This window comes from Epilithonimonas arachidiradicis, from assembly GCF_003610695.1.
GTDB classification, from domain to species: domain Bacteria; phylum Bacteroidota; class Bacteroidia; order Flavobacteriales; family Weeksellaceae; genus Epilithonimonas; species Epilithonimonas arachidiradicis.
On record NZ_RAQH01000011.1, the window covers coordinates 57672 to 115342 of the forward strand.

Sequence of the window (57671 nt, forward strand, 5' to 3'; positions counted from 1 at the left end):
ATAAACTTCTGATGCAGAACGGAATGATACATCAATCGAAGGTCTGGAAAAATGCAGCTTTTCCGATCTGTCAAGCGATACATTAGTTTTATCATCAAACAGCAGATGGTAATCCGCCGGAGCTATGTAAATTTTGTTTGCCTGGATCTCCGTTTTATCTTCAATTTCCATAACTTCAAGAAGTGAAAATTGCTGTAATAGTATAGGCAAAATACTTGTCGATTGGGCTTTGCGATGAACGACTAAAACAATGGCAAAACCAAGATCTGCATCTAGACCTCTCACAAGTTCCAGAATAACTTGCAGGCTCCCTGCAGATCCACCGATGATTACCAATTCTGTTTTCCCGTTCATCATTTATTTTAATTATGATCAATTTTCTTCCATATTTTCTGGTCTTCAACCTGGTGATAATATTTACCCAAATTTGAAAATCTCAATGTTTCCTTCGAACCCAAAGCCAGATAACCCAAACTTTCCAGACTGTCATCAAATAAGCGAAATACCCTTTCCTGTAATATTTTATCAAAGTAAATCAAAACATTACGACAAATAATCAATTGAAAACTATTAAAGGAACTGTCAGACACCAGATTATGTGTGGACAGGATCATCTTCTCCTTTAGACTTTTATCGAATCGCACACTATCATAATTCGCTGTATAATAATCCGAGAAATCCTTTTTCCCTCCGGATAAGATATAATTCTCGGAATAGACTTTCATCTGCTGGATTGGAAATACACCCGATCTTGCTGTTTCCAGGACTGACGGATTAAGGTCCGTCGCATAGATCAGGCACTTTTGATAAAGTCCGGCTTCCTTCAACAAAATAGCGATGGAATAAGCTTCTTCGCCTGTGGAACAACCCGCAACCCAAACTCTTATCAATGGATAAGTACCCAGCTGTGGTAATATCTTTTCTCTCAATGTTTTGAAAAAGTAGGGATCACGAAACATCTCTGTAACGTTCACCGTGATTTCTTCTATAAAATGCTTCAGATAGTCCGGATCGTTAACCAAAGTGTATCTTAGTTCCGCAAAACTTGTGAACTTATCAATAAGGCAAATCCTGTTGACTCTGCGTTTAAAAGATGCTCTGCTATACAGGGAAAAATCGTACCCGTACAGTTCATATACGTCTTTTATTAAGAATTCTATCTCTTCGTCTTTTACAATTCCTGGTTCCAGCATTAGAATTTTTCTATAGCAATTAATAACTGATCTAGGTCAATCGGTTTTGTAATATAATCGTCAGCGCCAGCTTCCAGACATTTTTCCCGATCTTCCGGCATCGCCTGGGCTGTTACAGCAATTACAGTCGTTTCTTTTATTGATGAAGTCTCACGGATTATTTTCATCGTCTCATAACCATCCATATCAGGCATCATCATATCTATCAGGAGAACCTTGATCTCTTCATCATTTTTCAAAAGATCTATCGCCTCCTGTCCCATCGTGGCAGTTATAATCTGATAACCTCTGGCCTTCAGTGTCAGTTTAAGAGCAAAAATATTGCGTGGATCATCGTCCACAATTAGAATTTTCTTCTTCATTAGATTTAACTTTCGTATAACCAAACACGTAATAATGATAATAGCTGATCGATATCTACCGGTTTCGAAATATAGTCCGAAGCACCTGCAGCAATACACTTGTCACGATCTCCTAACATCGATTTTGCAGTCACAGCAATAATCGGTAATCGGGCAAACTTCGGCATCTGTCTTATTTCTCGGATTGTTTGATAGCCATCCATCTCCGGCATCATCATATCCATCAGAACAACATCTATGTCAGGATGGTCATTGATCTGACTCAAAGCCTGTTTTCCGTCCATTGCCAAAACGACTTCCACTTTATATTTTTCGAGGGCTTTGGTTAATGAGAAGATATTTCGGGCATCATCGTCGGTAATCAGGATTTTCTTTCCACTTAAGACTTCTGTTAATGAACCAAGCGTTTTGCTTCTGGTTTCTTCGGAATTGTTCTTTTCCTCAACCAAATGTAAAAACAAACCTACTTCATCCAGAATGCGTTTGTAAGAATGAGCGGTCTTCACCACAATAGAATCCGCATACTTTTTGATTTTCAACTCTTCCGAAGTGGACAGGCTGCGTTCTGTAAAAATGATGATTGGCAGATTCTCGAGACCTTCATAACTTTTGATCGATTCAACAATTTCGAATTCATTCCCTTTGGAAGCGCCGATATCCAAAATCACACAATCTACACGATTAGAAACCAAAGCATTAACACTGTCTTCTACATTATTTTCTACAGATAACGAAATGTTATAATTGCTCAAAAAGTAGGACAAAGCACTGGCGTGTCTGGCATTTTCTTCCACAATCAGGACTTTTTGAGGGGATTTTCTGATCGCTTCTTCGATTTTTTTGAAAACCGATGTCATCTGTTCTAATGCCATTGGCTTGTTGATAAAATCAATCGCACCTTTCATCAGACTCTCCTGTTTTGCACGCATTACCGACATCATATGAACCGGGATGTGTCTTGTGCCCGAATTGGATTTCAACTCATCCATTACTTGCCAGCCATCTTTTACCGGCAACTGAATATCCAGCAAAATAGCAAGCGGATGATATTGGATCGCAGCCGACAGCGCCTGATCGCCTCTTACAACCACAACACCTTTGTAGTTCTGCATTCTTGCATACTTGAGCAAAGCTTTGGCAAAATTGGTATCGTCTTCTACAATCAGAATCACTCTATCATCCTCTGTTATAGTATCTCTGTCGTCATCTACATCTTCCGGGATTTCCAAAACAGGATGACTATCGTCCAAAATATGCTTAATCTCTTCCACATCTTCTTTGATAATGTCAACAAGATTCTGGTCGGTTTCTAACTGAACGATTTCAATATTTTTGCTGGATGGAATTGTGAGACTGAATTCACTTCCTTCGTTCACTTTACTGGTTAATGTTAATTCTCCGCCTAATAATCGAGCGATTTCCCGGCTGATTGATAATCCCAAACCTGTTCCACCGAATTTTCTTCTTGTGGAACCGTCAGCCTGTTGGAAAGCTTCGAAAATGATATTCTGTTTGTCTTCCGCAATTCCTATTCCTGTATCTTTTACGGAGAAAATAATGAAACCTTTATTCTTAGGATCATTTTTGATGTTCAGGCTGATACTTCCTTCTGAAGTGAATTTGATAGCATTAGATAAAAGATTTCTCAACACCTGATCCAGTCTCAGTCTGTCCGTCTCAAAATTGGTTCTAACATCTTTATCAATTTCGATATTGAACTGAAGTGCTTTCTGATGAATCACCGGATTGAAAAGGTTACGCAGATCTTTTACCACATCTTCCAACGAAATATCCTGGTAATCCAAAGTCATTTTTCCCGATTCGATTTTTGCAAGATCCAGGATCTCATCAATCAGAGTTAACAGACTGGTTCCCGAGCTCTGGATCACTTTTGCAGATTCTATCTGGTCTTCATTCAGGTTTTCATCAGGATTTTCAGCCATCAAGCGGGACAACAAAAGAATCGAATTCAAAGGTGTACGCAGCTCGTGTGACATATTCGCCAGGAACTCGGATTTGTATTTGGTACTTAACGCTAACTCTTCCACTTTTCTCTGGATCTCAGCATTACGCTCACCAATCAGAAGATTTTTTTCCTCCAAAAGCTTGGAACGCTCTTCCAGCTCGGCATTGGATTGCATCAGTTCTTCCTGCTGCACTTTTAGCTCCTCTTCAGAAGCCTGCAATTTCTGAGTTTGAGCTTCGAGCTCTGTATTGAGATTCTCCAGTTCAGAATGCTGTACCTGCAATTCTTCTGATTGCGTTTGGGTTTCTTCCAACAATCGCTGTTCCTGCTCCCTGCTTTTTGCTGTATTAAGGGCAATCGCAATATTGCGGCTGCTTTCTATAAAATATTCAACTTGATTATCATCAAAATTCGTAGTTGAATTCAGTTCCAAAACACCAAAGCTGTGTTCCCCATAATAAATCGGAACCAATAAAATACTATTGACTCTAACCTTATTGGCTGCAAATGTTACTGTAAAATCGTTTTCATTAATATCATTGTAAACCTTCGGCATTCTCTGAACGAAAACCTGTCCTACCATTCCTTCGCCGTGTTCGAAGATTTTTTTCATATGATCTTCTAATCCATAAGCTGAGCTCAGTTTTAGTTTTCCTTCCTCATTCAGATAGATCGCGCCGTTGATACATTTAGCATAATCGATCAAACTATTGAGAGACTGGCTTGTGACTTCTTTTACAGACTTATTGCCCACCAGGGATTCATTCAGTAGAACCAAGCCTTTTTGTCGCCATTCGCTTTGATTAATCTGGTCAAACGATTTCTTGAGAGAATCTGTCATATGGTTCAAGGATTCTACCAGATCACCCAAATCGTCCTGTACATTATCAACCGCTTTCTGGCTGTAATCCCCATTGGAAACACGATTTGCAATTTGTTTGATTGCATTGACACGTCTGGTAATTTCAAGATCCTTTTCCTTTAGCTCTCTTTCCAGCTTATCTCTCCTGATAAGATCTGCCTTTAGTTTTGCATAGAAAGAAGCCGTTACTATGACCGCTGCAATTGCAGAAAAAATGATAAATAAAACAGTGGTATTGGAGGATTTTGTCAGATCCTTGTTTTTAATTTCTAATATCTGTTCTTCATACTTTACAAAATCATTTACGATGCTTCGGCATTTGTCCATATAAGCCTTGCTCATCGTGATCTGCTCCTGGGTCATCTGGATACCATTGCGTCTGTCCTCTACAAAATGTTGCAAATTATTCATAGTGGTTTTAACATTTTGCTCCAGATTATTAAAACGTTGCAATTGGAACTGATCATCGATATCCAAAGCTTTTGCACGTTCTATGGCTTTTGGAAGCTCTACCAAACTGCGTTTGTAAGGATCCAGATAATTTTCTTTACCGGTCAGCTGGTAACCTCTGTTTCCTGTTTCAGCATCAAGCAATAAAATCAGAACATCTTTGACCGCAGTAATAGATTTTCTGCTTGTAGAGAGCTTTTCTCTATTTTGCATTTGATTTTGGATACTCCAATAAGAAGCAATCGAACTGGCAATAAGAATCAAAAGTGACAAACCGACTCCTATCTGCAGATTTCTTATAATTTTCTTTGGCATAAAGAATTTAATTTAATGGTAAAGTGAAATAAAATGTAGAACCTTCTCCCAACTCACTGGAAACACCAATTGTTCCGTGGTGCTGTTTAATGATTTCGGAACAGATGTACAAACCGATTCCCATTCCCTGGAACTGTAGAGACGACTCTTCTACACGATAAAATTTCTGAAAAACATACTCTTGTTTGAAATCCGGAATCCCAATTCCAAAGTCTGTAACACTGATTCTGACTTCTTTTTCATCTGTAAAAGTGGTAACGATGATTTGGTGATTCTCGGGAGAATATTTGATAGCATTGCTAAGGAAATTGATTAAGACCTGCTCGATTCTAATCTTATCAAAAGGTATCAGAAAATCCGGTTTCACGCCGTGACGTTCTATTTTCACATCCGCTCCATTGGTATGCAAGATGGTTTCGATAGCGTTTTGAAGGACATTTTCCAGGTTCTCAGGTTTTTTATTGATTTTCAGTTTTCCGTTTTCAATTTTAGAGACATCCAGCAGATCTGTGATGAGACTGTTCAGTTTTTCGATTTGGTCTAATGTTTTTTCGACATAGATCAATTCCGAATTTTCCTGATTAAGTTTCAGTTTGCGTTCCAGCAATTGGGTGTAGGCTTTGATACTTGTGAGAGGTGTTTTCAGCTCATGACTCGCAATGCTCAGAAATTCATCTTTTTCTTTCTCGATTCTTTTCTGATCATCGATATCCGTGAAAGTTCCCACCCAGGTTTTGATCAATTCACCTTCAAAAACTGGCGACATTCTCAGCAGATGGTATCTGTAATGATTGGTTTTGATATTCTTGATACGGACTTCCAATTCCAGCGCTTTCCCTCTCTTTCTACACTCTTCGAATTCTTGTTTGATGTTATGATCATCCGGATGCGTTTCAGGAAAAACCTGCTCAGAGTCCGAATATTGGTACCATTTACAATTTACAAAATCCACTTCCCCATCTTGATTGAGTGTAAAAGCAATTTGTGGCAAAGCTTGCAACATCAAATGAAAATGATCGATCTGGGATTTCATGGTCGCCTGAGATTCACGTCTGCCTTTAACTTCCAGCTCCAGATTTTGCTGTGTTCTTTTCATCGCAAGACTGTTCTCCTGCAGATTATAAAAAGTTTTGACTTTAAGAAGAAGGATTTCCGGATCTATAGGTTTTGTAACATAATCGATACCGCCGGATTTGTAACCTTTGGTAATGAATCTTTTCTCGGTATTAACCGCGGATAAAAAAACAATGGGGATTTCTTTGGTTTTGCTGTATCCGGACAAAGTTTCCGCTACTTCAAAACCATCCATATCCGGCATCTGGACATCCAAGACAATCAAAGAATAACTATTCTTCAGCGCCTTTCCCAGTGCTTCTTCACCGGAAATAGCCGTATCAACTTCAAAATCATTGGACTCTAGTAATTTTTTTAATGAATAAATATTGTTTTGATTATCATCGACTATTAAGACCATAAAATTTTAAAATGTGCTAATTGTTATTTTACACTTTGCTTGGACATCAAAAATACTTACAATATTTTAATATTACATTATTTTTAGCAATTTGTAAATGAAAACAAGCTTAGCAAAAATTCAGCCAAGTTATATGCAATTATAATTATTAATTTTAACACATATAAATATCATCTTTTGTTGGATAGAATCATTTGATTGGTAATAAAAATTTATAAACCTTAACTTTGCAGAAAATAATCTTTTGAAAGACCTTTTACTCATCACACCGCCTTTCACGCAGCTCAATACGCCTTACCCGGCGACAGCTTATATCAAAGGTTTTCTAAATACCAAAAACATCTCTAGTTATCAGATGGATTTGGGAATCGAAGTGATATTGGAGCTGTTTTCCAAAGAGGGCATCCAAAAGGTTTTCAATACGGATATCGATCTTCATCATACTTCCGAAAACTCTCAAAGAATCTTTGCTTTACGCGAGGAATACATCAAAACCATAGATCAGGTCATTCTTTTTTTACAGAATCAGAATCCAACCTTGGCAAGGCAGATTTGCTCTATGAATTTTCTTCCGGAAGCTTCCCGGTTCAATCAGTTGGATGATATGGAATTTGCTTTCGGGAATATGGGATTGCAGGACAAAGCCAAACATTTGGCAACATTATATTTAGAAGATCTTTCCGATTATATTGTAGAAAATATCGATTCCGATTTTGGGTTCAGCAGATATGCGGAGCGATTGGGAAAAAGTGCTAATTCTTTTGATGAGCTATATTCTAAAATTAACGCAGATCCAACTTTCATCGATGATTTCACATTAAAGATTTTGAAAGAAAATCTGGAACTGGTTCAGCCAAAGCTGGTTTGTTTTTCGGTACCGTTTCCTGGGAATTTGTATTCTGCTTTCCGATGTGCAAAATTCATTAAAGAAAACTATCCGAACATCAAAACTGCAATGGGCGGAGGTTTCCCCAACACAGAACTCAGAGAAGTTAAAGATGTGCGCGTATTCGAATTCTTTGATTTTATCACTTTAGATGATGGCGAACTACCTTTGGAATTGGTTTATGAAAACATCTGTCACGCTGCAACTCTCGAAACTAATTACAAAAGAACATTGCTTTTGGAAAATGGCGAGGTCGTTTATAAAAACAATTCAATCAGACACGATTACAAGCAATCCGAAATCGGAACACCTGATTATTCGGACCTACAACTGAACCGTTATATTTCTGTCATCGAGGTCGCAAATCCAATGCACAGCTTGTGGAGCGACGGACGCTGGAACAAGCTGACAATGGCGCACGGCTGCTATTGGGGTAAGTGTACCTTCTGTGATATTTCATTAGACTATATAAAGATTTATGAACCTATTTCTGCCAAAATTCTGGTAGACAGAATGGAAGAACTCATCGAGCAGACTGGCGAAACAGGTTTCCATTTTGTGGATGAAGCAGCTCCTCCAGCATTGATGCGGGAAGTCGCTTTAGAAATTCTTCGCAGAAATCTGGTAGTGACTTGGTGGACGAATATCAGATTCGAAAAAAGCTTTACTCAGGATTTATGTTTTCTCTTGAAAATATCCGGCTGCATTGCTGTTTCCGGAGGATTGGAAGTTGCCAGTGACCGACTCTTAAAATTGATTGACAAAGGCGTTTCCGTAGATCAAGTGGCAAGAGTTACAAGGGATTTTACCGAAGCGGGCATTATGGTTCACGCCTATCTGATGTACGGCTACCCGACACAGACAGTTCAGGAAACCGTCGATTCTTTGGAAATGGTTCGTCAGTTGTTCGAAATGGGAATTCTGCAAAGTGGCTTCTGGCATCAGTTTGCAATGACAGCACATTCTCCTGTCGGCATTAATCCTGAAGAATTTGGGGTGACACCAATTAAGCAGGAAATTAAATTTGCTAATAACGATGTTGATTTTACGGATAAAACAGGAATCGATCACAGCCGATTTAGTTTTGGACTGAAAAAGTCACTCTTCAATTATATGCACGGCATCAATTTCGAAATCCCTTTGCAGGATTGGTTTGAGTTTAAAATCCCTAAGACGACTATTCATCCCGATTACATCCACGATTGCCTGCTTGAGGAGGAAAATTTCATATTCAAAGGCAATTCTAAACTGATTTTTCTGGATAAAAATATCATCGCAAAGGATCTTATCAAAACCAAAAAAGGCAATTCCTGGGAATTAAAACAGATTACCTTCCATCTGAAGACCAATATCGTAAAAATAGAACTGGATAAAGATAAAGCCGAATGGCTGATTAAGATCCTGGAAGAAAACTCAATAGAAAATGCGAAGAAAATCACTTTACAACAACTGAAAAATCAGTATGAAGAACAGTTTGAGGATTTCGAATTGTTCTGGTTTTCAAGACCTATCCAGCAACTCAAAGAAAACGGAATCATCCTAAGTCTATAACATAAAAAAATCCCGAAATTAGTTTTCCGGGATTTATATTTACTTGATACCTAAAAGTTCCACCTCAAAGATCAAAGTGCTGTTAGGTCCTATCTCTTTGCTGATCTGCTGATCACCATACGCCAGATTCGGTGGTAAAGTCAGTCTCCATTTACTGCCAACGGGCATCAGTTGCAAACCTTCTGTCCAACCGGAGATCACTCGGTTCAATGGAAAAGATGCAGGCTTTCCACGTTTTACTGAGCTGTCAAAAACCGCTCCTGTAATTGTCGTGCCGTGGTAATGGACTGTTACCGTATCCTTCGCTTTTGGTTTAGCGCCCTCACCTTCTGTGATGATCTCGTATTGCAATCCGCTTGGCAGGGTTACCACGCCTTCCTTAGCAGCGTTCGCTTCCATATAAGCATTGCCATCATTAAGATTTTTTTCAGCTAAAGCTTTTTTCTTTTTTAGTAATAAATCTGCAACTCCCATAATATCTGTTTAAGGACACAAAAATAAGGTTTTAAAAATAAAAGTGCTCACACAAGAGCCACTTAGTGATTACTGAGGAGGATTGTTATCTTGAGAATTATTCGGGAGATCCGAATTCTTCGCCGCTTTTACCAACTCATTGACATCGGCGTAGAAAAGTTTCCAATCGTTGACATCTTTCATTGCGGTGATGAGGTTGAGGAAAGATTTCAAAGACTTTTCCAGATCTTTGCGGATTCCTGATGCTGTTTTCTGATTCCGAAGATCGGCATTGGCGGAGGCTTGCTCTGCAAAGAGTGTTTCAAAAGCTTTCTGTTTATTTTTCATATCTGTGAAAGCATCTTCCAGAGACAATGCTTTTAACTTTTGGCTGTTCTCCGGTTTTTCGAGTTCCTCGATCAGTTTTTTCATTTGAGCGGTTTGGGAGGAATAGCTCAACTTGTACAACTCCAGACCAAACAATTTGAAAATCTGATACAGGTCTTCTGCATATTGATAGTTAGCAACCGAGGATAATTTTCTGTACCCATTTAAGAAACCTTTCAGATCAGAGAATGCGTTATCTCTTTCTTTATCCGCTTGAGCAACCGAATCACCTTTCCCACTGTAGATTTGTTTAGCATAAACGGCGTCGTAATCTGCATATTTCAGTTTGAGATCTGCCAATAATGGATGAGCGGTGATGACAGCATAATTTCCAGACTCTGAAACATTGATGGTTCTTTGGGCAAGTGTAGCCAAATCTTTGGTACTTAACTTTGATAGTGTAATTTTCATACATTTAGTGTTTTTGTTGTTAATTATTTAGTTTTTTACACATTTTAAATGTATAAAAATATTCTTTAGTCACAAAACTATAGTTGGGAAACAAAAGTAAAAGTCATTTTGTTACAAAACGAAGGTTCTCTAACTTCCGTCAAAGTTGTTTGGTTACAAAACCCTCGTTTGGAAACCAAAGTAAAAGTTGTTTTGTTAGAAAACGAGGGTTTTGTGGCTTCTGCCAAAGTTTGGTGGGTTGGAGAACGAGGGTTTTGGAAAATTTCAATTGAAACAATAAACTACTAATAATAAAATCGATTGATGTTCGTACATTTGATGAGCTCTAAAAAATTTTATATGATTGAACAATCGCCAACTTTCATTATAGCAAAAGACCTTTCTTTTACAGGTATCTTACACGATATTAAGAAATCTCCAACAAGCTTATCTCCAGTTTTTGAAGCTTTTACAAATGCATTAGAATCAATTAAAATTAAAAAGAATAACAACGAAAAATTTGGAAATGGCAAAATTGTAATTTCAATATATGCCAATGAACTAACTGATAAAACTTCTGAATTTAGAGCAATTGAAATTTTTGATAATGGAGTTGGTTTCAATGAGGAAGAGTTCAAAAGATTTAACACATTCAAGGATAATTCGAAAGGTTTTAAAAATTTAGGCTCAGGTAGAATACAATACGTTCATTTTTTCGACAGAACTACAATTAATAGTATATTTAATGAAAATAACAAATATTTTGAAAGAGAGTTTATCTTATCCAAGAGTAAATCTTTTTTAAATCATAATGCTATTGTAAAACAAAACTATTGTAAGGAGATTTCTGAACAAAATACATATTCAAAAGTCAGTTTCACAGGTCTTTTAGAACCAAGTAACATATATAATTCATTAACTGATGACTCGTTAAAAAAGGAACTACTGAAAAGATACTTACATTATTTTTGTTTTAACTCAAATGAAATTCCAGAAATTATAATTGATTTCTATATTTATGATTCTTTAAAATCAACATCAACAATTTCGAAATTTGACATTCCTAAATATGATAAAAAAGAAGATATTATAATTCATTATAGTACACCAGCAAGAGATGGGAATTCAATTGAGAAATCAGAAAATAAAGAAGTTTTTTCAGTAGCAACGTTCAAAGTTGATAAAAAGCTGTTAGAAAACAATGATATTAAACTTATTTCAAAAGGAGAAGTTGTTGAAGAGACAAAAATTAGTTTAAATGGAATATCTAGAAATGATAATATTAATGGCAACAAGTACCTTGTATTAGTTTCCGGAAATTACATTGATGAAAAAGACACTAATATCCGAGGTGAACTTGATATTCCAACAAAAAATTCCACCAAACTTTTTAATGCTTTTAATCAGGAGGTACTTTTTTTAGAAGACATTGAAAGCAATGTCAATGATAAATTAAAGAGTCTTTATCCCGAAATTGAGAAAATTATAGAAAAACACCAGAATGAATTAGAACATTTAAAAGATATGTTTTTGATTGGAGAAGATGATGATGTTGAAATTTCTATCAATGATGATGATAAAAAGATTTTAGAAAAATTCTATGAAGCTCAAGCAAAAAAAGAAGCTAAGGTTGATGCTTCAATTAAAGAATCTATTGATAGGTTAGATTATTTAGATACAACTTCTAAGGATTACGAAGACGAATTAGAAAAAGAAATAAAAAAATTAGTTAGAATTTTACCCGAGCAAAACAAAAGGACGTTAAGTCATTATGTTGCAAGAAGAAAATTAGTTATTGAATTATTTTCCAAAATTTTAGATAAAAAACTTAAAGTTCAAAATTCTGGATTTAGAGAAAAAGATGAAGCTCTTATTCATAATCTTCTATTCACACAAAAATCAACAAATACTTATGGAAGCGATTTATGGATACTAAATGAGGAATTTATTTATTTTAAAGGTAATTCAGAACTCCAATTGAAAGATTTAGAGATTGATAATAAAAAAGTTTTTAAATCCGAATTTGAAGAGGAAGAACAAAGATATTTAACATCACTTGGTCAAAGCAGATTAGATACAAGACCAGATGTTTTATTATTTCCGGAAGAAGGTAAATGTATAATTATAGAATTTAAAGCTCCGAATGTTAATGCCTCTAATCATCTTACACAGATTAATAAATATGCGTCATTTATAAGAAATTACACCAACAAAGAATTTAAAATAAAGACTTTTTATGGCTATCTAATTGGTGAAGGTATTGAACCAAAGGATGTTCAGGGAAGCGTATCTACTTTTGAACACTCTCATAATTTTGATTATTTATTTAGTCCTGCTCAAAGAGTAATTGATTTTAATGGAGATGAACACGGTTCAATTTATACCGAAGTTTTAAAATATACATCTCTTCTAAAAAGAGCTGAATTAAGAAATCAAATATTTATAGAAAAACTTGGACTTAAATAACATCAAAAAAACCTGCTCAATAGCAGGTTTTCATATTTATTATAAAGCAAAAATCTTAATGTCCAGACTTAGCATCGACATCCTGTTTCACGTGGCTAAGATATTTGGTACAATAAGCACCAAAAATCAAGATCACAAGATAACAGAACACTGGAATAATAAAAGAATGTTGTACTCCAAAAGTATCTGCCAGATAACCCTGGAAAATTGGAACAATCGCGCCTCCTAAGATGGCCATTACGACCAAAGAAGAACCTTGGCTCGTATATTTTCCTAAACCGGAAATCGCCAAAGTATAAATATTAGAGAACATAATCGAGTTGAAAATCCCGATTCCTAAGATGCTGTACATTGCCATTTCACCGTGATTCAGCATCGCTGAGATCAGTAACAAAACGTTGATTCCTGCAAAGATAGACAGCGTTCTCGCCGGAGCAGATTTTCCTACGAAGAATGCTACGAAATTCAAAGCAATAAATACCAAGAAGAAACTAATCTGTGCAAACGTTAAATCAACAATACTGAAAATCACCAGGAAAACTGCCGCAGCTGCACCAAACATATACAAAGCCTTTTTACCTTGGCTAATCGAATGATTCAATGAAATTGCACCTAAAAATCGCCCGATCATTGCACCACCCCAATACAGGGAAAGATAATTTTTACTTACCACTTCAGAAAGATTCATCACTTGTGGCTGTTCCAGAAAGCTGATAATAAAGCTTCCTACTGCCACTTCTCCGCCAACATAGCAGAACATCGCTAAAACTCCGAACCTCAAATGATTATGCTGCAAAGCACCAAAACCTTTTACTAATTCTTCGCCTTTTACCTGGAAATCTGGAAGCTTCACTCTTGAGATTAACAAAGCAACCAATAAAAGAATCGCTGCAAAGATCAGATAAGGAATTTTAGTTGCTGCCGCAGAGAAAGATCCGTCCGGAGCAGAAAACAACTCGAAGATCAGATGTCCGCCCAAAACCGGCGCAATCGTTGTTCCGAAAGCGTTGAAAGCCTGCGTCATATTCAGTCGGCTGGATGCGGAATCTTCCGGTCCTAAAAGAGAAACGTAAGCATTTGCGGTAATTTGCAATACTGTAAATCCTAATCCTAGAATAAATAATGCCCCTAAAAATAGTGGATAAGAAGCGAAACTTGCAGCCGGATAAAACAACACACAGCCTAAAGCCGCCAGGAAAATCCCGAAAAGAATTCCTTTTTTGTAGCCCACTTTATCAATCGGGTCGCCATTGGTTGTTGAGATCAAAAAATAGATCAGCGAGCCGATAAAATAAGCTCCGAAGAAACAGAACTGCACTAGCATCGATTGAAAGAATGTCAGATTGAAAAGCTGTTTCAGGTAAGGAATGAGGATATCATTCATACAAGTGATGAATCCCCACATAAAAAACAAAAGGGTAATGGTAATCAGAGGTATTGTGTAATTCCTCTTCGATTGTACTTCATTCGTCATAATCATTCATTTAAAATAGGTTTAAATATAGTCTGTTTTATTGATAAAAAACTCACTTTGGGATATTAAATTTCATATTACTTATCATATTTTTTAGCAAACAAAACTATTTGAATAAGCAAAATCTGTATAAGGTTTTCCAAAACCAAATTCATAAGAAATAACTTACATAAACATTTACTGATAAGTCAGACCCGGATTGTTCGCAGAAATTCTCATTAATCCAGTAAGAATCAATCATAAATATTAAAAAATTCCCAAAAATACTTTCGATTTTTTAAATTTTATTTTTCTTCAATATTTTTATTAATATTTTTGTAACATTGCCCCCATAAACAGACAGATGGATTCTAAAGAACTAATACTAAAACGATCAGAAGAAAATAAACAGTTATACATCCCTAATTTATCAGCCGATCCTGTCATCTTTGGCTTCGATCAAAATGAATTGAAGGTTTTACTCGTGAAGATGAACTATAGAAAGATGTGGATTTTGCCTGGTGGATATATTAAAAAAGATGAAGATCTGAATGATGCTGTTGTAAGAATCCTGAAAGAAAGAGCCGGTGTGAATGCAGTTTCTTATCTTGAAGAGTTTGCTGTATTTGGGAAAAAGAACAGAAGTGAAGGCTATTTCGAAGATTTTGATGAGACTTTATTCCAAAAGCAGAGGTTCATTACAATAGGTTATTATGCTTTATTTAATCCTTCTAAAATTGATCTGGCTACAGATGAGTTCAGTGAGAGTTGCGAATGGATTTATCTAAGCCAATTGCCTGAAATAGAAATGGCGATGGATCATAAAGAAATTGTAGAAAAAGCGCTTTTAGCTTTACGAGAAAAAATATCAATCAAACCAATAGGATTTAATTTATTACCTGAAAAATTTACGCTTTCTGAGCTTCAGAAACTTTATGAGGCTATTCTTGGAAAAGAATTAAACAGAGGAAATTTCTACAGAAAAATCAAAAACCTTGGAATTCTAAGGAAATTGGACGAACAAAGACGTGGCGGAGCTCATAAAGCGCCGGATCTTTATTCTTTTGACGAAGAGAATTATAACAAAGCACTTGAAAACGGTTTGACAAGCTGGTAATCATAATCAGCTTTAAAATAAAAAAAGAATCATTAAATAATTAATGATTCTTTTTTGTTTATGTGATATTTAAGGATTTTTATTCGCAAAGAATAATTCCTTTATCATTATTAAATTCTAAAACTCCGCTTTTAATTTCGTAAGAAAATGCTGATTTAGCTTCAGTTTCTTTAGTCAAAAACTTCTGATAAGCAGAATCTACTTTCTCTGTGTAGATTTTCACTTTACCGTGTACTAAAGCTGATACAATCGCTGCGTGATTTTTAAATATTTGGAACTCCCCGCTTTTTCCGGGAAGAAGAACTGAGTCTACTTGGCCATCAAAAACAACGTATTCCGGAGTTAAAATTTTTATATTCATTTTTTATGAAATTATAGATTGTAGATTTTAAATTATAAATTATTGAAATTCAATCTAAAATCTAAAATTTGACATTTAAAATTAATTAAGCGTTTTCAGCTAACATTTTTTGTCCAGCTGCGATCGCTTCTTCGATAGTTCCTTTCAAGTTGAAAGCAGCTTCCGGATATTGATCCAACTCACCGTCGATGATCATATTGAATCCTTTGATGGTATCTTTGATATCAACCAAAGATCCTGGGATACCTGTAAACTGTTCAGCAACGTGGAAAGGTTGAGACAAGAATCTCTGAACTTTTCTAGCTCTGTAAACTACCAATTTATCTTCTTCAGACAATTCTTCCATACCAAGGATTGCAATAATATCCTGCAATGCTTTGTATCTCTGAAGAATTTCTTTTACTCTTTGAGCACAGTTATAATGTTCTTCACCAATGATTTCTGGAGCCAGGATTCTTGACGTAGAAGCCAATGGATCTACCGCTGGGTAAATACCTAATGAAGCAATTTTTCTATCTAATACTGTAGTTGCATCCAAGTGAGCAAACGTTGTTGCCGGAGCCGGGTCAGTTAAGTCATCCGCAGGTACATAAACTGCCTGCACAGACGTAATAGATCCGTTTTTAGTTGAAGTAATTCTTTCCTGCATCGCACCCATTTCAGATGCAAGCGTTGGTTGGTAACCTACCGCTGATGGCATACGACCCAAAAGTGCAGATACCTCAGAACCCGCTTGTGTAAAACGGAAGATGTTATCAACGAAGAAAAGTACGTCTCTACCTTGTCCTGTTTCTCCACCGTCTCTATAATATTCAGCTAATGTCAAACCAGACAATGCTACTCTAGCTCTTGCTCCTGGCGGCTCGTTCATCTGTCCGAAAACGAAAGCTGCTTTAGAATCTTTCATCGCTTCAAGATCTACTTTAGAAAGATCCCAACCTCCATTTTCCATAGAGTGCATGAACTCGTCACCATATTTGATAATCCCGGATTCCAACATCTCTCTCAAAAGGTCATTTCCTTCTCTAGTTCTTTCTCCCACTCCTGCGAATACAGAAAGACCACCATGTCCTTTCGCGATGTTGTTGATCAATTCCTGGATCAATACTGTTTTTCCTACACCTGCTCCACCGAACAATCCGATTTTACCTCCTTTTGCATAAGGCTCAACAAGGTCAATTACTTTGATACCTGTGAAAAGAACTTCTGCAGAAGTTGATAATTGGTCAAATTTTGGTGCTTCTCTGTGGATTGGCAAACCTCCTTCTTTTGACAAATTCTGGATTCCGTCAATCGCATCTCCAACAACGTTGAAAAGACGACCGTTAACTTCATCACCAACCGGCATTGTAATTTGTTTTCCTGTACCAGTTACTTCCTGACCTCTTTGAAGACCGTCGGTAGCATCCATTGCGATACATCTTACCATATCCTCACCAATGTGCTGCTCAACCTCTAAAACAACTTTTTCTCCGTTGCTTTTAGTGATTTCTAAAGCGTCATATATTTTTGGTAATTCTTCAACTTCATTAAAAACCACGTCGATAACCGGTCCAATAATTTGTGAAATTTTTCCTTTAATTTGGTTTGCCATTACTAAATTTTTACTTGTGCGCAAAGATAATAAAAGTTTGTTAATGAGCATTGTCAGAAAAAAAGATTTTTATCATATTTGTATGACATTATTAAACACCATTTTTCGGTGTATTTTTACACAGGCAGACTTATAACGTTTTGCTATAAAATTCAGGATTTGAAAATCATCAGAGATCTTACAGATTACCACTCTACAACACCTTTAGCATTATCATTAGGAATGTTTGACGGTGTTCATTTGGGACATTTATCTATCATCAATACTTTAAATGAAATTGCAGAAAAAGAACATCTTGAATCTGCAATTCTAAGTTTTTGGCCACATCCGAGAAAGTTTTTGAATCCAAATGATGATGTGAAAATGCTCAACACGCTTGAAGAGAAATTAGAATTACTTGAAAAAAGCGGAATCAAAAATATATTTCTGAAAACTTTTGATGAGGAATTTAGAAATTTGACAGGAACAGAGTTTTGTGAACAGGTTTTGGTGGATAAGCTCAATGTCAAACATATTATAATAGGATACGATCATACATTCGGGAAAAATAAAAGCGGAAATTTTGAATTGTTGAAATCCCTCTCTGATGAATTAGGATTTAAAGTCAATCAATTGGAAGCTGTTCAGACTAATGATCTTAATATTAGTTCTACAAAAATCAGAATCGCATTGTCAGAAGGCAGAATCAGTGATGCTAATAAAATGCTGGGTTACCATTATCCTTTGACCGGAAAAGTCATTCACGGAAAAAAACTAGGCAGAACCATTGGTTATCCAACTGCGAATATTGAAGTTCCAGTCAATAAACTTCTTCCAAAAAAAGGCGCTTATATTGTTGAAGTTTATATCAACAATCAATTCTATAAAGGAATGCTGAGCATCGGAACCAATCCAACCATCGACGACAAAAATCAATCTTTACATACCGAAGTTTATATTCTGGATTTTGACCAGGATATTTATGATAAAGAAATCACAATTAAATTTCGAGACTTTCTCCACGATGAAATTAAGTTTGAAGGTTTGGAAAAACTGATTGAAAGATTGGATGAAGATAAAAAGCTGACGAAAGAATTTCAGTTTTAAGAAATAAAAAAGGATAGCAATTGCTATCCTTTAATTTTATATTTCCGATGAAAATTATTTCAAAGTAAATTTGATTTTTGTTCTAATATCAGAAGACGAACTTCCAATCAAAGCTTCGAAATCGCCTGGTTCAGCAACCCAATCGTGTTTTGCAGGATCAAAGAAGCTCAATGCAGATTTATCAATTGTGATAGAAACATCTTTAGATTCTCCAGCTTTCAAATAGACTTTATCAAATCCTTTCAGTTCTTTCAAAGGTCTTGGCAAAGATGATTTCAAATCACTGATGTATAATTGCACCACTTCTGCTCCATCAACTTTACCATTATTTTTAACATTTACCGTGAAAGTGATTTTATCATTAGCTGTTAATTCAGATTTGTCTGCTTTTACTTTTCCATACTCGAAAGTGGTGTAACTCAAACCGTGTCCAAAACTGAATAATGGTTTGATATTCTTCGTATCGTGCCAACGGTAACCCACAAAAATCCCTTCATTATAAGTAATATTGATAGGATCTTTCAAATCTTTTCCTTTTCCAGCAGCTAATTCAGCCTTGTTTCCAGGGTACTCTCCCAAAGCGTGTGCCGAATTATCTTCCAATTTCACAGGAAAACTGAAAGGTAATTTCCCAGATGGGTTTACATCACCAGCCAAAACTGCCGCAATTGCGTGACCAGATTCTGAACCCAAATACCAAGACTGCAAAACTGAAGGCACTTCTTTGATCCAAGGCATTGCAACTGCATTTCCAGAAACTAAAACTACTGCCAAATTTTTATTCGCTTTTGCTAAGGCTGAAATTACAGCATCCTGATTATATGGCAAACCGTAACTTTCTCTGTCCATCCCTTCTGCATCCTGATGATCACTCTTGTTAAGACCACCAACAAACACTACAAAATCGGACTCTTTTGCCAATTTTACAGCTTCAGCAATTAATTCTGCAGAAGAACGCGTTTCTTTCAGATCTTGTCCAGATTTCACACCATTGTAATCTCCTCCAATATCTCCAACGTAACCTCTTGCATACACCACTTCAGTTTGTTTCCCGAAACGTTCTTTGATTCCGTCAAGTGGTAAAGTTTCATATTTTACTTTCAAAGAAGAACTTCCGCCGCCAACAGTCATCATTTTGATGGCGTTCTCTCCTATTACTGCGATTTTCTTAGTCTTAGATAAGTTGATTGGTAATGTTGCTTTTTGATTCTGAAGAAGAACAATTCCTTCTGATGCAATTTGTTTTGCTGCAGCAATGTGATCTTCTGAAGCGATAGAACCGAAAGGCTTATTCTTATTCATTGATGTTTTGTAAGCCAAACCAAGAACTCTTCTTACCTTGTCATCCAATTCTTTAGTTCCAACTTTTCCGGATTTAATCAAATCCAAATAAGGTTTTGCTAAATAATAATTCTCATAAGCATTGCTTGTTCCTTTCGATAACCCATTGGTCCAAGTTCCAAATTCTAAATCCAAACCATTATGAATTGCTTGGTCTGTATCTAAAACGGCACCCCAATCGGAAACCACAACGCCTTTGTAACCCCATTCGCCTTTCAAAATATCATTCAGCAAATATTGATTATGACTGGCGTGCTGACCTTTATATAAATCGTAAGCTCCCATAATCGTCCAGGAATCACCTTCCTGAACTGCCGCTTTGAATGGCGGTAAATAAATCTCATACAACGCTCTGTCATCCACAATCACGTTGCTCGAGTGTCTGAAAGTTTCCTGATTATTCAATGCGAAATGTTTCACACTCGTCGCAACACCATTTGCTTGCACACCTTTGATATAAGGCACAACCATTTGAGAAGTCAAAAACGGGTCTTCTCCCATATACTCGAAGTTACGGCCATTAAGAGGTGTTCTGTAGATATTAACACCCGGTCCAAGAATTACATCTTTTCCTCTGTATCTCGCTTCTTCTCCAAGAGATTTCCCGTAGATAGAAGACATATTTCTGTTCCAAGTTGCGGATAATGCTGTCAAAGCCGGATAAGCAATAATAGAATCATTGGTCCAGCCCGCTTGGTCCCACTCATCCCAAAGCACCTCTGAACGCACACCGTGAGGTCCGTCAGCAGTCCAAAGTTCTGGAATTCCGAGTCTTGGAACGCCGTGCGAACTGAATTTGGATTGCGCGTGAATGATGTTGATTTTTTCCTCCAAAGTCATCCTTGACAGCGCATCTTCGATACGCTGCTCCACCGGTTTGGAATCATCTAAGTAAATTGGTGTTTTTTTCTGAGCGAAACTAAACTGCGACATACAGCTTAATGCAGAAAGTAATATTAATTTTTTTATCATAAATTTTACTCTTTTCTAATCGAATTTTTAGAGTGCCTAATATACAAATTATTTTATTATCTCATAATGAGAAAATAAAAACTCATAAGAATTAAGGGAACTGGAAAGTTAATTAAAATTAGAAATCTGTTAAATGAACGCTTTATAACAAAAAAAGAAATTAACTGTTGATAATTTCCTCTTTTAATTTTTTAGTCAAAGAATTAAATACCAAATCGTAGGAATGATCAATGAGCTTTATAATCAAATCTTTTTTGAGACCTTCACATAGAATAGAATTCCAATGCGTTTTGTTCATATGATAAGCTCCGGAAATCTGAGGATGATTTTCACGAAGTTCTTCGCTCCACTCCGGATCAGCTTTTGCAGAGAATGTTGCAGGTTGTTTTTCTAAAGAAATCAAAAGAAACATCTTACCGCCAACCTTGAAAACCAAAGTCTCATTATCAAAAGGGAAACCTTCTGTTACAGCTTTTTTGGATAAACAATATTCGCGGATTTCTTCTGTTTGCATAATTAAATTTTCAAATTCCCCATTACTCCTTCATTAGTCATTTCATCAATAAATCCAAGTTCAAGTCCAGACCTTGGATCAATATTCTTATGCTCTATAATATTATCACTCAAAGATAATTTTTCTCTTAGTTTGGGAATATTTAAAATTGTATCAAAATAAATCCAAACAGAATCAACATTTGACCAAGCTTTTCCAATAAAATTGATTGTAATCCTTTTCTTAATCAGATAACTGATTACTTTCTTTAGCTCTTGAGATTCGATAATATTTAATGGATTTCTAAAATATTGTTCAAAAGTTAATATCTCATTGCCAATATTTGTTTCAACTTGTAAACTATCTACTACAGTTCTACTCAATGTACCATTAAGCGTGAGTATAGAATCTTGTTCATTTAAAGTATTTTTTAATGAAGTCAAAATTCTATTTTCCGGAATTTCATAAATTAAGTCTTCCAGTTTTTTTAATAATTTGTTTCTTTCAATTAGAAAATTCATCTAATATATTAGAATTTAAAAGTATTCTTAGGAAGTTCTTTGTTGATTTCGATTTTATTGATCATCATTACATAATCACTGTCTTTTTTAGGCGAAGACGATTCGATTCTGTAAGGCATCAATAAGTTTCCTACTTTTCTGTAATCGGAATAAGTCAGGGTTTCGTCTTTCTTGATTTCACGGAATAACATATAGTTTTTAACATCAAAAAAGTAAATGGTTTTATTCACATTTTTCGTCAATTCTACTTTGAAATAAACTTGTTCTCCGATTTTTTCTTTACCTAACAGTTCCGCTTCAAAACCTTTGTTTTCCCAGTCTATAAAGTCATTATCAAAGCTCTCAGGAATGTAATCGTTATATTTTTGCAGCTTATTCTGAGCGTAGTTCATTGCGTAGCCATTTGTCCCGTCATAACCTTCAACTGGTGTTTCTTTTCCACCCATTACAATAGCCGTCTTGGTAAGATTCGGGCGTTGCTGATAGATTTTCATTAAGTAAGAATCATTAACTCCCAAAGTTACCCGGCCTTGTATCTGAACCGTATTCAGAAGTTTCCAATTGGTAAGTCCGCCAGAATTTTCGATATTTTTATCAATGATATCTTTTGCAGATTGAGCAGAAATAGTAATACAAAATATGACAGAAAATATGAGAATTAATTGTTTCATTCAGAATTTTTAAGGTTGCTAAGATAAAATTTTCAATTGGCTTCTTGTCTTAAAGAACGTTAATTTTAAAATTAATAACGACTAAATCAAATCAGTTTTTTGGCTTTCTCCAAATCTTCTGGCGTATCGATTCCAATCCCAACAAAATCCGTTTCTACCATTTTAATTTTCATTCCATTTTCCAAGTAGCGCAATTGCTCTAATTTTTCCGAAATTTCCATAGGCGTCATTTCCAAAGAAGAAAATTTAATCAAAGCTTCCTTTCGGAAAGCGTAAACGCCGATATGCTTGTAATACTTAACATTATAAGACAATTCTCGATGAAAAGGAATTACAGAACGACTGAAATACAATGCAAATCCATTATTATCCGTAATCACTTTGACATTATTTGGATTTTGAATTTCCTCAGTTTCTTTTAATTCGATTTTCAATGAAGCTAAAGAAATTTCCTTCTTATCATCTTTAGAAAAAACGTCAATCAATTGCTTCAAAGGCTCCTTTTTGAGGAAAGGCTCATCGCCTTGAACATTAATCACAATATCACATTCTATATTTTGAATAGCTTCTGCAATTCTGTCGCTTCCTGTTTCGTGTTCACCAGTCATTACAGCTTTTCCGCCGTTTTTAGAAATTTCATCAAAAATCAATTCAGAATCTGTTGCTACAAAAACATCATCAAACAAACCAGTTTCCACAACATTTTGGTAAGTAGTAGTAATAACGGTTCTATCTCCTAAAATCTCCATCATTTTACCCGGAAATCTTGTTGAATTATAACGAGCAGGAATAACTGCGATAACTTTCATATTAATGAATATATTTTATTAAAAAAATGACTCCATAAATCCAAGATATGTATAATGTGGAGTAAAAAAATCCAAATCCTAAACTTTTAGCCAGATTATCTTTACACTTTTTTGAGTTTTTGAATATAAGCCTCAAAGCTCTGAAATAAATCCAGTAAACAATTGCTAATAAGAGTAATAAAACAGACCAGAAGAAAATACCTACAAAATATAGAGCAAACAAAATTACTACTGTAAATGCAATCCAAGCCAATATAGATACAATAATACCTCCTATTCCATCTGCATCAATGCTTGGAACATCAACGTCTGGAGTAAAATCGGAGGTAGATTTTATTCGTTTATTAAAATTATCTTTTGTGAAAATCTTGCCAAAATTATCTCTCAATTCAACTCCTCTATACAAGCTAATACTTACGAAAAGAAAAAATGCAATCGCAAGAATAGAAGTTGAAAGAATCGAATTTTGAAATAATGTATGATGAGAATTATTTCCTGAAATCCAAACACTTAAAATCACTAATAGAATAATTACTATTGATAAATAGAAAGTAAATTTGGTTTCAAGAAAAATTTTATTCTTCATTTATAAAATGACAATTTCTACTGGTTATTTTTAATAATAGATTCCAATCTATCATCAGGTTCAAAATCGAGAACATCAATTAGCTTTACTTTTTTAAAATCTTTATGAAATGTATTAATGACCACATTCCAATTCTCCGGAACCAGAGCCGACGGAACTTTCAAACAAAGCTTTTCATTGTTGTCAAACCAAGTATTTCCAATATTTTGACAATCGGAATAATTCCTAAAATCTCTCCAGCTTTTAGATAATTCTGAGGTTTCGACAATTTGAAATTCCGAATTATTAGGAATTTTAACGACCATAATCCTAAAATCCTTATTGAATCCCAATCCTTTACGATGCGCCAACGTTTCCAAATAGGCCAAAGATATACTTTCCGAAGTGTAAAGTACTTTTTTACCTTGTGAGTTCCATCTTCCTTCCAGTCCACTTGCAAAAAGTGAATTAGCGTATTTCTTGTGAACAATTCTATAAACGAGCATTACACAGGATATCCTTGAGCAAGTTTTTCTATCTCTTCATAAATTAAATCTACACCGCCAGAAGTGGAAATAAAATCGATTGGTCTGTCCCCAGAGTTCCAAAAAGGACGGTTCATCCAGAGCGTAAACTCGTCCAGATTTCCAAAAATCTCTTTTCCAAAACTATATAGATTAATTAGTTTTAAAAGATGTTCACTGTAAATTGGGTCCAATTCTTTTTCTTGGTCTCTGTAGTTGCTAATAGTTCTTGGTGAAAGATTGATAACCGATGCCAAAGTTTTCTCCGGCATTTTTATAGCATCTGCAAGGGAATAGAACACATCTGTCTTTAAACCTTCTCTTGCTTTTTTCAGCAGTTTGTAATCGTCCTGTACAGAAAACCGATTGAAGAAGGAAGAACCAACACCGTAAGTGGCCATTGGCTCTTCCACTATTGATTTTTTCGAATTTTCGTTTTGTTTATAATTTGCCATCTCTGTTTTTCTTTACACAAAGATAGAATTTTTTCCAAAACAAAAACGAATTTTTTCCATTTATTTTAAATTTTCTAAAGCTTGTTCCAACTTCGGAAGACAGTCCTTGATATCTTCCAATGAACAACCTCCAACAGACGCTCTGAACCAAGGCACTGACTTATCATTTCCAAATGCTGAGAACGGAACCAAAGCCATTCCTGCATTATTAATCAGATAGAAAACCAAATCTGTAGAATTCTCGATCGCTTTCCCGTCTGGAGTGGTTTTGCCCAAATAATCCAATTTAATGGTCAAATAAAGCGCTCCCATTGGCGAGATACTTTCCACCGCCAATCCTTTCGATTTTAAATCTTGGATTCCTGCGTGAAGTTCTTTCAAACTTGTATTCAGTTTTTGTTTGTAATCATCAAGAAATTTATCCACTGCAGAATCATCAGCTAAAAATTCAGCAACCGCTTCCTGTTCTGGTTTTGGCGCCCAAGCTCCAACATGTGTCAAAAGAGCTTTCATCTTATCAATTACCAAACTAGGTCCGAAGCCCCAACCTACTCTAACACCTGTTGCAGCAAAACATTTAGACGTTCCGTCAACATAAATCGTGTAATCTTTCATTTCCGGGAAAAGACTTACCGGATTGTAATGGTCTTCGCCAAAAGTCAACATTGCGTAGATCTGGTCATACATCAAGTAAAGCGGTTTCTCGTCTGCGCCTCTTTTTTTGTTTTCTTCCAAAACCAATTCACAAATCTCAGACAATTGCTCTTTTGTGAACATCGTTCCTGTTGGATTCAGTGGGGAACAAAGACAGAGCAAAACAGCGCCATCAACATAAGGACGAAGGTCGTCCGCTGTCGGTAAGAAATTATTTGATTCCTGTGTCTGAACTTCAACTGCATCAGCACTTGTCAAATAAGCGTAATGGTTGTTATTCCAGGAAGGAATCGGGTAAATCACTTTATCACCTTCATCAACAATTGTTTTGAAAATCGCATAAATTAAAGGTCTTGAACCAGCCGTAATCAAAATATCATTAGCTGAATAATACAGATTCCAACGTTTTTTAAGGTCATTGCTTACAGAAGATCTTAGAGATTGTAAACCGTTTGCTGGTGGATAATTGGTCAGATTATTTTTATAAGCTTTCTCAATTCCCTGTTTCAATTCGGATGGAATTGGATAGATGTTAGAATTAAGGTCGCCAATTGTAAGATTTGAGATTTGTGCACCTTTGGCTTTCAAATCATTCACTTCATTTCCGATTTTGATGATTTCTGAACCAATCAGGTTAGATGCGAGTTTTGATACTTTCACTGAGATATTTTTTGATGTTGTCCCGGAGTTCATCCGGATTTTTACTTTTTATGATTTGCAAATTTGTTAAATGTAACAGATTAATTCAAGTTACACAACAAAAAAAGTTCTCAAAACTAAATTGCTTCAGTAATTGAGAACTTTAGGTTAAAAATATTTTAGATTATATTTCTATTCTGATAAAATTTCAATTACAGATTAAGGTCCTGTTTCACCTTCGCAATTTTCGCTTCCAACACAGGAAGTTTTGCAACAAAATCTTCTTTGGAGGTGATGCTGTCTTTTACAGAAACATAAAATTTGATTTTAGGCTCGGTTCCGGAAGGACGAACGCAAACTTTGGTTCCATCTTGAGTATAGAAAATCAATACATTAGACTTTGGAATATCGTCCATTACTTTTTTCTCGTTCTTAGAAACTACGAAACAAGTCTGCTCTTTGAAATCCTTCACTTCTTCTACAAAAGAACCAGCAATTTCTTTCGGAGGATTACTTCTAAAATCGCTCATCATTTGCGTAATTTCTTCCGCTCCTGTTCTACCCTTTCTTACGACATTAATCAAGCCTTCGTAATACAATCCGACTTCTTTATAAATGTCAATCATATATTCGTAAACCGTTGTTCCGTTAGCTTTACACCAAGCTGCGATTTCACAAGCTGTCAAAATAGAACCACAAGAATCCTTATCACGAACGAAATCTCCAGTCATAAAACCGAAACTTTCTTCACCTCCGCAAATGAATTTTTCTTGACCTTCAAAATCACGAATCATTTTTCCAATCCATTTGAAACCGGTCAATCCGACTTTGCAGTCAACTCCGAATTTCTCTGCAACATCAAAGAAAACATCAGAAGTCACAATCGTAGAACCGATGAACTCTTTTCCGGTAATTTTTCCTGCTTTTTTCCATTGGTCAAGGATATAATAAGTTAAGATTGTATTAGTTTGATTTCCATTAAGAAGTTGCATTTCTCCTTCAAGATTTCTTACAGCAATTCCCAATCTATCACCGTCTGGGTCTGTTCCGATAACGATATCAGCATTGGTAATTCTTGCCAAATCCATTGCCATAGAAAGTGCAGAAGGCTCTTCCGGATTCGGGGAAGCTACCGTTGGGAAATTTCCACTTGGAATCATTTGCTCTTTAACCAAATCCAATTTGGTAAATCCAGCTTTTTTCAATGCTTTTGGAACGGTTGTATAAGTTGTCCCGTGGATGGATGTGAAAACAATGTTCAGATTATCTCTTCCAACATTTTGGTAAAGAGAATTTTCCATACAAGCATCAATGTAAACATCATCCTGGTCTTCGCCAACCCACTCGATTAAGTCATCATTTCCATTGAATTTGATATCTTCAAACTTGGTTGAATAAACTTCTCTGATGATATTTTCATCATCTGGCGGAACGATTTGTGCACCGTCATTCCAATATACTTTATAACCGTTATATTCCGGTGGATTGTGAGAAGCCGTCAAAACGATTCCTGCATTACATTTTTTATCTCTTACTGTGAAAGATAATTCTGGAGTTGGACGATGTTCTTTGAACAAAAGAACTTTGATTCCGTTTGCTGTCAAAACATCAGCAACAATTTTTCCGAATTCCTTTGAGTTATTACGAACGTCATAAGCAATTGCTACTTTAATGTCACCAGAAAACTGCTGATGAAGATAATTTGCCAAACCTTGAGTCGCTTGACCTAAAGTATATTTATTTAAACGATTGGTTCCAACGCCCATTACACCACGCATTCCTCCTGTCCCGAATTCTAATTCTCTGTAAAAAGAATCCTCTAAATCTGGCGAATTAGAATCAATTAAAGTTTGTACTGCATTTCTTGTTTCTTCATCAAATGCTTCTGCAAGCCAAAGTTTTGCTTTATCTAATGTTGATAATTCTGACATTATTTATAGTTTTTGTTTTAAAATGATATTTTAAACTTTGTCAAAGATTTTGAACTTTGACAAAGTTCCGTTCTTAATTAATTTTCTTGTTCTCCAAAGTCGCTTTATCAGTGACTTTCAGTTTTTTCGAAGGATTTCCATAATAAATCAATTTTGATGTATTACCTATTTTACCTTTGATTTCTTCATCTACATTCAGTTCTGCATAATTTCCGTTCTGAGAATCGATTTCCAAATCTTTGATATACCAATACGGCGAAATAATACTCGCTGTATCTTTGATATTAAGCTTGGCTAAAGTTGTTTTCCCCAACAAATTAGCTCGGCTTTTGTTCGCCATTTCTATCTCGGACTTTTCTGAAATCACTGAACCGATAAATTTAGCATTATCTTTCAAATTAAGTGCGAAATTTTCAACTTTCATTTGACTTGAAATGTTAAGTTCTACAGAATCAGCTATTTTAATCACATCAAAAGGATTTTTCCCATAAATCGTGATATTGTAAAAATCAACTTTATCCGTTTCGTTTTTCTCCGTGATTGACAGATTTTTGTCTTTAACTTCAATATTAAGATTATCAAAGAAATTAGGATAAGTTTCTACATTCACAAAGTTGTGTGGACTTTGAACATAAAAAACTCGGAATTTTCCTTTCAAATTAAGTTTGGAAAACTCAGCTAATTCTACATCTTTGGATTGAATTTCGCCTTTTGGAGATACTTTTCCGCAAGAAACGATTGCTAGAATTAGAAGTAAATATAATAGTTTTTTCATTCTCTGAATTTATAATTTGACGAAATATAAAACCTAATATTTGTCATTCCGTAGGAATATATATTTTATAATCAATATATTAATAAACATTGTTGAGATTCCTACGCAATGACAAAAACAAAGTTTAAAATGGAAACAATTATATCATTTCCTCAATATGATAATTCTTATGTTCACGATTAGTTCTAATAATCAACTCTCCTAAAAATCCAGCAACGAAAAGTAAACTTCCCAAAATCATCATCGTCAATGCAATAAAAAACCAAGGATTATTAGCAATCAGATTACCATAGATTTTGAAAATATAAACATCAATCAGTTTTGAAACGCCTAACCACACTGCCGATAAAAATCCAATGATGAACATCAAGGTTCCAGCAGCACCAAAGAAATGCATCGGTCTCCCACCAAATCTGCTCACAAACCAAAGCGTCACCAAATCCAGAAATCCGCGAACAAAACGCTCAGTCCCAAATTTTGAGGTTCCATAAGGTCTTGCCTGATGCTGAACAGGTTTCTCCGTAATATTTCTGAAACCAGCATTAGCCGCCAAAACCGGAATATAACGATGCATATCGCCGTAAACATCAATGGATTTTACGACTTGTCTTCTGTATGCTTTCAAACCGCAATTGAAATCGTGAAGCGAAACGCCGGAAACTTTTCTTGCCGCCGCATTGAAGAGTTTCGAAGGAATATTTTTCGTCATCACATTATCGAAACGCTTCTTTTTCCAACCGGAGACAATGTCGTAATTACCAGCAGTTACCATTTCGTAAAGCTCAGGGATTTCTTCCGGAAAATCCTGTAAATCAGCGTCCATTGTAATTATCACATCACCATTGACTTTTTCGAAAGCGGCATGAAGTGCCTGAGATTTTCCGTAGTTTTTGGAGAATTTAATCCCGTGAATTTGTGGATGTTGAATTTTGAGGTTCTCGATAATAGACCAGGATAAATCCGTACTTCCGTCGTCTATAAACCAGACTTCGTAAGATAATCTGTTGTCTCGGCAAACGTTGTCGATTCTTGTAAACAATTCCTCCAAAGAGTCTTGCTCGTTAAGTAATGGGACAATTATAGAAAGATTCATTTTTTATAAAGATGTTAGATGTTAGATATCAGATATTAGATTTTTTAATTTTAGAGTAAATCATTAATTTAAATAAAACCCCATAATTATTTATTAACCAACATCTTATTCATAGCGTTTTTTGTTCTTCAAAAAGCCAGCAATGATAATAGACAAAAGTAAATAAAATAATAAAAATCCACCAAAAACAGCCGATAAAAATTGGAAGGAAAAATAATTTCGGTTCTCTTTCTGAGCTGCTATTCTAGCTTGTTTAGCATTTTTATAATCGGTTTCCAGCTCTTTGATTTTAGTTTGGTCTTTCAGATTCGCTGCTTCAACTTTTTTCTGTTTGTAAGCTTCGTCCAGATTATCTAATTCGGTCTGAATGTATTGATGGCTCAGCATATCTCTTGCATCTGTGTCAACATAATTCAGGAAGATAAAAATGGACAACATCGATAAAAATCCACCAACGAACAAGGTTACAAAAGATTGTTTGAAAGCTTGAGGATAAGTGATTTTATCTTTTCCACGAAGCCAAAGCACAGATATGAATCCACCAAAAACATACAGAAATGTCATTCCAAAAGCGTTGACTTTCATTGTAGTATTCCAATAATTGGCGTCTGCGAAAAAATAATAAACAACGAAGAATACCAACATTGTCGCTAGAAATAAACCAAAGCCAACGGCTACAGGATTTTTTGTCATAATTTTATTTTCTAAAAAAATTGAAAATTTTTAATTCTGAGAATCAGTTTTTTAAAACCATAATGGGATTAATAATCTTAATATCCTGTGTTTCTCATTTTTTAATTCAATATTAAATTTTTATCTTTGCACCGGCAAGTCCTAAACAACCAGCTCCTGAGAATCCTCCAGGGTGGGAACGCAGCAAAGGTAATCGGTTGTAGCGGTGTGATTTAGGTAGCTTGCCATTTTTTGTATCTATACATTAAGAAATTCTGAGATTAAGTGATTTAAAAATTATCTAATCTCAGAATTTTTTTGTTTAAAATTCGAATTCCTCTCCTAATTTTGGTAAAGTAAAATCGATATTCTTATCTGTGAAATGCTTTTTCGCATCTTCGTGATTGATTTCAATCGGAGGAAAAGTATCGAAATGACAACCAATCACTTTTGGTGTTTTCAATAATTCTGACGCTGCAAAAGCCGCTTTTCTAGGACACATCGTATAATGTTTCCCCACTGGAAGGATTGACAAGTCTAAAGTTCCGAAAACCTGCGGTAACAAGCTCATTTCCGAACTCACGCCAGTATCTCCAGCCATATAAAGATTTCTTCTATCCGCAAATCTGAAAATATATCCAGCAGCCAAACCTCCGTAACTTCCGTCCGGGAAAGAACTTGTGTGTAATGCAGAAACCATAGAAATCTTCAAATCATCGATTTTTGCAGAACCTCCAAAATTGATATCGATATTATTAGAATGTCCAAAATAGCCACAAATCTCAGGCTGACCAATTACAGTTGCTTCAGGATGATTTTCAAGAACTTCTTTCACGTCTGCGATATGGTCGCCGTGCGCATGCGTAATCAAAACGTAATCGATTTTCTGGGCCTTGATATCAAAACCTGATTGCGCTTTCTGATAATTGTAAAAAGGATCGGAAAGAATTGTTTTCCCGTTATACGTGAACAAAAAACAGTTTTGTCCGAGGAATTTTATTTTCATTTTTATTTGATTTATTAATTAACAAAATTAAGCCCGAAAGCCGTCAAAACAGCCATCATAAAAGTTAAGATTCCGACTTGTTTTAGAAATGGGTCAAGTAACTTTGGTTCTTTGATTGCCATTATACTTCTTCTCAATTTCATAAAAGGAAATATCAAAATCATCACAATAAACGGATAATAAAGGCCTTTTTCCTGAAATCTATTGTACATCAAAAAAGCTAACATTAATAGAATTGGTAATTGTAACAATATGATTTCGTAAATCATTGCTTTTTTGAATCCTAACCTTAATGCGAAAGTTTTCTTACCTGACAATTCGTCATTCACGATATCTCTCATATTATTGAGATTTAGAACTGCCATACTCAACATTCCAATAGCAGAAGCTGGAATCAAAATATCATAATCAAAGGTTTTTGTAAATAGAAAATAACTTCCACAAACAGAAACCAATCCGAAAAAGATGAATACAAAAACATCTCCCAATCCCAAATAGCCATAAGGTTTTTTGCCAACCGTATAACCAATCGCAGCCAAAATACAAGCCACTCCTAAGCCGATAAAAATCCAGAATTCTCTGATATTCGCTGGATAAAAAGCAACATATAATAATGCAACCGTTGCAACAAAAGATAAAATCGATAACAAAATCACAGCATTTTTCATTTGATTGGCTGTAATTTTACCGGAAGCCACAGCGCGCTGTTCTGCCTCTCCTATCCTATTTTTGTCGGTTCCTTTTACACCGTCGCCATAATCGTTGGCAAAATTGGAAAGGACTTGGTATAATAATGTTACCAAAAGTGCCAAAGCGAAAATTCTCCAATCCCAAGTTCCTCCATTTTCAGAAAGTCTCCATTTTGCAATGAAAGCTCCCATAATAATTCCACTGAGTGAAAGTGGTAATGTTCTAAGCCTCGCAGCCTGTATCCAATGTTTCATTTATTTTATTTCTGTGGCTTTTAAAATCGTTGATTTTTTTCCAAAATCCGCGCTATTTTTTAATTCGAAAACGATAGAATCATTATCGAAAGTGATATCCATTAAATGTGAGTGTGGTGTTTCCAAATAAATCGTTTTTAGTTCCAAAGTATTTTCATCTTTCCAACAGAAACTATTTGTGATTTTCGCAGGATAAAGTTTGTAGCTGTCCGTTAAAGATTTTTTATCCGAAGTTGGCTGAATTCTCATTGTTTCCTGCTGATTCCATTTTCCTGAAGTGAATTCGAATGGATAAGATTTTCCATTAATCATTAATTTCATTTCGAATTTTTGACCATTCGATTTTAATTCTACCGATTGATATTTGTCTTTGTTTTCAGCAAAACTGAAAGTTTTATTAATTTTCGGGAAGATTTCGCTTTTCAAGGGCTCAATGGAAAGATTATTTTCCAAATCCTTAAGTTTCTGGTAAGCCGATTTATTTTCGGGAATCGCTTTTGGTTGAAAAGCTGGTAAAAGATGTTCCCAAACGAGATTTAACTCTTCCTGAAGATTGTTACTTTCTGCCGTCATAATCACAACTGCATCTTGTTCCGGCAAAACCAACATATATTGTCCGTAAGCGCCGTCACCACGGAAGGAATTGAAACGATTCCTCCACATCTGATAACCATAACCCTGAACCCAATCGTTTTCACTTCTCAATTTTTCGTCAGCATTTGGATTTTGTAAAATATGTGCAGAACTGGCTTCATTAATCCAATCTTCAGAGATAATTTGCTTTCCGTTCCACTTTCCTTTTTGGAGAAAAAACTGGGCAAATTTTGCCATATCTTCAGTCTTCACACGCAATCCCCAACCTCCGGTATTAATACCTTGTGGATTACTTTCCCAATCGTAATCTTTAATTCCTAGCGGGTCAAATAATCTCGGTTTCAAATAATCTGCAACCGTTTGACCTGTCACTTTCTGAATAATCGCAGAAAGCATAAATGTCGCCAACGAACTATAATTGAATTTGCTTCCTGGTTTATTATCAATCGGAACTGCTAGATAAGCTTTTACCCAATCGCTTTCGCTTCCACGGATAAAATCGGGTTCTTTTTCCATTCCCGTTGACATTGTCAGGAGATTTTGGATTGATAATTCTTTAAGATTATCACTGATTTCTGTGGGTAGCTTATCAGGAAAAAAAGAAATGACTTTATCAGTAACTTTAAGTTTATTTTCCTGAACTGCAAAACCAATCGCTGTTGCTGTAAAACTTTTGCTGCAAGAATATAATCTGTTCTTTAAATCTTTCTGATAAGGATTCCAATATACTTCTGACACCACTTTTCCGTGTCTCAAAAGCATAAAACTGTGAAATTCTGTTGATTTGATTTTATTCGCGACTGTCAAAAACTTCATTATCGCTTCTGAAGAAATCCCTTCCTTTTCAGGAATACTTCTTTGCAAAGGACTTTGAGCAGAAAATAACGCACAAGCAAAAGCCATTTGTGGCAATAATGCTTTTCTGCAAATAAAAGATGAATGGAACATAGGCAATTGCTCTATTTATTCGGTAATTAAGAAATCCACTGGTCGTCTCCGAAATTCGGTTTACGTTTTTCCAAGAAAGCATTTCTACCCTCTTTCGCTTCTTCTGTCATATAAGCTAAACGTGTTGCTTCTCCTGCAAAAATCTGCTGTCCAACCATTCCGTCGTCTGTCAAATTCATAGCGAATTTTAGCATTCTGATAGAAGTTGGAGATTTGGCAAGGATTTCTTGAGCCCATTCGTAAGCTGTGTCTTCCAATTCAGCGTGAGGAATTACAGCGTTTACCATTCCCATATCTGCTGCTTCCTGAGCAGAATAGTTTCTACCTAAGAAGAAAATTTCTCTGGCTTTTTTCTGACCAACCATTTTTGCTAAATATGCAGAACCATAACCGCCGTCAAAACTTGTAACATCGGCATCGGTTTGTTTGAAAATCGCGTGCTCTTCACTCGCTAAAGTCAAATCGCAAACTACGTGAAGTGAATGTCCGCCACCAACTGCCCAACCGTTTACTACAGCAATTACAGCTTTTGGCATAAAACGAATCAAACGCTGAACTTCTAAGATATTCAAACGATGTCTTCCGTCTTCGCCAACGTAGCCTTGATGTCCACGCGCTTTTTGGTCGCCACCACTGCAGAAAGCGTGACCGCCGTCTTTTGGACTCGGGCCTTCGCCTGTCAGCAACACGACCCCGATTGACGAATCTTCGTAAGCGTCATAAAAAGCATCGTAAAGTTCTGAGGTTGTTTTTGGACGAAAAGCATTTCTAACTTCTGGTCTGTTGATAGCAATTCTTGCAACGCCATTTGATTTTTTATAGGTAATATCTTCGTATTCTTTGACGGTTTTCCAGTCTGCCATTTTTTGAAAATTTAGTTTGTAAATATACGGAGAACTGATGTGGTTTCAAAGGGAAATCGATGAAACGTTTTCCTGGGATGCGTAAGGGATAAAAGCGGTTATCCTTTTTTTGCTTTGGAAAAAGCTTGGGCAAAAAAGATATGAGCGTATAGCCCGACCCGCTTGTTTTTCTACGGCAAACTTTGATTTTTATCACCAATGTTCTGGAAAAACAAAGGGTTACGCCCAAATAAAAAAAGCCCCAGAAAATCCGGAGCTGTAAATTATATTGGAATAAAGTTATTCTACAACCTTGATTGCGCTTGCCAAAAATCTTGTTTCAGTCTTTGGTTCTGTAATCGCATCGATTTCTGTTTGCGTTTTTTTAGCATCTTCTGCATAATGTTGTAATTCTTTTACAGAAGTTGTTTTACTCTCTGCGCTGCCTTCCAGAACAACAGTTTTACCTTCCAAAGCCGTCGGAACGAAGAATGCATAATCTTTCATTTTAACAAAGAAAGTTTCGCCAGAATCTGTTGCTAAACTTACCCAACATCCTTTTTTAGGACAAACGCCGGTCACTTTTCCTTTGACGGAAGTTTTAGCGATTTTTGGAGTTGCTTTCAGTTCTTTATTCAATTCGTCTGTGGATATGGCTTTCTTAACAGCTTTTGCGGAAACATCCTGTCCATAAAACTCTCCTACTTTGGCGTCGCCAGCCGGTGGACCGGATTGTGCAAATGCGGAAACAGACAGCCCTATCAATATGAAAGCAAACAATATATTTTTCATAATCAATGATTTATTTTTAATGCTGTAAATTTAGAAAATTAATTAAAATGAAAAATTTTTATTTTTTGATGTAACGAAAATGACTTTTCAATTGTCATATTAATAACAAATCAAAAACTATAAAAAATTATACTTATGAAAATAAAACTTTTATCCCTAATTCTTTTGGCTTCTGTTAGCAATTTTTCCTGCATACAGAAAAATGGTTCCAATGATGTAATGTTTTCGCACTTATTATCCGACTCCGGAAAAGGCGAAGTGATTGAGAAATCTTATTCGATGGATTTTGACGAATTACAAATCTCAACTTCTCTTAATGCGGAAGTTTATAAATCCAGTGAAGAAAAAATTGTTGTGTACGCTCCTTCTGACCTAATGCAGTATGTGGTTGTGAAACAAGACGGAAGAAAAGTTCAGGTAAAAATTCAATCTGAAGGTAAACTGAACATCTCAACTGACAGAATCAAAATTAAGGTTTACGCAAAGGATTTTGACGGATTGGTAGCTAACTCAAGCGGAAGTATTGTTCTGAAAGATGATTTTAAATTCTCTGATCTTGATGTGAAAGTTTCAAGTTCTGGAAATATCAAAGGAAATATCAACGGTGATAATGTGAATATCCAAGCTTCCAGCAGTGGTGATTTCTACGGAGATATCGTTGCAAAAAATCTTAATTTACAATCCTCTTCATCGGGCGGAATCAATATCAAAGGAAAAGCAGACAGTGTAAGTGCTCAAGCATCTTCAAGCGGAGATATCAAAGCTGAAAACTTAACGGCAGACAGCGCAGTTCTTACAACTTCTTCTTCGGCTGATATTACGATTGGTGTACGCAATAGTTTGACTGCAAGTGCTTCCTCCAGCGGAGATATAAATGTACTGAAAAGAGGCGACCTGAATAAAGTGACCAAAAACGAAAGCAGCTCCGGTTCTGTTAATATCCGGTAATTTTATATTAATTTTTCTCTCAAACGGAAAGAGACCTGAATTCCAGGTCTCTTTTGTTATTTATTAAAATCAAATTCCGATTAGAACTTGATGATATCTTGCATTTTAGCAGTTTCCTCATTTACTAACTCGTCATCTACCAAGATTTTTCCAGAATGCTCATCGATGATAATCTTTTTTCTTTGAGCAATTTCCATTTGCTTTTGTGGCGGGATTGTGAAGAAAGAACCTTTTGGCGCTCCTCTTTCCAAACCTACAACGGCAAGACCTGTAGATGAACCTTGACGGATTCTTTGGTAAGAAGCCAACAATCTGTCATCGATTTTCTCAGCAAATTCTTTAGATTTTTCCAACAGATAATCTTCTTCTTTCTGAGTTTCAGAAATCAAATTATCCAACTCGTTTTTCTTATGGTTCAAGTGGTTTTTCAGCTCCTCGATTTTAGCGTTCAAATCAGACAAAGTTTCTTTTTTGTGGTCGATTTTGCCACCGAATTCTTTGATTCTTTTTTCAGCTAACTGAATTTCCAATTCCTGATATTCTACCTCTTTTGACAAAGCTTCGAACTCTTTGTTATTTCTAACGTTATCTTGCTGCGTTTTATATTTATCAATAAGAGTTTGAGCTTGTTTCATCAAATCTTTTTTGCTGTTGATTTCAGCATTTTGCTCAGCAATTTCAGTTTCGAATTTTTGGGCTCTTTTTTCAAGACCTTCAATTTCTATCTCAAGGTCTTCTACTTCAATCGGCAACTCGCCTCTTGTATTGCGGATCTCATCCAAACGGGAATCGATAATTTGCAAATCGTAAAGAGCTCTTAATTTTTCTTCAACAGAAATTTCGTTTACTTTAGCCATATCTATATAAAATAATTAACAGGATTTGTTTTTATTGTCGTTTTAGCGATTGCAAATGTAGTGAATTTTTCGGACAAAATTTCAAATAATTGTTGAGTTACAAATTGTTCTGATTCGAAATGTCCAATATCACAAATCAGCAATTTATCTTCCCCTGAAAAGAAATCGTGATATTTCACATCGCCAGTCAAATAAGCATCACATTTTGCAGATATGGCTGACTTTATTCCACTTGCACCACTTCCGCCCAAAACGCCTACTCTCTTGATTTTTTTTCGAGTTAAATTATTGTGTCTGATGATATTAAGATTAAATTTTTCTTTAACGAACTTTAGAAAATCAGTTTCATCCATTTCTGTTTCCAAATCTCCGAATCTCCCCAAACCGGTATATTGATTTTCGTTTTCGAGAGAAATTAATTGGTAAGCGACTTCTTCGTAAGGATGATTTTGCCTCATCGCAAAGAGAATCTGATGTTTTTTATAATCTTCAAAAATCATTGAAAGTAAAACTTCATTGGCGTTTTTTCTCTCATTTTGAGTTCCGGTTACAGGATTTGAACCTTCTAAAGGTCGAAAAGTTCCGTTTCCATTGATTGAAAAACTGCATTCATCATAAAAACCAATATTTCCTGCTCCGGCTTCAAAAAGTGCATTTTTCAAATTCTCAGCAGATTCAACAGGAACATAAACTTCGAGTTTTCTTAATTGATTTTGTTTTGGCATTAATATTTTCTGATTCTTCAATCCAAGAACTTCACAGATTTTATAATTAACCCCCAAATAATCATTATCAAAAGCTGTGTGAATTGCATAAATCGCGATTTTACTTTCTAAAGCTTTTAAAACAGCTCTCTCAACATAATTCTTTCCTGTAATAGATTTTAATCCAGAAAAAATAATCGGATGAAAACAAAATATAAAGTTTAAATCCTTTTCAATAGCTTCATCAACTACAGATTCCAAAGCATCGTGGGAAATCAAAATTCCAGAAATTTCTCTGTCTGGATTTCCACAAAGCAAACCAACATTATCAAAATCTTCTGCTTGTCTTGCCGGAATTATTTGTTCAAAATCTTTTATAAACTCTTTGATTTTCATATTTGAGATATTATCTGATAAACAATCGGTCATCAAAAGTAAATTTTTCTATTTTCTTAATTTTAACTTCCGGAAAATTAATATGTCTCGGATTGATGATATAATTAAATTCACCTTGAACCGCAGCTGAAGGGATTTTCATTATTAAGAATTTTTGATCTTTAAGAAATTTGTCCCCGATTTTCTGCGTGCTGTCGGGATGTGGAAAAGTGTTCCAATCTTTTGACAATCGTTTCGGTTCGAAAAAAAGAATATCAGGAATTTCGATATGAATCAAGCGATAATCCTGTGGCAAAATCCCCAAAGGAATATGAACAGCGATTTCCGTCACGCACAAAGCAATGGAATGTGCTGTGTAAAGTGCAGCGCTTCCTTTGCTATTCCATCTGCCACCGGCAATTTCCGCTCCTTTTCCGGAAAGGTCATTAGCATAGATTTCCTTTGAGAGTCTGTAAACAATCATCTCAGATTATGCTAAAACGCCATGTTCTATACGAGTCAACTCATCCATAAGAAGCGATATTCCAAAAACACTACCCAACAAATCTTGTGGTTTTGTCTTTCCCAAAGCCACATTCTCGGACTGCAGCCATATCAAAAAATTATCGGAAGAACCAAAAACTTCCTCGCCTCTTTGATAAAGCATTTCTATTTGCAAAATTTTTTCGGACTGTAAAATATCAAAAGATTTTTCTTCTTTCTGGTAGCGGGACAATGTTTTTCCTGAAATATGGAGAAAATCTGCCCAATCCTGCATTGTAAAAGGAAACTTCTTTGCAAGGTTGTCAAAAATCTTAAACGATATACCTTTTTGCGAAATATCCATTAAGCGAAAGATACCGACATCATCAAAATTCTGATAACCATAAGCAACGGCAGCTTCCTGAACCAGATCCGTTTTATATTCTGAAGTTTTATACTTTTTCATTTTTGTAATTTTCTACTACAAATATACGAACATTGTCTAAATAAAAAAGACTTTTGTCTATTTATTTTTAAAATAAATTTCTAAAATATTTTACTTAACTTCAATAATATTTTAAATGGATGAAAATAAAACCAGAATTTGACCTTATTCCCGAAGAAGGTTGGCGCAAAAAGATCTACGAAGTTGTTTATTTATCAGAGACAAAAGCTGGTAAAATATTCGATATCGGATTATTGTTCTTAATTCTTTTTAGTACGGTTTTGCTAATGGTGGAAACGATTCCCATCATCAGATTACAATATTACAAGGAATTTTACTACGCCGAATTTTTCATCACCATCATCTTCACAATAGAATATATCCTGAGAATCATCTGCATCAAAGATAGGGAAGAATATATTTTCAGTCCATTGGGAATCATTGATTTCCTGTCCATTATACCTTTCTACATCAGTTTATTCTTTCCGATTTGGCATTTTGTGGCCATTATCAGGATGTTGAGAATTCTTAGAATTTTCAGGATTTTCAATCTGGCAGATTATATGCACGACGGTCGCTTTATTGTCTCAGCACTCAAACATAGCTCCAGAAAAATCTATATTTTTCTATTGTTTATGGTCATCTTCATTGTCATCATCGGTGCGCTGATGTACGTAGTGGAAGATGGCAAAAATGGCTTTAGCAGTATCCCACAAAGTGTTTATTGGGCTGTTGTCACTATTACGACTGTCGGTTATGGTGACATTTCGCCTGCCACGCCTTTAGGAAAATTATTGTCTATCGTAGTGATGTTATGCGGTTATAGCATCATCGCTGTTCCAACCGGGATTGTCACTTCAGAGTTCCGAAGAAGAAAAAGTGATGTGAAATGTAACCGATGTGGAAACGAAGATAATGATGATAACGCCAGGTATTGTAAGATTTGTGGTGAAAAAATGGTTTAGTTTTCTCTTATAAACATCGATTCAAATTCATCTTGATTTTCAAGAAAAGTTCTTTTAGCTTCATCATAACCGATATCGAATATCTCTTTTAAACGCTGAGGGTTTCTCTCAAAAATGCCGTATTTGGATAACTTTTTCGAAGTAATGAACCAATCACAAAAAGCAAATTTATAAATCTCGGTTCGATGCGATAATAATTCGTACGCTCTAGTTGTCACAGAGCGGATTGTCTTAAGGTCAGCAGCGTGAACATCTTGCGGCGGTGTTACATAGACTCCAATCAATTTATCACATTCATTATGGATGACATCGGCTGGAAAATTATTTAGAACGCCACCATCGCTGTACATTTCGTCATTAATAAAATAAGGCGTAGAAATCCCCGGAATACAGGACGACGCAATAATAGCATCAACTACTTTATAATTCTTTTCGAAAACTTTCTGATTACCAGTAATCAATTCCGTAGCGACAATTCTCACATCTTTTTCCAAATCACCTAATGTCATATCCTGAAAAATAGGATTGAGATAAGTCGTAAAAATAGCAGATGAAACAAATCCTGGCTGATTAAACGTAAAATGTTTCCAATGGAAAAAATAAATGGACTTGAAAAAATCCAAAATTTCTTCAGGCGACTTCCCTACGGCATATAGCGAACCAACAATAGAACCTGCACTGCAACAGGAAAGAATATCAGGTTTAATGTTTTTTTCATTCAAGAACTTCAACACACCAGCGTGAGCCAAACCGCGCGTTCCTCCGCCTGACAAAACCAATCCTAACTTCGAATTTTCCATTGAGTAAAATTAAAAAAACCACAGAACAATCTGTGGTTTTATAATATGAATATTATGTTAATCTCATTAAATATGAATCACTTCTCCATAAGCAGCGGCAACAGCCTCCATCACCGCTTCAGAAACAGTTGGGTGCGGGTGAATCGATTTAAGAACCTCGTGTCCTGTTGTTTCTAATTTTCTTGCTACAACTGCTTCAGCAATCATATCAGTAACACCGTCACCAACCATATGGCATCCTAACCACTCTCCGTATTTAGCATCGAAAATAACTTTGATAAATCCGTCAACATCACCGTTTGCAGTCGCTTTTCCAGATGCCGAGAAAGGGAATTTACCAACTTTGATTTCGTAACCTTTTTCTTTGGCCTGTTTTTCAGTTAAACCAACAGAAGCGATTTCTGGATGACAATAGGTACAACCCGGGATATTTCCGTAATCGATAGCTTCTACGTGTAATCCTTTGATTTTTTCCACACAAGTAATTCCTTCAGCAGAAGCTACGTGAGCCAAAGCCTGAGTTGGGATAATATCACCAATCGCATAGTAACCAGGAACAGAAGTTTGGTACCATTCGTTAACCAAAACTTTTCCTTTTTCTGTTTTGATACCAACAGCCTCAAGACCTATTCCTTCTACGTTAGAAGCAATTCCAACAGCAGAAAGAAGAATATCCGCTTCCAAAGTGATTTCTCCGGTTGCCGTTTTCACTTTCGCTTTTACACCATTTCCTGAAGTATCAACAGATTCTACAGAAGAATTGGTCATTATCTCAATTCCAGCTTTTTTTAGAGATTTTTCAACGTGTTTTGAAACTTCTTCATCCTCCAAAGGAACGATGTTTGGTAAAAACTCAACCACAGTTACTTTAGTTCCCATAGAATTATAGAAATCAGCAAACTCAATTCCGATAGCCCCAGAACCTACAACAATCATAGATTTTGGCTGCTCAGGAAGAGATAATGCTTGTCTGTATCCGATTACTTTTTTACCATCCTGAGGAAGATTTGGCAATTCTCTGGAACGCGCTCCAGTCGCGATGATGATATTAGTTCCAGAATATTCAGTTGTTTTTCCTTCTGCATCTACTACAGAAACTTTTTTGCCAGCTTTCACCGTTGCAGTTCCCATAATGACATCGATTTTGTTTTTCTTCATCAGGAACTCAATACCTTTGCTCATTTTGCCCGCTACGCCTCTACTTCTCTGAATCACCTTAGTGAAATCGAAGCCTGGATTTTCTACTTTATTAAGACCATAATCTTCAGCATGCTTCAAATAATTGAAAACGTGAGCAGACTTCAGAAGGGCTTTTGTCGGGATACAACCCCAGTTAAGACAAATACCTCCAAGATTTTCTTTTTCGATTATAGCGGTTTTGAAACCCAATTGAGCAGCTCTGATTGCAGTTACATATCCGCCAGGTCCACTTCCAATAACAATAATATCGTAGTTCATCTGATTTAAAAATTTTATGCGAATTTACGGAAAATTATTGGAAGCATAATATGACAAAAAGCAACTTTGTGAGTTGCTTTTATAAATTAAGTTTAACAGTTTTATTCTAAAATAAACTCATTTACATCTTATTAGAACATCGAATTGCAGCAGCCCGACCTGAGTGGAGCTCTTTTTCTTTTTTTTAATAAAAAAGAAAAAAACGAGAACGGAGGACGGAAATAGCTGACCAAATCATTTACAATCCCAATAACACTTTATTTTTCAACGAATTGACTTTGAATGAGAAATCTATTTTCCTAGTTTCATTAGCATTTAGAACGATATCCCAAGTTAAATCGCCAGTTTTCTCATCGTAAGTTGCGCCACCTTTATTCACCATACTGATAATAATTTGCTTATCGGTAGATACGGGAACCTGGTCTTTTATTCTCAGTTTGATTTTCTCGTTTTTATTGTTTCTGATGGTAAACTGATAAGCATATTGCTGCTCTTTGTTGGAGGACGAAATGCTTTTTTCCATTGTTTTGTCTTTTATCAAATCTCTTTTGATAGAAACTCTCCTGTCATCGCCCAACGTCAACAAAAGTTTGTTGTCCGTATTTTCTGTGTTGAGGGAAGTTTTACCGACATTGGTGTCTTGGAAAATGATATTCGCTTCCGCATTGATGAGATTATATTTGTCCAGATTGTCCAATTCCGCCACCAGAAATACCGTTTTATCCATTTTTGGAATCGTATAATAAGTGTAAGTTGCCGGAATCTCGTTGATATCCAGATTGATGCTGTTGTCCTGATCATTAGACAAAATCGTGTATAAATCCTTCAAATCATAACCGACATTGAGCTGATTTTGAAATGCACTGGCGCGAACGACTACAGATTCTATATCTTTTTCATAGGCTCTATCAGCTTGAGGTGTATTTTTTGTTCCATAAGCTAATTCTTCTTTCACGATTGGAACAGGTTGTTGATAATACAAATTCCAATCATACAGATTCGGAATATTTTTGTGAACATTTGGGAAACCGGAAATCAAGTGCAACTCCACATTTTTCCAATCCAATCCAGAATTTTGTCTGATTAATGCTTTATATAATAATTTTGTTTTCGAATTGATATCCGGAATCACAACATCATAATAAGGCCGCCAAGAAGCCTCTCGAACACTGTATTTGATGTCAAGATTCACCAATTCGTCGACATCGCTGGAAACCTGAACCACCAATTTTCCTTTTGGATAGTTTTCCATTTCCTTGCTGTTCAAATCAAATTTGGTTTGGAGTTTTCCTAATTTGACATTCAGTTTAGAAATGTCATTTTCCACGTTATCCAATTGCAAACTAAGGTCAATTCTCTTCTTTTGGTAATATTCAATCAACTTTTCCAATTCTTTGGAATAAGATGTTGACCCAGAATTGATGGTTTGATTTTTATCCAAAATCCCGATACTGTTCACCAGAGAGGTTTTCTGAATTGTAAGGTCTTTAATCTTTTTCTCCATCAGAGAAATGCTGTCCAAAACAACTCTGTGTTCCGGATTTTTCTTATCCAATTCTATTTTATAAAAATCTTCGTCATCCGTAAAACGATATGTTAAGACAGAAACCTTGGATTTGGAACCAATTTTTATTGAGGATTCATCAATGTCTTCAGCGATATTGGCAATCACGATTTCCGAACTTCCTTTTGGGATTTTGAAAGTTGTATTGCTGTACAATTCTGCAGATTGTTCATATAGCATCACCGATTTTAGTTTTGCTTCTGAGAAGATTGGTTTTTGAGCTGTAACAATTGTGATAATGCTACTAGAGCTAATTGCTAAAAAATGTTTTAATTTCATAATATGTGTTTTTAATTTAATTTTTAATCAATTTAAATGTTTCTGAATCTGTTCCGTATTTCAGTTTAACAAGATACACACTTTGAGGGTAGTTTGAAATATCAAAATGATGAAAACCTTTTACTAAGTTGTTTTTCTTAATTAAAATCTTTCCTGTATAATCATACAATACAAATTCTTCAACATCTCTTTTTGTATCAATTTTGAAACTACCTTTTGTTGGATTTGGATAAATCTTAGTGGCGAAATCTTTTCTATCCAAACTTTCTACTTCCAGTTTTTTGTTGATGTATTCTTTTGTAACACCATCTTTACAATCCGGAACAGTTGAACGCTGAAGAATTAACCTCAATAACAAATCATTCAGTTTTTCAACTTCATATTCGCTTGCAGTTGGTTTGATGTGATTGTTGCCAATTCCGCTGTCATTAGTCAAAAAGGTATAAGTTCCGTTTGTCAACAATGCAAATGTCCGCATCAGATATTCCGTTTGTTTATCGGTGTCGCTTGCTGCAATTGGAATAATAGTAATTCCTTTTTTGGAAGCTAGTTTTATTTTTTGGTGAAGTCTTTCAATATTTTCCTCGGACAAATGTGGTGGCGCATCCAGAAGAAGAAACATTATTTTCGTGGAATTTTCATTACTCCAAGCTAATTCATCAATTGATGAATCTAAAGCTTCTACAACTGCTTCCGGCGTATCACCTCCACCTTTTGCATCTTGTTTTTTAATAAAATTTATAAGATTTTCTGAATTGTTAGAAAAATCAAATTTTCTAGTCACGTACTCATCACCATTATCTCTGTAAAAAACAGAACCATATCTTACATTAGTTTGCGTCAAATTGGATTCTACTTTTTTCAAAACATCCAATAATTCTGATTTCAAATAATTGATTTCATCTCCCATAGAACCTGTTGCATCTACTACAAATACTAAGTCTAAAGCTCTTCTTCGAGTACAGCTCTCATTGATTTTAATCAAATTTTGTCCATTACTAAACTCTTTTGCATTATTTGATAAAACATTTCCCTCCTCATCAATAATAGAATATTGTTGTGAATTTGCCTTTTGATTTATTAATGATGAAATCCACAATTCTGCATTTCCTCGATTATCTGTTATACTTTCCCAGACGATTTCTTTTTTATGATTTATCAGCTTTAATTTTTTACCTATAACTGGATTATTATCCAAATTGGTCAATTGAACAGAGACTCTTTTATCTGGAAAAAATTTCCAAGTATTTTTATATTGGTCAAGAATAGGAACCGCAATATCCTGCCAATAATTCCATTTGGAAAAATCGTTTACTTCGCCAGCTGTTAGTTTCCCAGCGTCTGGTAAATCAGTTTCGATTTCTGTAATTAGAATTTCTTTTTTTGTTTTTGAAAATAATTTCTGCCAAAGTGTCCTTTTATGACCAACGACCACAACTTCTTCAATATTTTTGCTTTCATCATTATGCTTTAAAGAAGCTATTCCTCTTAAAGTAATTTTTGAAGAAGTTTCTGGTGTTCCTAAGCTAGGGGAAACTTTAACACCAGCTACTTTACCCATTAATGCTGAACTTACTGTAGAAGTTGAATATGCTGCTTTCGCTGATTCTCTTTTGATTCCCATGGCACTTACTATAACGGGCTGAACTTCTGCAGCTACAGCTTTACCAGTAACTGGCGATGGCGGTGGAGAATATGTAGGTTCATAAACTTCATTTTTAACTAATCCGCTTGTTGTTTCCAGAAGTTTTGGAATTGGTGGAGGCACACTTACATTTTCAACTTCAACACGATTGATATTGTTTTCATCTGTTGCATAATCAGGTTTTCTTTCAAAAAGAATAGCATCATTATTCTTAGGCTGAGCTTCGTGATAAGCAATTATATCTTTTGCATCAGCTGGTTTTATTGGACTTTTAGCCAAATTCTCTTCAAAAATCTTATTGATTTCTTCTACTTTTTTCGGAGTTTCTATCAGATTGGGATTGATGGGTTTTCCATAATCATTTGAAGCAATCTGAGGTTCTATTTTAACCTTATCATCATTCATAAAATATAATACACCAAATGTCAAAGCCAATCCTGCAACCATTCCGTAAGGCAACCAAATCGGGATGATTCTTTTCTTTTTTTCTTTCTTGTCCAGCTTTTCTTCAACTTTTTCCCAAACTTTTTCAAAAGAAGGAAATGTTGGATTTTCTTCTGCCGATTTCCCAGCATCGCTAAACATTTTATCGATATCTTGATTTTCCATTTTTTTAAACTTTAAGAATTAATTGTTTGAAGTTTCACAAGCTCCTGCAATTTTTTGCGGGCAAAATTCACCTGAGATTTGGATGTTCCTTCTGAGATAGAAAGCATTTGTGCAATCTCTTTGTGCGGATAACCTTCCATTGCAAAGAGATTAAAAATCGTTCTACAACCTTCAGGAAGGAAATTAAGAAGAGACAAAATCCCTCTTTCTTCCGAAACATTTTCTGTCTCTGAATCCGGTAAATCCACAAAATTTTCTTCAATAGAAATAGAAAACGGCTGTTTCTTGCGAAGCTTCTGAAGACACTGATTCACTACAATTTTCTTCGCCCAAGCATCGAAAACCTGAAAATCTTTGAGTTGTTCCAATTTTGTGAAAATGATGTAGAAAGAATCCGCCAAAACTTCCTCTGCATCTTCATCGTTCTTCAAGTAACGTTTGCAGATTACAAAGAATCGTCCTGCATATTCTTCATAAAGTTTCCGCTGTGCGTTGCGGTCTTTATTTCTGCATCTTATATATATGTCGTGTTTCATACATTGGCTTTTATAAGGAAAGATGCAATAGTTTAAAAAAGGTTGGAATTATTTTGAAAATTTATGAAAAAACTTTGAAAGTTGGCTTCCAAAGTTTTGAAATTAAATTATTATTGGATTGAAAGTCTTCGACTCCGCTCAGACTGATATTACAATTAGTATTAGAATTGTCACACTGAGCGGAGTCGAAGTGTTTTATTTTAATCCATTCAAATTATAATTTCTCTAAGGCTTTTTCAAAAGTATCATACTGAAATTTGAATCTATTTTCCAATAGAATCTCAGGATAGACATTTCGGCTTTTCAGCATTAGTTCGGTTTCTGTTTTGATGAAGATTGAAGCGATTTCTAATAACCAAACCGGACTTGGAATCCCAAATGGAACTTTAATCTTTTTCCGAATTTGGCTCATCATATTTTTATTAGACAAAGGTTTTGGAGCTGTAATATTAATTGCACCTTCAAGCTTTTCATTTTCAATAATGAAGTTAACGGCTTCACAAAAATCATCAATATGAATCCAGCTCATCATTTGGTCACCTCTACCCTGTTTTCCTCCTAAACCGAGTTTCGAAATCTGCATAAACTTTGGAAATGCACCTCCGTTTTTTCCAAGAACAATTGATGTTCTGAGCGCTACTTTTCTGATATTTTGATTTTCGGATTTTAAGAATTTTTTTTCCCAGGATTTACAGATATTCATTGAAAAATCATCTCCGACAATTCCATTTTTTTCTGTGTTTAGATGCGTTTCTGAATGAATATAAATTGTTGCAGAACTTGCATTCAGCCAGATTTTTGGTGGATTTTGACATTCATCAATGGCGCTTTGCAAAACTCTTGTTGAATTGATTCTGGAATCGTAGATTTCTTTTTTGTTCTTTTCATTGTAACGACAATCCACAGATTTTCCTGCAAGATTAATTAGGACATTTGCATTTTCCAATTCATTTTTCCAAGCTCCAATTGTTTTTGCATCCCAAAAGATTTCGTTTTTGCGTTTCGGATTTCTTGTAAGGATTTTAACTTCGTAATTTTTATCCAGAAAATAGTTTTCGAGATTTCTTCCAAGGAAACCAGTTCCAGCTGCGATTATTATTTTCATTGTAATTGATTTTAATTAAATAGCAAATTCTAAATTTTTCTTTGTGTGAACTTCAATTCCAGAACCTTCTGCAAGCATTACTGATATTGGTTTTGCATCGTTCAGAAAATTGAAATCAGCTCCATAATTTTCTTTGAAATCCACCTTAATTTCATAATTCTTTAGGTTGTAAAAATTCCATTTTGGATGTTTTACTTCATATTCAGAAGTTTGATTATTGTTTTTTGTAAACCCAAAATAATGTTCTGTAATGAATTCAAAATCAGAACCCTCAATCATTTCTCCCTGAATATTTTCTGCTTTTAAAGTCATTGTATTGAGTTTTGAAGTCTGCCAGCTGTAAGAAATGGAAAGTTCATTATTAGATTTTATGATAGAATGAGCCATCGGTAAAGTGCAATAATTCTCATTATAAAATATTTTCGCAACAAGACTCAAAGCTTTTTTAGGAACGATTTCTTTGATGAAAACCACACCTCTTTTCAAGATTCCGTTTTCTAGTTTTTTCACATAGAATCTTAGATTCACTTCTTCAAAATTTCTATGAAAAGGAACAGAAATCCCAAGAAGTTTTGTATTGAGGAACATAAACCCAACAAGACTTACCAGACATTTTCCTTTGTAAAAATCGAGTTTGGTTCCTTTTGGTAAATATGGTTTTAGAATTTCCGGATTGATTTCGTAGTTGATGATGGCCAGTTTTCGCCATTCTGCTGTTAGAAATTTCATTTTCTTTAATTTTTGTGTTTTATTATTGTTAATTCTTTTTAATGTCAAATGTTCATTTTTTGCGAAGCGCGCCCCGACTTGAGTGGAGCTCTTTTTCTTTTTTAAAAGAAAAAAGCGGGAATGGAAGGCGGATAAAGGCGCCCAAATTATTTATGAATTCGAAACAATATATAAGAGAATAGCTCCAAAAGTGATTCTGAACAACATCCAGGAAATGGTTGGAATTATCCCGAATTTCAGAATTCTGCATCGTCTCAAATGTTCTAAAAACATTATGAATACTACAATTCCGAAGTAGATAAAATAGAATACTTGGCTAAAATTGAAGAATAAAGCGGGAATTAAAAGTAATGTTCCAAGCAAAGAAACGGTCATCATATTTCCAAGATAATCCCAGATTCTGTCTTTGAGATAAATTCCCATAAATGCGCTCTGCCAAAGGATTTGCATACAGCAGATGAAAAATTCTAATCCAAAATTATTTTTAAAATCCGGGAACAAACGCTGATTGTAAAATCCTAAAACATAAGCGGAAAACAATAAAACAAAAGCAAGGTAAAACAGTCTATATTTCAAATTGAAATCCGGAACACAATTGTCTTTGGTCAAATCTTTTTTGGAAGGAATAATCTGTTTTCTGTTGTAAGAAACGAATTTGTAAAGTCTCTGGAAAAACCAATGAAAAGGCCTTATTCTTGCTATTTTTTCTAAAGTCGGAAAAGAATTCCCAATGATTGTGAGCAAACTTTCCAGCCCGTAAATTACTCTATTATTTTTTGTATCAATCAATGCGATTTCGTTTTTTGACCGATGAACATCAATCTTATTTTTAGTTTCAGAAGTGATTTCTGAAAAAGCTTCTCTTCCGTTTTCATCGAGCATTCCGGATTTGATGAAGCCTTTTGAATAGACGTTGCACATTGGACAATCTTTGTCGTAAATGAGAATGTGATTTTGTAAAGTTTTCATTGTGTTTGATTTTAAAGGTTAAGAAAATCGCCTTTCGTTCTTCTATTGTTTTTGAAAAGAATTATCATAAATATTTTAAACAATAAATTTTTCATAATTTTAAAACATTTTATATTTTCAGTAATTATTGAAAGTTAATTCGAAATAAAAAAGGAAAACAATCCTTTTCTATTTTAGTAAGTTGGTGATTTTCCCAACCAGCCAATGATCATCACTTTTTATTGCCAAGTCCATTATATTATTAATTTTGTTGGTCACGTTTCCAAAATCTTCCATTAGTTTAACAAATTGTTTTGCTTCATCGGAATCATCTTCCACATTTTTCAGTTCTTCTAAAAATGAAACAACAGGTTCTATTTCTCGCTTTCTGCGCTCTTTTGTAATCTGTTTGAACAGAAACCAAACGTCTTTTTCTGCAACAAAATATTCTTTTCTATCACCTTTTACCAATTCTTTTTTCACAATTCCCCAATCCATCAGATTCCGAAGATTCATATTGGCGTTTCCTCTGGAAATTTCCAGTTTTTCCATCACTTCGTCTGTGGACAAGGGTTTTCCCTCTGCCAAAAGCAAAGCGTGAACCTGCGCCATTGTTCTATTGATTCCCCAGTTGGTGGCAAAAGTTCCCCAAGTCTGGATGTATTTTTCTTTAGCTTCTGTAAGTTTCATTGTAAAGATTAATTTCTTGTACAAATGTAATTAATATTTTTGAATTTTCAATAATTATTGAAAACAAAATAATACTTTATTTAATATTAATAGATGTAGAATATTTAGCTATTCAATAATTAATAAAATTAATTTTAAATTAATAATAAAAATAAATCAGATTCATTACATTTGTTTAATAATTTTAACCTAATGAAGTATACTTTGTTAAAAAGAAATAAAAGTTTCAAGGCTGATTCTCATTCGCATTTTGTACGATGGATGAGAAAGATGGATTTGCAGCAATGGACTGACAACAAAGACTTTATGGAGGGTTATGCCTACAGAAAATCGACTTTTGAGAACATCAATATTCGTCACAACAGCGAAGAAGACTTCGTGGAAGATTTACAAAAAAATAACCTTTTGAAAATAGAATCTTCAAAAGGTTTATTTGGTTTATTTTAAAATTTCGATTAGTAAATCGATGGATATTTTGCCGGATTTAATTCGTTGAAAATAGTATAAACTTTCTCTAAAATATCATCCGCAGAAGGCTTACTGAAATAATCGCCATCACTTGCATAAGCTGGTCTGTGATTTTCAGCCGAAATTGTCAACGGATCTGAATCTAAATATCTAAAAGCTTTTTGTTTCTCCAAAATCTGTTGTAGAATAAACGCAGAAGTTCCACCTTCAACATCTTCATCAATCACAACCAATCTATTAGTTTTCTTAACACTTTCTGCAATCTCGTAAGATAAGTCAAACGGAATCAAAGACTGAATATCAATTACTTCGGCAGAAATTCCTAGTTTCTCTAATTCATTAGCAGCTTCTGTCACAACTCTCCAAGTAGAACCATAAGTTACCAAAGTTACATCAGAACCTTCTTTCGTCACTTCGATTTTTCCAACCGGAACTGTGAATTCGCCTAAGTTATCCGGTTGTTTTTCTTTCAATCGATAACCGTTTAGACATTCTACAATCACAGCAGGTTCGTCACTTTGAAGCATTGTATTATAGAATCCGGCAGCTTTTGTCAAACTTCTTGGAACAAGAATGTTGATACCTTTAGAAAGATTCAGAATTCCTGCCATTGGCGAACCAGAATGCCAAACGCCTTCCAATCTGTGGCCTCTTGTTCTGATAATCACCGGAGCTTTTTGACCACCTTTGGTTCTGTATTGAACTGTTGCCAAATCATCACTCATCCCTTGAAGACAGTACAAAATATAATCAAGATATTGAATTTCGGCAATTGGTTTCAAACCTCTCATTGCCATTCCAATGCCTTGACCGAGAATCGTAGCTTCACGGATTCCAGTATCAGCGATTCTTACATCACCATATTTTTCCTGTAGTCCTTCCAAACCTTGGTTGACATCTCCAATATTTCCTGCATCTTCTCCAAAAACTAAAGACTGAGGATATTTTTCAAAGATTTTATCAAAATTATTTCTTACCACTACTCTACCATCCACTTCTTCAGAAGAATCAGAAAATACAGGTTTGATTTCTTTGATATTAGTCGCTTTCCATTCTGATTCCGAATATAAATGAGAGGAATAATTATCTTTTTCGATTTTTAATAGTTCTTCATATTTCGATTTCAATACATTTCTTTCAGATGAATCTTGATTTCTAGTCAACAACAATGTCTTCCTAACCAATTGGAAAACATCTTTTTTGCTTATCGAAATGATTTTATTAAAGGTTTCTATTAAATTTTCAATTTCTGAATTTTGATTCTTAACGGATTCTACCAAAGGTATAACTTCGGATTTGAGATCGGAAATTGTTTTCTGGTAAGCTTCCCAAGCTTTTTTTTGACCTTCTTTAACCAGTTTTTTAGCTTCAGAATCAATTGAATCTAATTCTTCAGCCGTAGCTAAAAATTCTTCCTGACCTTCGATTTCGATACTGTAGTCCAAAATCCACTCTCTGAATTTAATTAATCCATCAAATTCGGATTCCCAACTTAATCTGTCCTCAGATTTATAGCGTTCGTGCGAACCGGAAGTCGAATGTCCTTGCGGCTGAGTCACTTCCGTGACGTGGATTACAACAGGAACGCTTTCATATCTTGCAAAATGTTCAGCTTTTGCGTAAGCTTCCATCAGCGCCGGATAATCCCAGGCTTTTACCTGGATAATTTCGCAACCTTGATTTTCACCTTCATTTCTTTGGAAACCCGAAAGCATTTCAGAAATATCAGCTTTCGCTCTTTGATTTTGTGTCGGAACAGAGATTCCGTAACCATCATCCCAAATTGAAACAATCATTGGAACCTGCAGTGCACAAGCTGCATTAAGCGTTTCCCAGAAGTGACCTTCTGCTGTAGAAGCATCGCCGATTGTTCCAAAAGCGACTTCGTTACCGTCTTTCGAAAACTTCTCAGAACCGTCAAATTTTACAGATTTATAAATTTTAGAAGCCTGAGCCAACCCTAACAATCTCGGCATCTGTCCTGCTGTTGGCGAGATATCAGACGAAATATTTTTTTGCTCCATCAAGTTTTTCCAACTTCCATCAGCATTCAAACTTCTGGTTGCATAATGCCCATTCATTTGACGCCCTGCAGATGCGGGTTCTCTTTCTACATTTGTATCCGCATAGAGTTGTGCAAAAAAACTTTCTACGGAAACAGCTTCAATAGCCAATGCAAAAGTCTGATCGCGATAGTATCCGGAGCGGAAATCTCCATTTCTGAAAACTTTTGCCATTGCCAACTGTGGCAATTCTTTTCCGTCACCAAAAATCCCGAACTTTGCTTTCCCGGTCAAAACTTCCCGTCTTCCAAGATAAGACATCTCGCGAGAAATTCTTCCCAGACGATAATCATTTATGACACTATTTTTAAAGTCCTGAAAAGACACTTGCTGAGTTTCTATATAAGTTGATTGCATAACAATAGAGTTTTGACAAATATAAAATTTTTCCGCTAATTTTTACGAAAATGATATTTTTATGATTCTAAAATATTTTATCAATTATTAATTCATTCTTGCATAAGAAATTTTTGCCCGGAAAAGAAATGATTCTATAATTTTGAATTATGAAAAAAACAGCCCCACATATCCTGAACGCTTCTACCAATCTACTTGGTTTTTGCCTGGTGATTTTAACCTCTTTGAAAATTGCCAAATTTCCCCATCACACTTTTTTGGACGTATGTACTGTTGGTGCCATTTTCAGCTTGTCCTTAAGTTGTGCACTTTCATTCCTTGCGATGAAGTCTAAGAATTTTAAAACTTCGGGCATCTTGGAAAGCAGCGCAGATATACTTTTTTTCCTGGCACTACTTTGCATCATCATATCAGTTCTTATTGTGAGTATCGATGTTGTCTAACCGATTTTTACCTGCTCCAGCGCTTTTGGTAAGAAAGAATTTGGGAAGATTTGTCTGGCTTCGTCCGTCATTACACTCAGGTCGCTATAACGGTTGGAGAAATGACCTAAAATCAATTTTCCGACTTGCGCTTTTTTGGCAATAGTTGCTGCTTCCAAAGCGGTGGAATGCCCTGTGTAATCTGCCATTTCTTTCAAATTGTGAAGGAAAGTAGACTCGTGGTAAAGAACATCAGCATTTTCTATGATTGGGATGATATCTTCTTTATATTTCGTATCACTGCAAAATGCATAAGAAACCGACGGTTTCGGGTCGGTCGTTAATAATTCATTTTTGATAACTGCCCCGTCTTCTGAAACAAAATCTTTTCCTAAACGCAAATTCTGAAAATCACAGATTTCGATTTCTTTGTATTTAGAAATCTCTTTCATATTAAGATGGCGTTCTTTTGGCTTTTCTTTGAAAAGATATCCATTGCAATAGATTCTGTGATTCAAAGGAATGGTGTAAACTTCTACCCTTTTGTCTTCGTATATTTTGATGGATTCTTTACCTTCGAGTTCGTGGTAAATTACTTCAAAACCTTTGTATGTTTCTGTAATTTCAAAAATGGTGTCCATCATTTTCTTGATGCCTTTCGGACCGTAGATGTTCAATGGTGTTTTTCTTCCTAATAATCTGAATGATGCTACTAATCCCGGTAATCCAAAACAATGGTCACCGTGAAGATGGGAAATGAAAATGTGGTTAATCTTAGAAAAACGAACTTTCGCCTTACGCATCTGTACCTGAGTTCCTTCGCCGCAATCAATGAGAAAATGACGCTCTTCCATTTCCAAAAACTGAGATGTTGGTGAAGAATTAATAGTTGGAATTGCTGAATTGAATCCTAAAATGGTAAGATAAGTGCTCAATTTTTAATAATGGTATTGAAAATTACTGGGTAAAGATACAAAAATGACGTAAAAATCAGACATCACCCCCTCTGGAATTTAGATATTCTAAGAACTTTTTCAAAGCTTCACTTCTATGACTGATTTTATTTTTCTCTTCAGGCAGCATTTCTGCAAAAGTCTGATTATAATCATCCGGGACAAAAATCGGGTCATAGCCAAAGCCATCGGTTCCAAAAACTTCAGTAGTCAGGTTGCCATATACACGACCTTCGAAATAATGTTCGCCACCTTCATCTTTATAACACAAAACAGTGATGAAATATGCCCTCCTGTTCGGCTGATCCTTCATCTCATCCAAAACTTTTTCGATGTTCTTTTTGAAATTGTGATTGCCTGCATAACGTGCTGAGAAAATCCCAGGTCGACCATCCAAAGCTTCTACAACCAATCCGCTGTCATCGCCAACACTTGGTTTGTCCGTCTTCTCGTAGCAGTATTTGGCCTTGATAAGTGCGTTTGCCTGAAATGTATCGCCGTCTTCGATGATTTCTTCATTCAAATCGTAGTCTGACAAACTTGTCACGACATAATCTGTCCCTAATATCTGCTGTATCTCTTCTTTTTTATGCAAATTATGTGTTGCTACTAAAATCTCCATTTATATATAATTGATGGTTGATAAATTATAATTTATATGTTTGAAATCTATTTTATTGACATTTGTTTTTATGACCAAATTGCAGCCCGGCTTGAGCGGAAATCCTTTTTTTGCTTATACTTAATTTCTATCTAACGTGAAATCGTCTGGAAAAAAGATTGGGAGCGGAAGACGGATTAAGCTGCCCTAAATTTAATCTTTATAAATAATATTCTTTTGGATTGCGAAAAAATAAAATGGTATTATAAAAATCGCTAATCCTACTGCTAATAATAGTTCGGGTTTAATTTTAAACAAATCAGAAAAAGTTTCTGAATCTGAATATAACATCATCATTGCCGACACCAGATTGTTGAATGCGTGAAGCAAAATTGGCATCAGCAGCGATTTGGTTTTGTAGTACACCAAACCTAATACCAAACCGAGCAGCATGGCGCCTGCAAACTGCCAAGGATTGAAATGGACGACGCCGAAAATGAACGCCGAAATGATAATTGCCGTGACTGGTTTGACTTTGTTATTCAGCATTCCTTTCATAATGATGCCTCGGAAAAGGATTTCTTCCAGAATTGGCGCGAGAATGACTGTCATTATTAATAATGAAATTGGCTCTTTAGCGAATTTTGCAAATTGCTCTGAGTACATTTTGTAAATTTCGCCGAGCAAATCGCCTGTTGTCGGAATGAGTTGTGTGGTGTAATCTGCAACCAGCATCATCCCAAACATCATTGGAAATATCAATAGATAAATGCGAAATGGCTTGGTAGAGAAATCGAAATTGAGTTTGTTGCCATCTTTTCTTACGATAAAAAAATCGAAAAAGAGAATAGGAACTACCATTGATGCCGTGTACATCAAAATATTGAAAATCCCAGTATCACTAATGTCTTGTCCGAAAAATGAAGACAATCCTAAACCAATTGCATACATCAATGACTGACCAATAAACAGCCCGACAACCAATAAAATCCCTACGAAAAAATCGACTTTGTAATTCTGTTCTTTCATTATTTGAGTTCTTTCATATAAACTAAAGGTTCTGATTTGAAAGTTACATCTTCCGGATGAAATATCTTGAAATAATCTCTCAAAACCAAATCGCATCTTACAACACCCGATTCGAAATAGTCATTCGAACCATCTTTCTCTCGGTTGTTTATCATATATAAGTTGCCGGAATTGAAGACTTTCATTTTGCTGTAATTGGGATTCAAAGTCTGTAATTCTTTTTTGTTCCGATGCGGACTGATATTGATCCAATAATTGACATTCTCTGACTTAACGAAAACTTCCTCGAAGCTCAACGGAACGGAAGAAGATTCTTTGTTATCTTTCAGGATGTAATTTCCGCCAGCATCGCTGATAAATCTTGCGACAAAGGAATTTCCGCCCGGTAAAAACCATTGACTTCCGTACATTTCATTGCAAAGAATATTCGGTTTGATTGAGGTTTTAGAAGCTAGGGTTTGAATCTTTTTGTAATTGTCTTCGATATTTTTGAATGCTTTCTCTGCTTGTTCTTCTGCTCCGAATAGTTTTCCAAATAACAACAGATATTTCGATTTTTCTAAAGGATTTTGCTCTAAGAATTCATCTAAGAAAATCAATTCAATTCCAGTTTTCTGTAAGATATCGTACGTATTGGCGAAATTGGGAACGTAGTTGGTAAAAATAACGTCTGGTTTATTAGAAAGGATTTTTTCAATATCATACTTTTGTTCGTTTCCGATATTAAGAATTTGATTTTGATTAATTAATTGATGAATTTTTTCTGAGAAAATATACTCCGGACTGGAAACACCTGTGATTTTATTTTCTAAATTAAGTTCCGAAAAGTAGCCAATCAGGCTTGAATTAAGCAACATTGCTTTCTGAAATGGCAATTTTTCTTTTGAAATGACATTTTTAAATTTCCCTGAATTAACAACCAGATTTTTTGAATCATCCGAATAATTAACTCTTTCCGAGATAGTTATATTTCCTGATTCGGATTTCGATATTTCTTTTTTACAGGAAATTGTAAAAAGAAAGAAAATTAA

Annotated in this window: 54 protein-coding genes and 1 other RNA gene (2 of these 55 cut by a window edge); 9 read left to right on the forward strand and 46 right to left on the reverse strand. The window is 35.2% G+C overall.

The features are described from left to right. The 5 genes in view from BXY58_RS15465 to BXY58_RS15485 are tightly spaced (at most 7 nt apart) and all read right to left on the reverse strand, a layout consistent with a single transcriptional unit that may run on beyond the window. Positions 1-357, reverse strand: the 5' portion of a protein-coding gene (locus BXY58_RS15465; protein WP_221408308.1) for a chemotaxis protein CheB. Its footprint begins 228 nt before the window's first position; 357 of the gene's 585 nt are visible here — the first part of the coding sequence; its start codon is at positions 355-357; its stop codon lies beyond the left edge, outside the window. Positions 358-362: 5 nt separating this feature from the next. Then, positions 363-1193, reverse strand: a complete 831-nt coding sequence (locus tag BXY58_RS15470; RefSeq protein WP_120214776.1) for a CheR family methyltransferase — start codon at positions 1191-1193, stop codon at positions 363-365. Next, positions 1193-1555, reverse strand: coding sequence for a response regulator (locus BXY58_RS15475; RefSeq protein ID WP_120214777.1), 363 nt, complete (start codon positions 1553-1555; stop codon positions 1193-1195). The genes BXY58_RS15470 and BXY58_RS15475 overlap by 1 nt, the downstream gene beginning before the upstream one ends. A 5-nt stretch (positions 1556-1560) precedes the next feature. After that, positions 1561-5148 carry a response regulator gene (locus BXY58_RS15480; protein ID WP_120214778.1) on the reverse strand — a complete coding sequence of 1196 codons (3588 nt, stop codon included), beginning with the start codon at positions 5146-5148 and terminating at the stop codon, positions 1561-1563. Between the two features lie 7 nt (positions 5149-5155). Then, on the reverse strand, positions 5156-6622 hold the full coding sequence (locus tag BXY58_RS15485; protein ID WP_120214779.1) for a hybrid sensor histidine kinase/response regulator: 1467 nt from the start codon (positions 6620-6622) through the stop codon (positions 5156-5158). Positions 6623-6866: 244 nt separating this feature from the next. Between BXY58_RS15485 and BXY58_RS15490 the strand changes: the two genes are divergently transcribed. Beyond that, positions 6867-9059 carry a B12-binding domain-containing radical SAM protein gene (locus BXY58_RS15490; protein ID WP_120214780.1) on the forward strand — a complete coding sequence of 731 codons (2193 nt, stop codon included), beginning with the start codon at positions 6867-6869 and terminating at the stop codon, positions 9057-9059. A gap of 39 nt (positions 9060-9098) precedes the next feature. On the opposite strand, the gene bamJ is transcribed toward BXY58_RS15490, so the two are convergent. Then, positions 9099-9533, reverse strand: a complete 435-nt coding sequence (bamJ, locus tag BXY58_RS15495) for a BamJ family beta-barrel-assembly machinery protein (RefSeq protein WP_120214781.1) — start codon at positions 9531-9533, stop codon at positions 9099-9101. Between the two features lie 69 nt (positions 9534-9602). After that, entirely contained in the window at positions 9603-10310 is a 708-nt protein-coding gene (locus BXY58_RS15500; protein WP_120214782.1) for a DUF6261 family protein, read from the reverse strand. 339 nt (positions 10311-10649) lie between these two features. On the opposite strand from BXY58_RS15500, the gene BXY58_RS15510 reads away from it, so the two are divergent. After that, positions 10650-12755, forward strand: coding sequence for an ATP-binding protein (locus BXY58_RS15510; protein WP_120214784.1), 2106 nt, complete (start codon positions 10650-10652; stop codon positions 12753-12755). 55 nt (positions 12756-12810) lie between these two features. On the opposite strand, the gene BXY58_RS15515 is transcribed toward BXY58_RS15510, so the two are convergent. After that, positions 12811-14229: a sugar MFS transporter gene (locus tag BXY58_RS15515; RefSeq protein WP_229728463.1), complete on the reverse strand. Its 1419-nt coding sequence runs from the start codon at positions 14227-14229 to the stop codon at positions 12811-12813. Between the two features lie 343 nt (positions 14230-14572). Here BXY58_RS15515 and BXY58_RS15520 point away from each other — a divergent pair, with 343 nt between their 5' ends. After that, complete coding sequence (locus BXY58_RS15520; protein WP_120214786.1) at positions 14573-15325, forward strand: NUDIX hydrolase; 753 nt, start codon at positions 14573-14575, stop codon at positions 15323-15325. Between the two features lie 79 nt (positions 15326-15404). Here the strand turns inward: BXY58_RS15520 and BXY58_RS15525 are convergent, their stop codons facing one another. Together BXY58_RS15525 and atpD are read right to left on the reverse strand one after the other, a co-directional pair. Continuing rightward, entirely contained in the window at positions 15405-15686 is a 282-nt protein-coding gene (locus tag BXY58_RS15525; RefSeq protein ID WP_120214787.1) for a FoF1 ATP synthase subunit delta/epsilon, read from the reverse strand. 85 nt (positions 15687-15771) lie between these two features. Continuing rightward, positions 15772-17280, reverse strand: a complete 1509-nt coding sequence (gene atpD / locus BXY58_RS15530) for a F0F1 ATP synthase subunit beta (protein WP_120214788.1) — start codon at positions 17278-17280, stop codon at positions 15772-15774. Positions 17281-17439: 159 nt separating this feature from the next. On the opposite strand from atpD, the gene BXY58_RS15535 reads away from it, so the two are divergent. Further along, a complete protein-coding gene (locus tag BXY58_RS15535; RefSeq protein WP_120214848.1) occupies positions 17440-18366 on the forward strand; it encodes a bifunctional riboflavin kinase/FAD synthetase in 927 nt (308 codons plus the stop codon). A 54-nt stretch (positions 18367-18420) separates the two neighbouring features. On the opposite strand, the gene BXY58_RS15540 is transcribed toward BXY58_RS15535, so the two are convergent. From BXY58_RS15540 to BXY58_RS15600, 13 genes are all read right to left on the reverse strand, one after another. Then, positions 18421-20679, reverse strand: coding sequence for a glycoside hydrolase family 3 C-terminal domain-containing protein (locus BXY58_RS15540; RefSeq protein WP_120214789.1), 2259 nt, complete (start codon positions 20677-20679; stop codon positions 18421-18423). Positions 20680-20839: 160 nt separating this feature from the next. Continuing rightward, the gene (locus BXY58_RS15545) at positions 20840-21193 is read right to left on the reverse strand and encodes an MmcQ/YjbR family DNA-binding protein (protein ID WP_120214790.1); all 354 of its coding nucleotides are present in this window, start codon (positions 21191-21193) and stop codon (positions 20840-20842) included. Positions 21194-21195: 2 nt separating this feature from the next. Continuing rightward, on the reverse strand, positions 21196-21693 hold the full coding sequence (locus BXY58_RS15550) for a hypothetical protein (protein WP_120214791.1): 498 nt from the start codon (positions 21691-21693) through the stop codon (positions 21196-21198). 8 nt (positions 21694-21701) lie between these two features. Further along, positions 21702-22364: a histidine kinase gene (locus BXY58_RS15555; RefSeq protein WP_120214792.1), complete on the reverse strand. Its 663-nt coding sequence runs from the start codon at positions 22362-22364 to the stop codon at positions 21702-21704. Positions 22365-22450: 86 nt separating this feature from the next. Next, positions 22451-23173 (reverse strand): 3-deoxy-manno-octulosonate cytidylyltransferase, encoded by a 723-nt coding sequence (gene kdsB, locus BXY58_RS15560; RefSeq protein WP_185140480.1) that lies wholly within the window; start codon positions 23171-23173, stop codon positions 22451-22453. Position 23174: 1 nt separating this feature from the next. Then, on the reverse strand, positions 23175-23759 hold the full coding sequence (locus BXY58_RS15565; protein WP_120214794.1) for a hypothetical protein: 585 nt from the start codon (positions 23757-23759) through the stop codon (positions 23175-23177). Positions 23760-23776: 17 nt separating this feature from the next. Beyond that, positions 23777-24244 carry an RES family NAD+ phosphorylase gene (locus BXY58_RS15570; protein ID WP_120214795.1) on the reverse strand — a complete coding sequence of 156 codons (468 nt, stop codon included), beginning with the start codon at positions 24242-24244 and terminating at the stop codon, positions 23777-23779. Continuing rightward, positions 24244-24717, reverse strand: coding sequence for an antitoxin Xre-like helix-turn-helix domain-containing protein (locus BXY58_RS15575; RefSeq protein WP_120214796.1), 474 nt, complete (start codon positions 24715-24717; stop codon positions 24244-24246). Before BXY58_RS15575 ends, BXY58_RS15570 begins: the two co-directional genes overlap by 1 nt. Before the next feature lie 60 nt (positions 24718-24777). Beyond that, positions 24778-26031: a pyridoxal phosphate-dependent aminotransferase gene (locus tag BXY58_RS15580; RefSeq protein WP_120214849.1), complete on the reverse strand. Its 1254-nt coding sequence runs from the start codon at positions 26029-26031 to the stop codon at positions 24778-24780. A gap of 191 nt (positions 26032-26222) precedes the next feature. After that, a complete protein-coding gene (locus BXY58_RS15585) occupies positions 26223-27941 on the reverse strand; it encodes a phospho-sugar mutase (protein ID WP_120214797.1) in 1719 nt (572 codons plus the stop codon). A 73-nt stretch (positions 27942-28014) separates the two neighbouring features. Next, on the reverse strand, positions 28015-28716 hold the full coding sequence (locus BXY58_RS15590; protein WP_120214798.1) for a GIN domain-containing protein: 702 nt from the start codon (positions 28714-28716) through the stop codon (positions 28015-28017). A gap of 139 nt (positions 28717-28855) precedes the next feature. After that, positions 28856-29809, reverse strand: coding sequence for a glycosyltransferase family 2 protein (locus tag BXY58_RS15595; RefSeq protein WP_120214799.1), 954 nt, complete (start codon positions 29807-29809; stop codon positions 28856-28858). A 105-nt stretch (positions 29810-29914) separates the two neighbouring features. Beyond that, positions 29915-30502, reverse strand: a complete 588-nt coding sequence (locus BXY58_RS15600) for a DUF4199 domain-containing protein (RefSeq protein ID WP_120214800.1) — start codon at positions 30500-30502, stop codon at positions 29915-29917. A 132-nt stretch (positions 30503-30634) separates the two neighbouring features. Here BXY58_RS15600 and ffs point away from each other — a divergent pair. Continuing rightward, an RNA gene (ffs, locus tag BXY58_RS15605) (signal recognition particle sRNA small type) lies at positions 30635-30732 on the forward strand. Between the two features lie 71 nt (positions 30733-30803). On the opposite strand, the gene BXY58_RS15610 is transcribed toward ffs, so the two are convergent. The 5 genes from BXY58_RS15610 to BXY58_RS15630 all read right to left on the reverse strand — a co-directional run bounded on the left by BXY58_RS15610 (position 30804) and on the right by BXY58_RS15630 (position 35607). Continuing rightward, a complete protein-coding gene (locus BXY58_RS15610; protein ID WP_120214801.1) occupies positions 30804-31487 on the reverse strand; it encodes a metal-dependent hydrolase in 684 nt (227 codons plus the stop codon). Positions 31488-31501: 14 nt separating this feature from the next. Beyond that, positions 31502-32431, reverse strand: coding sequence for a 1,4-dihydroxy-2-naphthoate octaprenyltransferase (gene menA, locus BXY58_RS15615; RefSeq protein WP_120214802.1), 930 nt, complete (start codon positions 32429-32431; stop codon positions 31502-31504). Beyond that, entirely contained in the window at positions 32432-33973 is a 1542-nt protein-coding gene (locus BXY58_RS15620; protein WP_120214803.1) for a serine hydrolase domain-containing protein, read from the reverse strand. A gap of 26 nt (positions 33974-33999) precedes the next feature. Beyond that, the gene (locus BXY58_RS15625; protein WP_120214804.1) at positions 34000-34836 is read right to left on the reverse strand and encodes a 1,4-dihydroxy-2-naphthoyl-CoA synthase; all 837 of its coding nucleotides are present in this window, start codon (positions 34834-34836) and stop codon (positions 34000-34002) included. A gap of 279 nt (positions 34837-35115) precedes the next feature. Beyond that, the gene (locus BXY58_RS15630; protein ID WP_120214805.1) at positions 35116-35607 is read right to left on the reverse strand and encodes a DUF4920 domain-containing protein; all 492 of its coding nucleotides are present in this window, start codon (positions 35605-35607) and stop codon (positions 35116-35118) included. Between the two features lie 135 nt (positions 35608-35742). On the opposite strand from BXY58_RS15630, the gene BXY58_RS15635 reads away from it, so the two are divergent. Continuing rightward, entirely contained in the window at positions 35743-36555 is an 813-nt protein-coding gene (locus BXY58_RS15635) for a head GIN domain-containing protein (RefSeq protein WP_120214806.1), read from the forward strand. A gap of 80 nt (positions 36556-36635) precedes the next feature. Here the strand turns inward: BXY58_RS15635 and BXY58_RS15640 are convergent, their stop codons facing one another. Genes BXY58_RS15640 through parS form a run of 4 tightly spaced genes read right to left on the reverse strand, consistent with a single transcriptional unit; the run spans position 36636 to position 39440 of the window. Then, the gene (locus BXY58_RS15640) at positions 36636-37412 is read right to left on the reverse strand and encodes a zinc ribbon domain-containing protein (protein WP_120214807.1); all 777 of its coding nucleotides are present in this window, start codon (positions 37410-37412) and stop codon (positions 36636-36638) included. A 2-nt stretch (positions 37413-37414) separates the two neighbouring features. After that, positions 37415-38512: a Nif3-like dinuclear metal center hexameric protein gene (locus tag BXY58_RS15645; protein WP_120214808.1), complete on the reverse strand. Its 1098-nt coding sequence runs from the start codon at positions 38510-38512 to the stop codon at positions 37415-37417. Positions 38513-38522: 10 nt separating this feature from the next. Continuing rightward, entirely contained in the window at positions 38523-38975 is a 453-nt protein-coding gene (locus BXY58_RS15650) for an RES family NAD+ phosphorylase (RefSeq protein WP_120214809.1), read from the reverse strand. Positions 38976-38981: 6 nt separating this feature from the next. Continuing rightward, entirely contained in the window at positions 38982-39440 is a 459-nt protein-coding gene (gene parS, locus BXY58_RS15655) for a type II RES/Xre toxin-antitoxin system antitoxin (RefSeq protein WP_120214810.1), read from the reverse strand. Between the two features lie 119 nt (positions 39441-39559). Here parS and BXY58_RS15660 point away from each other — a divergent pair, with 119 nt between their 5' ends. Continuing rightward, complete coding sequence (locus BXY58_RS15660) at positions 39560-40384, forward strand: ion transporter (RefSeq protein WP_120214811.1); 825 nt, start codon at positions 39560-39562, stop codon at positions 40382-40384. Here BXY58_RS15660 and BXY58_RS15665 read toward each other — a convergent pair. The 9 genes from BXY58_RS15665 to BXY58_RS15705 all read right to left on the reverse strand — a co-directional run bounded on the left by BXY58_RS15665 (position 40381) and on the right by BXY58_RS15705 (position 50747). Then, positions 40381-41184 carry a patatin-like phospholipase family protein gene (locus BXY58_RS15665; protein WP_120214812.1) on the reverse strand — a complete coding sequence of 268 codons (804 nt, stop codon included), beginning with the start codon at positions 41182-41184 and terminating at the stop codon, positions 40381-40383. The genes BXY58_RS15660 and BXY58_RS15665 overlap by 4 nt on opposite strands. A 66-nt stretch (positions 41185-41250) precedes the next feature. Next, positions 41251-42642, reverse strand: a complete 1392-nt coding sequence (gene lpdA, locus BXY58_RS15670; RefSeq protein ID WP_120214813.1) for a dihydrolipoyl dehydrogenase — start codon at positions 42640-42642, stop codon at positions 41251-41253. Positions 42643-42880: 238 nt separating this feature from the next. Continuing rightward, positions 42881-44485, reverse strand: coding sequence for a DUF4139 domain-containing protein (locus BXY58_RS15675; RefSeq protein WP_120214814.1), 1605 nt, complete (start codon positions 44483-44485; stop codon positions 42881-42883). Between the two features lie 16 nt (positions 44486-44501). Continuing rightward, positions 44502-46739, reverse strand: coding sequence for a VWA domain-containing protein (locus tag BXY58_RS15680; protein ID WP_120214815.1), 2238 nt, complete (start codon positions 46737-46739; stop codon positions 44502-44504). Positions 46740-46750: 11 nt separating this feature from the next. Next, positions 46751-47275, reverse strand: a complete 525-nt coding sequence (locus tag BXY58_RS15685) for an RNA polymerase sigma factor (protein ID WP_120214816.1) — start codon at positions 47273-47275, stop codon at positions 46751-46753. Positions 47276-47489: 214 nt separating this feature from the next. Then, on the reverse strand, positions 47490-48380 hold the full coding sequence (locus BXY58_RS15690) for a TIGR01777 family oxidoreductase (protein ID WP_120214817.1): 891 nt from the start codon (positions 48378-48380) through the stop codon (positions 47490-47492). Between the two features lie 15 nt (positions 48381-48395). Further along, entirely contained in the window at positions 48396-49109 is a 714-nt protein-coding gene (locus BXY58_RS15695; RefSeq protein ID WP_120214850.1) for a YqjF family protein, read from the reverse strand. A gap of 150 nt (positions 49110-49259) precedes the next feature. After that, a complete protein-coding gene (locus BXY58_RS15700) occupies positions 49260-50078 on the reverse strand; it encodes a DCC1-like thiol-disulfide oxidoreductase family protein (RefSeq protein WP_120214818.1) in 819 nt (272 codons plus the stop codon). 168 nt (positions 50079-50246) lie between these two features. Beyond that, positions 50247-50747: a GbsR/MarR family transcriptional regulator gene (locus BXY58_RS15705; RefSeq protein ID WP_120214819.1), complete on the reverse strand. Its 501-nt coding sequence runs from the start codon at positions 50745-50747 to the stop codon at positions 50247-50249. 192 nt (positions 50748-50939) lie between these two features. Here BXY58_RS15705 and BXY58_RS15710 point away from each other — a divergent pair, with 192 nt between their 5' ends. Next, a complete protein-coding gene (locus tag BXY58_RS15710) occupies positions 50940-51194 on the forward strand; it encodes a hypothetical protein (RefSeq protein ID WP_120214820.1) in 255 nt (84 codons plus the stop codon). An 8-nt stretch (positions 51195-51202) separates the two neighbouring features. Here the strand turns inward: BXY58_RS15710 and BXY58_RS15715 are convergent, their stop codons facing one another. Further along, on the reverse strand, positions 51203-53635 hold the full coding sequence (locus BXY58_RS15715; protein ID WP_120214821.1) for an alpha-ketoacid dehydrogenase subunit alpha/beta: 2433 nt from the start codon (positions 53633-53635) through the stop codon (positions 51203-51205). Positions 53636-53784: 149 nt separating this feature from the next. On the opposite strand from BXY58_RS15715, the gene BXY58_RS15720 reads away from it, so the two are divergent. Further along, positions 53785-54078: a hypothetical protein gene (locus tag BXY58_RS15720; RefSeq protein WP_120214822.1), complete on the forward strand. Its 294-nt coding sequence runs from the start codon at positions 53785-53787 to the stop codon at positions 54076-54078. Here BXY58_RS15720 and BXY58_RS15725 read toward each other — a convergent pair. The 4 genes from BXY58_RS15725 to BXY58_RS15740 all read right to left on the reverse strand — a co-directional run. Beyond that, positions 54075-54992: a ribonuclease Z gene (locus BXY58_RS15725; protein WP_120214823.1), complete on the reverse strand. Its 918-nt coding sequence runs from the start codon at positions 54990-54992 to the stop codon at positions 54075-54077. The genes BXY58_RS15720 and BXY58_RS15725 overlap by 4 nt on opposite strands. 55 nt (positions 54993-55047) lie before the next feature. Next, positions 55048-55632 carry an RdgB/HAM1 family non-canonical purine NTP pyrophosphatase gene (rdgB, locus tag BXY58_RS15730; protein ID WP_120214824.1) on the reverse strand — a complete coding sequence of 195 codons (585 nt, stop codon included), beginning with the start codon at positions 55630-55632 and terminating at the stop codon, positions 55048-55050. 192 nt (positions 55633-55824) lie between these two features. Continuing rightward, positions 55825-56640 carry a CPBP family intramembrane glutamic endopeptidase gene (locus BXY58_RS15735; RefSeq protein WP_170144257.1) on the reverse strand — a complete coding sequence of 272 codons (816 nt, stop codon included), beginning with the start codon at positions 56638-56640 and terminating at the stop codon, positions 55825-55827. Next, positions 56640-57671: the 3' portion of an ABC transporter substrate-binding protein gene (locus BXY58_RS15740; RefSeq protein ID WP_120214826.1), read on the reverse strand. Its footprint extends 21 nt past the window's final position; only the last 1032 of its 1053 coding nucleotides appear in the window; its start codon lies off the right edge, out of view; the stop codon is at positions 56640-56642. Before BXY58_RS15740 ends, BXY58_RS15735 begins: the two co-directional genes overlap by 1 nt.

Excerpts from the sequence above, each read along its gene's own strand:
- BXY58_RS15470 (WP_120214776.1), bottom strand. The coding sequence starts at position 1,193 with ATGCTGGAACCAGGAATTGTAAAAGACGAAGAGATAGAATTCTTAATA.
- BXY58_RS15475 (WP_120214777.1), bottom strand. The coding sequence starts at position 1,555 with ATGAAGAAGAAAATTCTAATTGTGGACGATGATCCACGCAATATTTTT.
- BXY58_RS15480 (WP_120214778.1), bottom strand. The coding sequence starts at position 5,148 with ATGCCAAAGAAAATTATAAGAAATCTGCAGATAGGAGTCGGTTTGTCA.
- BXY58_RS15485 (WP_120214779.1), bottom strand. The coding sequence starts at position 6,622 with ATGGTCTTAATAGTCGATGATAATCAAAACAATATTTATTCATTAAAA.
- bamJ (WP_120214781.1), bottom strand. The coding sequence starts at position 9,533 with ATGGGAGTTGCAGATTTATTACTAAAAAAGAAAAAAGCTTTAGCTGAA.
- BXY58_RS15500 (WP_120214782.1), bottom strand. The coding sequence starts at position 10,310 with ATGAAAATTACACTATCAAAGTTAAGTACCAAAGATTTGGCTACACTT.
- BXY58_RS15510 (WP_120214784.1), top strand. The coding sequence starts at position 10,650 with ATGATTGAACAATCGCCAACTTTCATTATAGCAAAAGACCTTTCTTTT.
- BXY58_RS15515 (WP_229728463.1), bottom strand. The coding sequence starts at position 14,229 with ATGACGAATGAAGTACAATCGAAGAGGAATTACACAATACCTCTGATT.
- BXY58_RS15520 (WP_120214786.1), top strand. The coding sequence starts at position 14,573 with ATGGATTCTAAAGAACTAATACTAAAACGATCAGAAGAAAATAAACAG.
- BXY58_RS15525 (WP_120214787.1), bottom strand. The coding sequence starts at position 15,686 with ATGAATATAAAAATTTTAACTCCGGAATACGTTGTTTTTGATGGCCAA.
- atpD (WP_120214788.1), bottom strand. The coding sequence starts at position 17,280 with ATGGCAAACCAAATTAAAGGAAAAATTTCACAAATTATTGGACCGGTT.
- BXY58_RS15540 (WP_120214789.1), bottom strand. The coding sequence starts at position 20,679 with ATGATAAAAAAATTAATATTACTTTCTGCATTAAGCTGTATGTCGCAG.
- BXY58_RS15545 (WP_120214790.1), bottom strand. The coding sequence starts at position 21,193 with ATGCAAACAGAAGAAATCCGCGAATATTGTTTATCCAAAAAAGCTGTA.
- BXY58_RS15550 (WP_120214791.1), bottom strand. The coding sequence starts at position 21,693 with ATGAATTTTCTAATTGAAAGAAACAAATTATTAAAAAAACTGGAAGAC.
- BXY58_RS15555 (WP_120214792.1), bottom strand. The coding sequence starts at position 22,364 with ATGAAACAATTAATTCTCATATTTTCTGTCATATTTTGTATTACTATT.
- kdsB (WP_185140480.1), bottom strand. The coding sequence starts at position 23,173 with ATGAAAGTTATCGCAGTTATTCCTGCTCGTTATAATTCAACAAGATTT.
- BXY58_RS15565 (WP_120214794.1), bottom strand. The coding sequence starts at position 23,759 with ATGAAGAATAAAATTTTTCTTGAAACCAAATTTACTTTCTATTTATCA.
- BXY58_RS15570 (WP_120214795.1), bottom strand. The coding sequence starts at position 24,244 with ATGCTCGTTTATAGAATTGTTCACAAGAAATACGCTAATTCACTTTTT.
- BXY58_RS15575 (WP_120214796.1), bottom strand. The coding sequence starts at position 24,717 with ATGGCAAATTATAAACAAAACGAAAATTCGAAAAAATCAATAGTGGAA.
- BXY58_RS15585 (WP_120214797.1), bottom strand. The coding sequence starts at position 27,941 with ATGTCAGAATTATCAACATTAGATAAAGCAAAACTTTGGCTTGCAGAA.
- BXY58_RS15590 (WP_120214798.1), bottom strand. The coding sequence starts at position 28,716 with ATGAAAAAACTATTATATTTACTTCTAATTCTAGCAATCGTTTCTTGC.
- BXY58_RS15595 (WP_120214799.1), bottom strand. The coding sequence starts at position 29,809 with ATGAATCTTTCTATAATTGTCCCATTACTTAACGAGCAAGACTCTTTG.
- BXY58_RS15600 (WP_120214800.1), bottom strand. The coding sequence starts at position 30,502 with ATGACAAAAAATCCTGTAGCCGTTGGCTTTGGTTTATTTCTAGCGACA.
- BXY58_RS15610 (WP_120214801.1), bottom strand. The coding sequence starts at position 31,487 with ATGAAAATAAAATTCCTCGGACAAAACTGTTTTTTGTTCACGTATAAC.
- menA (WP_120214802.1), bottom strand. The coding sequence starts at position 32,431 with ATGAAACATTGGATACAGGCTGCGAGGCTTAGAACATTACCACTTTCA.
- BXY58_RS15620 (WP_120214803.1), bottom strand. The coding sequence starts at position 33,973 with ATGTTCCATTCATCTTTTATTTGCAGAAAAGCATTATTGCCACAAATG.
- BXY58_RS15625 (WP_120214804.1), bottom strand. The coding sequence starts at position 34,836 with ATGGCAGACTGGAAAACCGTCAAAGAATACGAAGATATTACCTATAAA.
- BXY58_RS15630 (WP_120214805.1), bottom strand. The coding sequence starts at position 35,607 with ATGAAAAATATATTGTTTGCTTTCATATTGATAGGGCTGTCTGTTTCC.
- BXY58_RS15635 (WP_120214806.1), top strand. The coding sequence starts at position 35,743 with ATGAAAATAAAACTTTTATCCCTAATTCTTTTGGCTTCTGTTAGCAAT.
- BXY58_RS15640 (WP_120214807.1), bottom strand. The coding sequence starts at position 37,412 with ATGGCTAAAGTAAACGAAATTTCTGTTGAAGAAAAATTAAGAGCTCTT.
- BXY58_RS15645 (WP_120214808.1), bottom strand. The coding sequence starts at position 38,512 with ATGAAAATCAAAGAGTTTATAAAAGATTTTGAACAAATAATTCCGGCA.
- BXY58_RS15650 (WP_120214809.1), bottom strand. The coding sequence starts at position 38,975 with ATGATTGTTTACAGACTCTCAAAGGAAATCTATGCTAATGACCTTTCC.
- parS (WP_120214810.1), bottom strand. The coding sequence starts at position 39,440 with ATGAAAAAGTATAAAACTTCAGAATATAAAACGGATCTGGTTCAGGAA.
- BXY58_RS15660 (WP_120214811.1), top strand. The coding sequence starts at position 39,560 with ATGAAAATAAAACCAGAATTTGACCTTATTCCCGAAGAAGGTTGGCGC.
- BXY58_RS15665 (WP_120214812.1), bottom strand. The coding sequence starts at position 41,184 with ATGGAAAATTCGAAGTTAGGATTGGTTTTGTCAGGCGGAGGAACGCGC.
- lpdA (WP_120214813.1), bottom strand. The coding sequence starts at position 42,642 with ATGAACTACGATATTATTGTTATTGGAAGTGGACCTGGCGGATATGTA.
- BXY58_RS15675 (WP_120214814.1), bottom strand. The coding sequence starts at position 44,485 with ATGAAATTAAAACATTTTTTAGCAATTAGCTCTAGTAGCATTATCACA.
- BXY58_RS15680 (WP_120214815.1), bottom strand. The coding sequence starts at position 46,739 with ATGGAAAATCAAGATATCGATAAAATGTTTAGCGATGCTGGGAAATCG.
- BXY58_RS15685 (WP_120214816.1), bottom strand. The coding sequence starts at position 47,275 with ATGAAACACGACATATATATAAGATGCAGAAATAAAGACCGCAACGCA.
- BXY58_RS15690 (WP_120214817.1), bottom strand. The coding sequence starts at position 48,380 with ATGAAAATAATAATCGCAGCTGGAACTGGTTTCCTTGGAAGAAATCTC.
- BXY58_RS15695 (WP_120214850.1), bottom strand. The coding sequence starts at position 49,109 with ATGAAATTTCTAACAGCAGAATGGCGAAAACTGGCCATCATCAACTAC.
- BXY58_RS15700 (WP_120214818.1), bottom strand. The coding sequence starts at position 50,078 with ATGAAAACTTTACAAAATCACATTCTCATTTACGACAAAGATTGTCCA.
- BXY58_RS15705 (WP_120214819.1), bottom strand. The coding sequence starts at position 50,747 with ATGAAACTTACAGAAGCTAAAGAAAAATACATCCAGACTTGGGGAACT.
- BXY58_RS15710 (WP_120214820.1), top strand. The coding sequence starts at position 50,940 with ATGAAGTATACTTTGTTAAAAAGAAATAAAAGTTTCAAGGCTGATTCT.
- BXY58_RS15715 (WP_120214821.1), bottom strand. The coding sequence starts at position 53,635 with ATGCAATCAACTTATATAGAAACTCAGCAAGTGTCTTTTCAGGACTTT.
- BXY58_RS15720 (WP_120214822.1), top strand. The coding sequence starts at position 53,785 with ATGAAAAAAACAGCCCCACATATCCTGAACGCTTCTACCAATCTACTT.
- rdgB (WP_120214824.1), bottom strand. The coding sequence starts at position 55,632 with ATGGAGATTTTAGTAGCAACACATAATTTGCATAAAAAAGAAGAGATA.
- BXY58_RS15735 (WP_170144257.1), bottom strand. The coding sequence starts at position 56,640 with ATGAAAGAACAGAATTACAAAGTCGATTTTTTCGTAGGGATTTTATTG.